Source organism: Stenotrophomonas sp. B2 (assembly GCF_014947095.1).
Lineage (GTDB): Bacteria > Pseudomonadota > Gammaproteobacteria > Xanthomonadales > Xanthomonadaceae > Stenotrophomonas > Stenotrophomonas maltophilia_P.
This window is the reverse complement of record NZ_JADCQA010000008.1, coordinates 166,851-210,199: the sequence shown is the minus strand read 5'-3', so window position 1 is coordinate 210,199 and position 43,349 is coordinate 166,851. Positions and strand designations below refer to the sequence as shown.

The following is a 43,349-nucleotide window of genomic DNA, read 5'->3' as shown; positions in this document are numbered from 1 at the left end:
TGGCCCCCGCACCTGCTGCCGTCGGCTCGACCAGATGCATTGCCAGCTGGTTGAACAGGGTGCCATGGCGCGTGCCCGGCTGTGCCGACATCGACTGCGCGACCTGCGCGGCCAGGCCATCGGCATCACCACCGGCACTGCGCATCGCCGCCTGATGCTGCTGGACCACGTTGCCGATGCTGCCCAGCAGGGCGTTGTCGGCCAGGCGCAGGGTGGCGTGCACATCGCCACGCAGCGCACCGGCCTGCTGCGCGACCACGTCGCGGTCGGCAAACTGCAATGCGCCCAGCAGCGGCTTCAGGCCACTGTCCTGGCGATCGGATGCAGCTCCCAGCACACGCCCCAGGTCATCACCGGACGGGCCGTTGGCGAACAGATCCCACTGGTCGAAGCCCGGGTTGGCGGTCAGCCACAGACCGTCGGCCGTCTGCCTGACATTGAAACTCAACAGCGAGTTGTGGCGCGGACGGAACACCTCACCGCCGCTGATGCTGGCGCGGTAGCCAGTGTCGCCCAGCCGCACGACCTCCTGGAAGCCATCCTGGTAGATCGGGCCTTCAACCAGATCGCGACGGAAGTCCTTGCTGTAATAGCCCTGCGCCACGTTCAGTTCAAGGAAGGCGCCCTTGGAGATCACCAGCGCGCCATCGAGCACTTTGTTGGTGGACGGGTCGAAGAAATTACCCACGCGCACGCGACCACCGGCACTGCCGCCGCTCTCGGTCACGTCGAACAGCACTTTGCCGCCGGGCATGATGTTGACGTAGCCATGGGTGACCAGATCACCTCCGCGCGGCATCAGCGTGCCGAACACGCGCAGGCGGTTGAAGCCATCCTCGCGCCAGGACGGGCCGGTGCCACCCAGCAATGCAGTGCTGTCCATCGCCGTGCCCGCCACGTCGCCGTGGCCGACCAGCATGCCCGCACCGAGCACACGCACTTCCGGGGCACGCAGGGCGCCACCTTCCAGGGCGATGGTGCCATTGTCGACCAGCATGAAGTCCGCACCGGTGGTTGCGGACGAGCGCCAGACAGCGCCATTGGCAATCCGGATCACGCCCATCGAATCGTCCAGCGTGGACGCGTCCAGATCACCCAGCCGAAGCTTGGACAGCAGCAGGGCCTGCACGCCGGGATCGCTCAGATAATCCTGCACCGAACCAGCGCCGATGCCCTGCGGACCCGTGCTGGAAAGGTTGTAGATGGTCAGTGCGTAGGAAAAGTACGCCGACGGCCGGTCGGTGTTCCAGCGCGCGAAGTCATCATCGACGAAGGTCTGCAGCTGGCGTCCCGTCCGCAGGTAGCCCGGATTGATGTCACCGGTGACGTCCGCAGTGACATTCAACGTATCGCCCGGATCACGATAGCCGGTTGCGGTGATGATCCGGTTGCTGTGAATGTCCTGCCCCGGGAACGACTCCAGTGCGGCGCCGCTGCCATCCGGATCGAACGTGACCGACGTACCGGGGGTGCGCGCAGGATCGCGGAACACCAGCAGGCCGTTGGGCTTGACCACTTCGTACATCGCCTTGTGCAGCAGCCCAGCATCCATGCCGCCGCCATAGTTGCCGGTGTAGATCTGGGTCATGCGCGGCGACGGCTCGTAGATCACATTGCTGCCGTTGTTGGCCGCATGGATCTCCACCGAATCGACAATCGGCAGATCGCCGGCAAGATAGCGCTCCACGCCCCCGGACTGCATGATCGAGCAGGACGAGATGCAGTGGCCCGATACGATGGTGTTCAGGCCGGACGTGCGGATCACCCCCTGCAGCCACTCGCCGGCGATCAGCGCGCCACCGTTGGAGGTACGCAGCACCACCTCCCGGATCGGCCGCCCCTCGGCCTGCGCCTTGGCCAGCAGCGCCGGCAGCGAAACGACGTCGGCGAAGGTGACGCCACCGCTGAGGAAGATGCGGTCTCCCTGCACGTGATAGTTCATTGCCATGGCGTCATCAGCCTTGACTATGACGCCAACACCAATCAGGCCGGCCAGGGCCAGACTCAACTTGGACTGCTTCATACCGTTCTCTCTCCCCCCGCAACACGCGGACGGGAAGCTAAACGTCAGAGCGGGAGGCCCTCCCCCGCTGCATGCCATGGAAAAGAATGAACGGATTCAGATCAAGTTGGCAGTCAAAACTGTGGCTGAGTTAGCGCTCTTGAACACCTTTACAGGAGAAATACAGCCTCCGGCAAAGTTAAAAACGCAGAAAGGGCGGTAACACCCCCAGTGGCCATCCGGGTGAAAGGTGAACGAATTCATGATCGACACGTGCAGGCTGGCGGCTCTTCCCCATCCGGTCATCGTCGCGTAAAACTCGGTGACGCCCCCCCCCCATCGTTGCCCGAGGCCAGCCCTGTCCGCTTCGTCCCCCCTGATCCATCGCGCACCGGATCCGCCTGGGCCTCCGGACGCCTTCATCACGTTCGTAAGGGAAGAGCGCGCGCCGTTGTGCACTTTCCTGCGTACCCGTGGGGTGGGCCCGGAGGATGCGGAGGACATCGCCCAGGACTGCATGGAACGGTTGATCCGCTATCGCGCGCACGGCACCGAGGAGCTGCGCCTGCTGCTGTATCGTATCGCCCGCAACCGCCTGGCAGACCGCGGCCGCTCGCCGCAGGCGAGACCGCATCTGTCGCTGGCCGAGCGCGATGGCAGCGACGAGCCCTCCAGCACGTCAGCCGACCCGCTGCGCCAGGCCGAATCCGGGCAGATGCTCGCCCTGCTCCGGCAGGCCCTGTTCAAACTGCCGGAGCGCGCGCGCGAGGTGTACCTGCTCAACCGGATCACCGGGATGAGCTACACGCAGATCGCGCAGCACTGTGGCATCACCGCCAAGACCGTGGAAAAACACATCGCCCGTGCACTGCAGGGCCTGCGCCAGGAGCTGGGGCCACACCCGCTGCACAACGACAGGGACAACGAATGATCAGCACCCGGCACACGGAAGAGGCGGGAGTGTTCGAGCGCGCCAGCGCCTGGGTGGCGCGCCTGGAGGCACACGACTGCACGCCCGAGGAACGCGAGCGCTTCGAAGACTGGCTGGCGGAGGACACCCGCCACGTCAAGGCGTGGGTACAGGCCGAAACGCTCTATCAGCAGAGTGCGGGCCTGGCCCAGGATCCCTGGCTGCGCACGGCGGCGGCGCGCGCCGCGCATCCGGCCCGGCGCCGCTGGCTGCCCGGCGTCGCTGCTGCGGCGGCGCTCTGTCTGGCCATCGGCATGGGCTGGATGGTCGCCACCGATGGCAATCCCACGCCCCGCATCTATGCCAACGACAGCCTTGCTCCCCGCCAACAGACGCTGGCCGATGGCAGCTCCGCCATCCTGGACGCAGGGACCACGATGACCGTGCGCATGGGCTGGCGCCATCGGGAACTGGTCCTGGAGCAGGGTCGGCTGCAACTGCAGGTGGCACCGTCGCGCAAGGCCCTGCGCGTGCAGGCAGGCAACAGTTCGATCCGCGATATCGGAACCACCTTCCAGGTGGAGCGCCTGCGCGACGGCCATGTCGAGGTCGCCCTGCTGGAAGGCGCAGTGGAGGTCACCAGCGGCAGCGCGCAGCACACGCTGGCCCCGGGCCAGCAGCTGCAGGTACTGCCCTCCGGGCGGATCCAGCCGGGCCCTGCGCTCGCCTCGACCGAAGCGGCTGAGGCCTGGCTGCAGGGACGGCTGGTGTTCGATGCCACTCCCCTGGCGACCGTGGTCGAACGCATGAACCGCTACGGCCGCACGCAGATGGTGATCGCCGATCCGGAGATCGCCAGTCTCGCGGTCAGCGGCACCTTCCGTGCAGGCGACGCAGAGGAACTGCTGTCTGCGCTGGAGCTGGGATGGTCGGTTGCCGGCCAGGCGCGCCCGGATGGCGCGCTGGAACTGCGGCGTACCTACTGAGGAGAAAGGCGGTGATGGCAGGACCGGGCGCGCTGCAGTGGGGGCTGCTCCGGGGGCTGCTGTGGGTCATGTTCGGCGCTGCCAGCGCCGCGCCGGCCCACGCCGGCCAGCAACCCGCCAATGTCGACTACCACATCGCACCCGGCCCGCTGGCACCGGCACTGCAGCAATGGGCACGCCAGAGCGGCATCGCCCTGGTATTCGACGCCCGCGAGCTGACGGGCCTGCACACCCCCGGCGCCGACGGCCGACAGGCACCGGCGATCGCTCTCAAGCAGCTGGTCTCCGGGATGCCGGTGAACATCCTGCGCACACCCTCGGGGGCGTTTGTCATCCGCCGCGTCGCTGCTTCTGCCGCGCCCCCTGCACGTGCCCCGACCGTGACGTCGCCCAAGCCGCCGCCGCCCGTCGCACTGGCCCCCGCGCAGGTGGAACTGGCGCCGGTACACGTCACCGGCAGCCGCCTGCCGCGCACCTCCGTGCAGACGACGCTGCCGATGACGATCATCGATCGCGAAGACATCCTGCGCAGTGGTTACGGCAGCCTGTTCGACCTGTTGCGACACCTTCCCGGCATGAACGGCCACCCGGCGATGACCACGTCGCGCGGCGGCGATTCGCAGTATCTGCCGGTGGGCGCTGCAGCCACCACCAGCCTGGATGGCATGGGGCCGCGTGCGACCCTGTTCCTGGTCAACGGCCGGCGGCTGCCACGCTATCCGATGGTGTCGCTGGAACAGGGCGGGCTCACCGATCTGGGCGGCATTCCCCTGAGTTTCATCGAACGCATCGAGCTGGTGCGCGGAGGCGCGTCGGCCATCTATGGTGCCGACGCGATGTCCGGCGTGGTCAACATCATCCTGCGCGAACAGGCCGAAGGCCCGGAGGCGACGGTGCAATCGGGCATCAGCAGCCGCGGCGACGCGCAGCAGAATCGCCTGCAGATCGCCAACGGCGGCGTACGCGAAGGTGGGGACCGCTGGTTCGCCGGCCTGGACCTGCATCGCATCGAGCACGTGGCCGGCGATCGCCGTGCGTGGCATGCGGAAACGTCGTTGTATCCGATCGGCGCGTTCTACGACGGCGCGTACATCCCCGCCGAACTCTGCGAAGGTCCCTTGATGCAGCGTGAGGATGGCTGCTGGTTCGACAGCGCGCGGCCGCGCTCGCTGCAGCCCGCGTCGGATACTGCCTCGGCCTACCTGCGTTACCGGCACGAGCGTGGCGAAGGACGCTACGCCTATCTGGAAGCACGTGGCAGTCACAATCGGCAGCGTTTCGACCTGGGGCCGACCGCCGTTGCCATCGGCCTGTACGGCATCACGTTCAACAGCGTGCTGCGCGAGGCCGGAAGCGTGCGCCCGCACGTGCGCGCCAGCGATGCCGACATCACCCTGGGTATCGGTCGCGAGCAGCAGTCACGCAGCTGGGATGCGGGCATCAGCGCGCAACGCAGCCAGGTCACCCTGGTCACGCCGGGCACCGTGCGCACCGAACCGCTGCTGCACGCCGCCGAGACACTGGACTACCTTCCCGGCTTTACCTCGCTGCGTGCGGACAAAGCGCAACAGCTGTTCCCGTCGATCCGCAATCGTGGGCGCACTGACCAGTGGCAGGGCTGGTGGGGCATGCAGCGGCAACTGATGCAGTTGCCTGGAGGGCCGGCCCAGCTGGCCACCGGCGTCGATCTGCGCTACGAAGCATGGGCCTCGTTACCCGATCCGTTGTTGATCCAGGGCGATCTGGCACTGGGCCTGCCCCAGCAGCAGCGACGCCTGTCACGTCGCAGCGGAGCCACCTATGCCGAGGTCGGCCTGCCGCTCAGCCGCTCGCTGCGCATGGACGTGGCCGCACGCTGGGACCGCGATGGCGATTACCTGGCGTTCTCGCCACGCGCGGGACTGCGCTGGAGTCCAACGCCCCACTGGTCGTTCCTGCTGACCAGCGGACAAGGCTACCGTGCGCCCAGCCTGTTCGAGCAGCGACGCCCCCCTGGCTACTTCGGCCTGGTCGCGCTGCCGGCCTCGCCGGGCCTGCCGCCCTGCGCACAGCCCGCGATCGACGGCAGCTGCCTGGTCAACGTGGAGGTCGCCGAGAACGACGCGCTGAAGGCGGAGCGTTCACGCAGCCATTCGCTGGCAGCCACGTGGACGCCCAACGACGTGTTCTCGCTGTCACTGACCCACAACATCGTCGAGCTGCGCAACGAGATCCTTGCCCTTCGGCCCACCGACGCGGCATGGAACCGCAGCACGTGGGAGCTGGATGACGAAGGGCGGCTGAGCAGTCTTCGCCTGTCATTCGACAACATCGGCCGCACGACGTCGCGCAATTGGGTAATGCGCGGCGAATACCGCGTCGACACCGATGACACCGGCCAGTGGCTTTTCTCACTGGACGCGCTGAAACAGCAGGCGCTGCGCCGCGAACGAGGGCAGGATGGCAGCGTGGATCTTCGCGGCCATGCCACGCCGGCCATGGCCGCGATCCTCACCGTGCAATGGCAGAACACGGCATGGGACGTGGCATTGCGCGGCAACCAGGTGGGACGCACGCGCGCCTGGCTGCCCGGTGCGGAATGCCCCGATGACCAGCGCGAGATGAACCATTGCATGAATCCACGGCAGCTGCGCTGGAACCTGCACATGGCGCGCAGGTTGGGGCCGCGGGTGATCGCCGCGCTGGACGTGCACAACGTGCTTGACCGGCAGCCGGTGAACTATCTGGTCGGCAACGGCGGACAGTTGCCGGGCTTGGATGATCCGCTGGGCCGCTATTTCCTGCTGACCCTGCAGTTCCGTTGAGGCCGCTGGCATCCACACGCGGGTGACACGGGCGGCACGCTAGGGTGGGCCCACGCCCACCGTGAGGTACGTCATGCGTCCTTCGATCCGCCCGGTCGTCTGCGTACTGGCCCTGTTGCTCAGTGCCGGCGCGGCATGCGCCGGCTCACCCGCATCGACCCCTGCGCCACCGGACCAGGCCTGGCAGCCGCTTTTCCAGCAGGTCCAGCGCGCGCATCTGTTCCCCGACCAGAAGACCTTTGCCGATGCTGTGCCGCGACAGTCGCCGGCTGCACTGCTGGCTGACTGGCAGCGCGCGCAGCGAGAGCCTGGCTACACGCTGCAGGCCTTCGTCGACAGGGCCTTCGACCTGCCCGGTGGACCTGCGCCCTACGTCTCACCCGCCGGCCAGAGCCTGCGCGCGCATATCGAAAGCCTGTGGCCCGTGCTGACCCGGCAGTCCACGGCGGTCGATCCCCATGGCTCGCTGCTGCCGCTGCCGCACGCGTATGTGGTGCCCGGTGGACGCTTCCGCGAGGTGTATTACTGGGACAGCTACTTCACGATGCTGGGACTGGCCTCCAGTGGCCGCTGGCCCCAGGTCCGCGCGATGGTCGACAACTTCGCGTGGCAGCTCGACCAGTACGGGCACATTCCCAACGGCAACCGCAGTTACTACCTGAGCCGCTCGCAGCCGCCGTTCTTCAGTCTGATGGTGACCCTGCTGGCCGCGCACGAAGGCGATCAGGCGTACCGCCGTTATCTGACACAGCTGCGCACCGAGCACGACTTCTGGATGCGGGGCGCCGATGGCCTTGCGCCCGGCCAGGCACGCGAGCGCGTGGTGCGCATGCCCAATGGCGACCTGCTCAACCGCTACTGGGATGCTCGCGCGGTGCCACGCAGCGAATCGTGGACGGACGATCTGGCGACGGCGGCACAGGCACCGCAGCGGGCACCCTCGCAGGTGTACCGCGACCTTCGCGCCGGCGCCGAATCCGGCTGGGATTTCAGCTCGCGATGGATGGACGACCCCAGTGCACTGTCCAGCATCCAGACCACGTCGATCGTTCCAGTCGACCTGAACAGTCTGCTGTACCACCTCGAGCAGACCATCGCCCGGGCCAGCCGCGTGGCCGGCGACCGCGCCTCGGCCCGCGACTACTCGGCCCGGGCCGAGGCCCGGCGCAGTGCCATCAATCGCCTGCTGTGGGATGCGGCGCAGGGCTGGTATGCCGATCACGATCTGCGCAGCGGACAGCTGCGCCCTGCCCTGACCGCTGCCGCGCTGTATCCGTTGTGGTTGAAGATCGCCACCGATGAGCAGGCGCGACGCAGCGCCGACGCAGCCGAAGCACAATTGATGCGTGAGGGCGGCCTGCTGACCACCACCCTCGTCAGCGGCCAGCAGTGGGACGCGCCGAACGGGTGGGCACCGCTGCAGTGGGTGGCCGTCGATGGCCTGCAGCACTACGGTCAGGAGCGCCTGGCGCGGCAGCTGGGAGTGCGCTTCCTGCGCACCGTGCAGTCCGTCTACGATCGGCAAGGCAAGCTGGTGGAGAAGTACGTGGTCGATGGCTCCGCGGGCGGAGGGGGTGGCGGCGAGTATCCGCTGCAGGATGGCTTCGGCTGGAGCAACGGGGTGACACTGGCACTGCTGGATCGCCTGTGCCCGCGGCAGCGGACCTGCGAGAACGCGGGCGACGTCGAGTAGCTAGCGCACCGATCGTGCGATCGCGTACTGCGCCGCGTAGTAGGTGGACAGCACCAGCAGGCTTGCCAGCGGCAGGCCACCGGCGAAGCGGTCCCAGGCCAGCAGTGAATCGCTGGCGACGAACAGCAGGGCGCCGGCCGCTGCCCAGCGTGCGCTGCCCGCTTCGACAGCGTCCGGTCGCGGGCGGGTCCACTGCCGCGCCAGCGCCAGGATCGCCATGCACGCCAGTACCACCACATAGGCCAGCACAGGGATGCGCATCGGCGCCGGCAGATGCGGCCATAGACCGGACACGTTGAGCGCGGCGAACACACCCAGAAGTCCCCCTGCGGCGACCAGGCCGCGACCCGCGCGCAGACCATCGCGGAAGGCGACGATGTAGCAGAGGTGGGCCAGCAGGAACGCCAGCAGGCCGGGGACGAAGGCATCCATCGGCAGCATCAGCGCGATGTCGCCTGCGCACGAGAGCAGCATGCCCGCCAGCACCGCGCGACGGTACGACGGCGATCCAGCAGGATGCACCTGCCATACCATCGCCGCGATCAGCAGGGTCGCTGTCGGCTTTGCCAGCCAGTGCAGCCAGCGGCCTTCGCCGGGCAGGAATGCACCGACGATGGCCAGCACCGCCAGCAGCAGGACCGCACTGCCGCCCAGGCGTGGTCTCATCGCGGCTTCCACAGCTCGGCCAGCTGATCCGGGCGGCCGGGAATGCGCTCCAGCACCGGATACTGCAGGCCACCGTGATAGTCGATCCGGATCGGCACGATGCGGTCGAACTGCTTGACCAGCAGCGTGATCGGCGCCTTGTTGGTGGCGGCAACGGCAACCGCGTCCTTCAACCGCTCGCTGCTGTACTCGCGGTCACCGATGGCGATCACCTTCATGCCCGGCGCCAGGCCTGCATTGAAGGCGGGACTGTCCCAGATCACGTCGCCGACCACACCGCTGTCCATCACCGTCGCACCGAGCGAGTACGCCAGCAGCGCCGCCTTGGCGCGTTTTTCCTGTGCCTTGTAGGCATCGTTCGGCGCGTCGCGGTAGACCAGCTTCCAGCCGGCCAGTTCCAGACCGCCGGTCAGCGACCCATGGCCGTCCAGGCGCTGCCGCAGGAATCCGGCCCAGTCGTACGGAGCGATGGCGTTCAAGGTCGCCACCACGTCGTCGAACGTATATGGATTGACGTCCCAGTCACCGTTGCCTAGGCCAAAGAAGGCACGGGCAAAATCATCCAGACTGCGCCGGTTTCCGGTCAGCGCGCGCAGCCTGCCCTCCACTTCCAGCCACAGCATCTGGCCGCCGGAGTAGTAGTCCTCGCTCATCTGGTAATTGCGATACGGCAGTGTGCGCCGCTGGGCGATGGTCGGGTCGTTGGTGGTGTCCTGCAGTGGCCGCCAGGCCAGTCCCGGGCGACCGCGATCATAGGTCGCCGCAACATTGGCCAGCATGTCGCGCGCCTGATCGGTAGACCACAACCCCGAGCGGGCGGCCAGCACCTGGCCCCAGAACTGGGTCTGGCCTTCGTACACCCACAGCAGGCTGTCACCCATCGGAACGTTGAAGTTGTCGGTTGCCAGGTCCGCGCCACGGCGATACTTGCCGTTCCAGGAATGCGTGTACTCGTGCGGCAGCAGGTCACGCATCCATGCCGAGTCATCCCACTCGGTGAAGTAGCCCGGCGCAGCGCTGTTCTCGCTGGAGCGATGATGCTCCAGCCCGATGCCGCCCAGTCGGTCGGTCAATGCCAGCAGGAACTCGTAATGGTCGTAGTGGCGCGCGCCGTACAAGCGGTCAGCCTGCTGCACCAGGGCGCGGTGCGCCTTGATCTGTGCCTCGGTGGGCTTCAGCGACTTCGCTTCATCGGCGAACACGTTCAGGTGCACCGGCGCCTTGGCGCCCGGGTCCAGATCGATGCGCTGGTAATGCTCACCGGCGAACAGCGGCGAATCGACCAGATGGTCGAAAGTGATCGGCTTGAACACCACCGTGTCACCGTCGCGCCGGACTGTTTCGAGCGCGGTGGCATAGCTCCAGCCCTTCGGCAGGGTCACGCTGGCCTGGGCCTGCAGATGGCGTGCATCGACCCCGGCCGGATACAGCGCGTTGGCGTTCCACTGCAGGTTGAGCATTTCCGGCGTCATCACCACGCGGCCCTGGTTGCCGCCCTGCGAGGACAGGAAATCGAACTGCGCCACGATCTCGCTGACGCCCTCCGGCACATCGACCTTGAACGCATAGACGTTGTACTGGTCGCGCTGCCAGGCCAGCGGCCTGCCATTGGCCGTGACACGCAGGCCAGCGAGCTTGTCGATCGGGCCGGTGGGCGAATGGTTGCCGGGAATCCACTGCGGGTACAGCAGGGTCATCGGGCCGGGTTTTGCCGGCACGGTGGCGGTCACCTTGAAGATGCGCCGGGCCAGATCGCGCGCGTCCACGTCGATGCGCAGCAGGCCGTGCGCAGCAGCATCGGCCGGCGGCGGGCTCTGCGCCAGCGCGGGTGTAGCCGCCAGCGCGAACAGCACGGACATCACCAGGGCACGGGTCTTCATCGGGCGGCTTCCAACAGCGGAGAATCCTCCGATGCTAGGCCTGCGGGATGCGCGGCCCCATGGCCAAAGGTCATGGGCGGGCTGCCCATCCGCGCATGCCCAAAAGCGTGCGAATCAAGGTTCGCACCCACCTTGTGCTGGTTTGCACCCACCAGAGCGGTTTCAGTAGATCCACGCCGTGCGTGGACGAGGCCTTTCCCGGTCAGTCGATCAGGCGCAGGCGCAGTTCCTTCGGCAGCGCGAACACCATCGATTCCGGCTCGCCATCAAGCTCGGACACACTGCCCGCGCCCAGTTCGGCCAGGCGCGCAAGCACGCCATCGACCAGCACCTGCGGTGCCGACGCACCGGCGGTGACGCCGATGTGCTGCTTGCCCTGCACCCAGGCCGGGTTGATCTCATGGGCGCCGTCGATCAGGTAGCTCTCGACGCCTTCGCGCCGTGCCAGCTCGCTCAGCCGGTTGGAATTGGAGCTGTTCGGGGACCCGACCACCAGCACCAGATCGCAGCGCTTGGCCAGGTCACGTACCGCGTCCTGCCGGTTCTGCGTGGCGTAGCAGATATCGTCGTTCTTCGGCCCCTGCATGGCCGGGAAGCGCTCGCGCAGGGCGTCGATGATGCCGCGCGTATCGTCCACGGACAGCGTGGTCTGGGTGGTGTAGGCGAAGTTCTCGGGCTGGTTGATCTGCAGCGTGGCGACCTGCTCCACATCCTCCACCAGGTAGATCTGGCCGGTACCGGCTTCCTGGTTCCACTGCCCCATCGTGCCTTCCACTTCCGGATGGCCCGCGTGGCCGATCAGCACCACGTCGCGGCCCGCACGGCAATGGCGCGCCACTTCGAAGTGGACCTTGGTGACCAGCGGACAGGTAGCATCGAATACCTTCAGGCCACGACGCTCCGCTTCCAGGCGCACTGCCTGCGATACACCGTGGGCACTGAAGATGACGGTGTTGTTGTCCGGCACCTCGTCCAGTTCCTCGACGAAGATCGCACCGCGCTGCTTCAGATCATCGACCACGAAGCGGTTGTGCACCACCTCATGACGGACGTAGATGGGCGCGCCGAGCGTTTCGATCGCGCGCTTCACGATCTCGATCGCACGATCGACACCGGCACAGAAACCACGCGGGTTGGCGAGCAGCACATCCATCAGTTCAATCTCCCGGCAGCGGCCGGCTTACGGTTTCGGAGTGGCATTATCCGCCTTTTTGGCGGACCTGCCGTCGAACAGGCCGGTCAGGGCGATGCCGATGGCACCGACCACGATGGCCGAGTCGGCGATGTTGAACGCCGGCCAGGTATAGCTGCCAACGTACCACTGGATGAAATCGACGACATGACCGTGCACCTGGCGGTCGATCACGTTGCCGATCGCCCCGCCGATGATCAGCGCATAGGGAACGGCGGCCTTCCAGTTGCCACGGGCGGTGCCACGCAGCCACCATGCCATCAGGCCGCTGATGGCGATCGCCAGCGCCGTGAAGAAATACTTCTGCCAGCCACCGGCGTCGCTGAGGAAACTGAATGCGGCACCGGTGTTGTAGGTGCGATACCAGTTCCAGAAGCCATCGATGACCACCACCGGCTGGAACTCCGGCAGGCTCGACAGGACCCAGGCCTTGGACCACTGGTCCAGGCCGATGATGGCCGCCGACAGCAGCAGCCAGACCAGAGCGTTGGGATGCGGACGGGCGGCGCTCATCAGAACCAGCTCCGAACTTCGCCAGCGCCGTCGATGTTGCTCACGCAACGGCCGCACAGTTCCGGGTGATCGGCATGACTGCCGACGTCGGCGCGGTGATGCCAGCAGCGCACACACTTGGCCTTGGTGGTCGGCTGGGCACTGACGAACACCTCGTCGGTGGTTGCCGGACGCACCTGCACGTCACCGCTGATGAACAGGAAGCGCAGTTCGTCGGCCAGCGGCTGCCAGCGCGCCGCCTGCTCTTCGCTGGCGGCCACGGTGATCTCGGCCTCCAGGGCGGCGCCGATCGCGCCGTTGGCACGCATCGGCTCGAGCACCTTGGCCACCTGCTCGCGCACGGCCAGCAGCTGGTCGAAATCGGCAGCGTTGAGCTGGGCATCCGCCGGCAGCGGCGCCAGGCCCTCGTACCAGGTGGTGAACAGCACGTGGCCGGTGCGCGTGCCCGGCAGGTAGCCCCACAGCTCGTCGGCGGTGAAGGTCAGGATCGGCGCCACCCAGCGGGTGAACGCCTCGGCGATGTGATACATCGCGCTCTGCGCCGAACGGCGACCGTGCGAGTCGGTCGGCATCGTGTACAGGCGGTCCTTGGTGACGTCCAGGTACAGCGAGCCCAGGTCCACGCTGCAGAAGTTCAGCAGCAGCTGCACGATCTCGGCCATGTTGTAGCCGTCGTAGGCCGCCTTGATCTTCTCCTGCAGTTCCCACGCGCGATGCACGATCCAGCGGTCCAGCGCGACCATCTGGTCGAGCGGGCGCAGGTCCCGGGCCGGATCGAAACCGTCCAGGTTGCCGAGCAGGAAGCGCGCGGTGTTGCGCAGGCGACGGTAGGCGTCGGCATTGCGCTTGAGGATTTCCTGCGACAGCGACATCTCGTTGCTGTAGTCGGCCGAGGCGATCCACAGGCGCAGGATGTCCGCGCCCAGCTTGTTCATGATGTCCTGCGGCTCGATGCCGTTGCCCAGCGACTTGGACATCTTGCGACCGTGCTCGTCCACGGTGAAACCGTGGGTGAGGCACTGCTTGTAGGGCGCGCGCCTGTCGATTGCCACGCCGGTCAGCAGCGACGACTGGAACCAGCCGCGGTGCTGGTCCGAGCCTTCCAGGTACAGGTCGGCCGGCTTGCCGAAGCCACGCGCGGCCAGCACGCCTTCATGGGTGACACCCGAGTCGAACCAGACGTCGAGGATGTCGGTGACCTTCTCGTAGTCGGCCGCTTCGGCGCCCAGCAGTTCGGTTGCATCCAGCGAGTACCACACGTCGATGCCCTCGGCTTCGACACGGTCGGCAACCTGCTGCATCAGCTCCACCGAGCGCGGGTGGATCTCGCCGGTCTGGCGATGGGTGAACAGTGCGATCGGCACGCCCCAGGTGCGCTGGCGCGAGATCGTCCAGTCCGGACGGCCATCGACCATGCTCTGGATGCGCGCCTTGCCCCAGGCCGGGAACCAGCCGACGGTCTCGATCGCGGCCAGCGCATCGCTGCGCAGGTTGGCCTTGTCCATCGAGATGAACCACTGCGGGGTGGCACGGAACACCACCGGCGTCTTGTGGCGCCAGCAGTGCGGATAGCTGTGGCGGATCGGGTGGAAGGCCAGCAGCGTGCCGTTGTCGCGCAGCACGCCGATGATGGCCTCCTGCGCCTTCCACAGGTGCTGGCCGGCCAGTACCACGTCACCGGCCGGCGGCGTCGATTCCAGGTACACGCCACGGCCATCGATCGGCGTCACCTGGCCGGCGTTGTACGTGTCGAGCAGGCCGTACTTCTGGCTAACCACGTAGTCTTCCTGGCCATGTCCAGGAGCGGTGTGCACCGCACCGGTACCGTCTTCGTCGGACACATGGTCGCCGTTGAGCAGCGGGATCGCGCGCCCGGCATAGAACGGATGCGACAGCAGCTGGTTTTCCAGTGCAGCGCCCGTGGTTTCGCCGTGCAGTACCACCTCCTCGACGCCGTAGCGCTGCAGCGCACGTCCAGCCAGCGCAGCGGCAAGCACCAGCCAGCGGCGCTTGCCGTTGTGCGCCGGACCTTCGGCCAGCACGTAACGGATGTCCGCACCCAGCGACACGGCCAGCGACGCCGGCAGCGTCCACGGCGTGGTGGTCCAGATCGGCACCGCCACGTCCACATCGGCCGGCACGCTCACGCCGAATGCCTGGCCGATGGCCTGCGGATCGCGCGCGGGGTATGCCACGTCGATCGCCGGCGATTCCTTTTCCTGGTATTCGATCTCGGCTTCGGCCAGCGCCGAACCGCAGTCGAAGCACCAGTACACCGGCTTGGCACCCCGCACCAGGTGGCCATTGGCCACCACCTTGGCCAGTGCGCGGATCTCGTTGGCCTCGAAGTCGAAGCTCAGGGTCTTGTACGGGTTGTCCCAGTCACCGGTCACGCCCAGACGCTTGAAGTCCACGCGCTGGATGTCGATCTGCTCCTCGGCGAACTCACGGCACTTCTGCCGGAATTCAACCGCATCGAGCTTCACGCCGACCTTGCCCCACTTCTTTTCCACCGCGATCTCGATCGGCAGGCCGTGGCAGTCCCAGCCGGGCACGTAGGGCGCATCGAAACCGGCCAGGTAGCGCGACTTGACGATGATGTCCTTCAGGATCTTGTTGACCGCGTGGCCCAGGTGGATGCGGCCGTTGGCATACGGCGGGCCGTCGTGCAGCACGAACAGCGGGCGGCCGGCGGCGTTGTCGCGCAACTGCTGGTAGAGCCCCTGCTCCTCCCACCGCGCCAGAATGCCCGGCTCGCGCTTGGGCAGGTCGCCGCGCATCGGGAAATCGGTGGCTGGCAGGTTCAGGGTGGTCTTGTAGTCCTGGCTCACGCAGTGGCTCGCAATCTATGTTCGGAAAGGATGGCGCGCGCCTGCTCGGCGTCGCGGTGCATCTGGTCGGTCAGTGCCGCCAGATCATTGAACTTCTCTTCGTCACGCAGCTTGGCGACGAATTCAACGTCGATGTGGCGACCGTACAGGTCACCCTGGAAATCGAACAGGTGGGCTTCCAGCAGCGGCTCCACGCCCTCCACCGTCGGCCGCGTGCCGAAGCTGGACACCGACGGCCAGGGCTGGTCGAACACACCGTGCACCCAGGTCGCGTAGATGCCCGACAACGCCGGGGTCTTGGGGAAACGCAGGTTGGCGGTCGGGAAGCCCAGCGTGCGGCCGAGCTGGCGACCACGCACCACGCGCCCGCTGATCGCGTAGGGGCGACCGAGCAGATCGCCGGCCCGGGCGAAATCGCCGGACTGCAGCAGCTGGCGGATGCGGGTACTGGAAATGCGCTCGCCGTGCAGGTCGACCGCCTCGATCTCGCCCGCGCTGAAGCCCAGCTCGCCACCCAGCTTCTGCAGCAAGGCCAGATCACCGCGGCGACGGTTGCCAAAGCAGAACTCCGGCCCGATCCACACTTCGCGGGCATTCAGTCGCCGCACCAGCAGTTGGCGGACGAAGGTTTCGGCCGGCATCGCCGCCATCGCTGCATCGAAGCGCAGCAGCCCCACCGCGTCCACCCCCAGCTCGCGCAGCATCTCGACCTTGCTGCGTGCCAGCGTCAGGCGCGGTGGTGGTGTGCCCTGGGCGAAGAACTCACGGGGCAATGGTTCGAACGCCACGGCCACCGCAGCCACGCCCAAGGCGCGCGCGCGCGCAACGGCATGCCGCACCAGTGCACGATGCCCCAGATGGAGGCCGTCGAATGCACCGATGCAGACCACGCTTCCGTTGGGGAACAGCTCCCCGCCCTCGACGCTTCTGAACAGCCTGCTCATCAACTCCCGTTCCGGCCCACCCGGGGCCGCCGCTTCAATGGTGTAACCCTGAAGTATAGCCGCCGCAGGCGACGATCAATGCCCGCGCAGGTCGCGCGGGCGGAAGCCCATGGCCAGCATCGCCAGCAGATAGGTCAGGCCACCGCCCCCCACCAGCAGGATCAGGCCGCCGATCCGGTGCCATTTATCCATCCCGGTGAAGGCCGGCATCCAGTACAGCAGGGCCAGCAGCACGCCGACCATGCACGCGCAGGCCACCAGCAGCCGCACGAGGTAGCTGCCCCAGCCCGGCAGGCGCTGGTAGACATCGGTCTTGCCCAGCCAGTACCACAGCAGGCCCAGGTTCAGGTAACTGGACAACGCACTGGCAATGCCCAGCGCCAGATGCAGGCCGGGCTGCTTGCCGATGGCGGTCATCACACCCTGCGCCTTCAGCGCGTCCGGCACCATCACCTGATACAGCACGGCCAGCAGGACGAAGTTGAACACCATGTTGGCCACCAGCGCGGCCACGCCGGCACGCACCGGGGTGCGGGTGTCCTGGCGGGCATAGAAGGCCGGCAGGACCACCTTCAACAGGGCGAACGCGGGCAGGCCGAAACTCAGGCCATACACCGACAGCGCGGTCATGCGGGTGTCGAAGGCGGTGAACTGGCGGTACTGGAACAGCGTGGCGATCAGCGGTTCAGCCAGCAGCACCAGGCCCAGCATGGCCGGCACCGAGATCAGCAGGGTCATGCGCAGGCCCCAGTCGAGCGAGCGCGAGAAGCCCTCGCGGTCGGTGCTGACGTGGTGGCGGGCCAACGCCGGCAGGATCACCGTGCCCAGGGCCACGCCGAACACCCCCAGCGGCAACTCCAGGAAGCGGTCGGCCAGGGACAGCCAGGACTGCGAGCCATCCGTCAGCTTGGCCGCGATCAGGGTGTCCAGCAGCAGGTTGATCTGCGCCACCGAGGAACCGAACAGGGTCGGCACCATCAGGGTCAGCACCTTGCGCACACCCGGGTGGTTCCAGCCCCAGCGCGGCAGGGTCAGCAGATTGATGCCCTTGAGCGAGGGCAGCTGGAACAGCAGCTGCAGGATACCGGCCGCCAGCACGGCCCAGCCCAGCGCCAGGATCTGCTTTTCCGGGGTGCCGCCGAGTTGCGGCGCCAACCACAGCGCGCCGGCGATCATGCACAGGTTGAGGATGACCGGGGTCAGCGCCGGCATCGCGAAGCGCTGGAAGCTGTTCAGCGCCCCGCCGGCCAGCGCGGTGAGCGAGACGAACAACAGGAACGGGAAGGTCAGGCGGAACAGATCGACCAGCAGGGTCTGTTTGACCGGGTCGGTATCAGCGCCACTTGAGAACGCCACCGCCAGCTGGGGAGCGAAGATCAACGCCAGCGCGGTGACCACCAGCAGCGTCCCGCCCAAGGTGCCCGCCACGCGTGACATCAGTTCGCGCAGTTCGGTGTGGCTGCGGGTCTCCTTCACCTCGGTGAACACCGGCACGAAGGCAGTGGCGAAGGAGCCTTCGGCGAACAGGCGGCGCAGGAAATTGGGTACCCTGAACGCCACCCAGAACGCATCGGTAACCGCATTGGTGCCGAACGTGGTGGTGATCACCTGGTCCCGGACAAGTCCGAGCACCCGCGAGACCATGGTCATGCTGCTGAACGACAGCAGGCCCCGCAACATCTTCGGTGAACTCACTCAACGTCCCTCTTGACAATCGACTTGACGTACATTTCCCGCGCCATCATACTAGCCAGCTTGCTGTTCCCATAACACCGATTTTTTCAGGAAACCACCACCGTGGCCAATATCAAGTCCGCCAAGAAGCGCGCCAAGCAGACCGTCGTGCGCAACGCGCGCAACGTGGCTCAGCGCTCGATGCTGCGCACCGCTGTCAAGAAAGTGATCAAGGCGCTGGACGCCAACGATGCCGCCGGCGCCGAAGCCGCCTTCGCCGTTGCCCAGCCGATCCTGGATCGCTTCAGCGCGCGTGGCCTGATCCACAAGAACAAGGCTGCTCGCCACAAGAGCCGCCTGAACGACCGCATCAAGGCCCTCAAGGCCGCCTGATCCGGTTGCCGCCGGGGCTGCCGTCCCGGCGACACGCAAAAGCCCGGCTCCGGCCGGGTTTTTTGTTGCCTGCACTCCGCCGCCTCCCCGTTTTCCGTAGAGCCGAGCCCATGCTCGGCTGCTGCCTGCATCGCAACCAACAAAAAACCCGGCCGAAGCCGGGCTTTTCTGGCGGGAGCCACAACGCCCTTACTGCGCGTTGCGGGCCTCCAGCTCCTCTTCCTTCTGCCGATCGAAGAAGGCCATGATCCGGCTCATGATCGGGAAGGTACCTTCGCGCCCCAGGGCGGACACCAGGAACCAGGGCTCCTTCCAGCCCAGCTCGGCCACGATCTGTTCGGCCGCCGCCTTGGCCTCGTCCTCGAACATCAGGTCAGCCTTGTTCAGCACCAGCCAGCGCGGCTTTTGCAGCAGTTCCGGATCGTGCTTTTCCAGCTCGCGCTCGATCGCGCGCACCTGCTCGACCGGGGAGATGCCTTCCACGCCCCCCTCCATCGGCGAGATGTCCACCAGGTGCAGCAGCAGGCGGGTGCGCTGCAGGTGGCGCAGGAACTGCGCGCCCAGGCCGGCACCGTCGGCCGCGCCCTCGATCAGGCCCGGAATATCGGCGATCACGAAGCTGCGGTAGTTCTCGACCTTCACCACGCCCAGATTCGGGTACAGCGTGGTGAACGGGTAGTCGGCCACCTTCGGCGTCGCTGCCGAGACAGCGCGGATCAGGGTGCTCTTGCCGGCATTGGGGAAGCCCAGCAGGCCGACGTCGGCCAGCAGCTTCAGTTCCAGCTTCAGCGTGCGCTCTTCGCCCGGCTCGCCCGGCAGCGCCTGGCGCGGCGAACGGTTGGTCGAGCTCTTGAAGTGCATGTTGCCCAGGCCGCCCCTGCCCCCCTTGGCCACCAGCAGGCGGTCGTTGTGCTGGGTCAGGTCGCCGATGATTTCATCGGTGGCGACGTTGATGACCACGGTGCCAACCGGCACGGTGATGGTCAGATCTTCGCCGCCCTTGCCATAGGCCTGGCGACCCATGCCGTTCTCGCCGCGCTGCGCCCTGAAGATGCGGTCATGGCGGAAGTCGACCAGGGTGTTCAGGTTTTCGTCGGCGCGGATGTACACGCTGCCGCCCGCACCGCCGTCGCCGCCGTCCGGGCCGCCGAGCGGAATGAACTTCTCGCGACGGAAGCCAATGCAGCCGTTGCCGCCGTTGCCGGCGAACACTTCGATTTCTGCTTCGTCTACCAGTTTCATTGTTTCGATGCCTGCGATGGGCGCGGCCAACCTGCCGTCGCCTTGAATGTAATGCCAGCCGATGGCGGGCAACCCGGCGCAGCCGGTCTTGCTTTTACTCTAACGAAAAGCCCCGCCGAAGCGGGGCTCTTCATGCAGCATTCCCATGCCGGGGCACGGGTGCCGGCGGATGCCTGGATCAGGCTTCGGCCGAGACGATGCTGACGGTGCGACGCTTCTTCGGACCCTTGACCGAGAACTCCACCTTGCCGTCCACGAGGGCGAACAGGGTGTGGTCACGGCCCAGGCCGACGCCGGAACCCGGGTGGAACTGGGTGCCGCGCTGGCGCACGATGATGTTGCCTGCTTCGATGGCCTGGCCGCCGAAGATCTTGACGCCGAGGTACTTCGGGTTGGAGTCGCGACCGTTGCGCGAGGAGCCTACGCCCTTTTTATGTGCCATGACTGCTTCTCCTGATGCTTAGCCGGCGATGCCGGTGATCTCGATTTCGGTGTAGTACTGACGGTGACCCTGGCGCTTCATGTGGTGCTTGCGGCGACGGAACTTGATGATCCGGACCTTGTCAGCACGACCCTGGGACAGAACCTTGGCGGTGACGGCGGCGCCCTTCAGCGCATCGCCCAGCTTCACGCCATCGCTGTCGCCCAGCATCAGGATGTTGTCGAACTTGATCTCGCTGCCGACTTCGACTTCGAGCTTTTCAACGCGGAGCTTTTCGCCCTGCGCCACGCGGTATTGCTTACCGCCGGTGACCAGTACTGCGTACATGACCAGGCCTTCCTCTGTAGTTATTGTGGTCTGAGCTGCCGCCATCGAGGGCGGACAGGAGCGGAATTGTACGCAGATCAACGGCCGCGGGTCAAGTCAACCCCTGAACGGCCTGGGGGGGACCGGCCGGAACGAGGTCGGATCCCTTTTCACAACGTGAAAAGGGATCTGACCCCCACCTGTCGGCCTGTCTCAGAAGGTGAGACACCGGGCTGGCATTGTCGCCCATTGCCCCCATCTGGTCACCTCGGTAGGCTGACCGATTGCCGTTCCCTGCTGGCCCGGCACCCAGCCAACGCCCCCACAACCGGATTCCCCATGGCGATGGATTTCATCCGCATCCGCGGCGCGCGGACGCACAACCTGAAGAACCTCGACCTCGACCTGCCCCGCGACAAGCTGATCGTGATCACCGGCCTGTCCGGCTCGGGCAAGTCGTCGCTGGCTTTCGACACGATCTACGCCGAAGGCCAGCGTCGCTACGTCGAGTCGCTGTCGGCCTACGCCCGGCAGTTCCTGAGCGTGATGGAGAAGCCGGACCTTGACCACATCGAGGGCCTGTCTCCGGCGATCTCGATCGAGCAGAAGTCGACGTCGCACAACCCGCGCTCGACGGTCGGCACGATCACCGAGATCTACGACTACCTGCGCCTGCTGTACGCCCGCGTCGGCACGCCGCGCTGCCCCGACCACGGCTATCCGCTGGAAGCGCAGACGGTCAGCCAGATGGTCGACCAGGTGCTGACGCTGGACCCGGAACAGCGCTACATGCTGCTGGCCCCGGTGATCCGCGATCGCAAGGGCGAACACGCGCAGGTATTCGACCAGCTGCGCGCACAGGGCTTCGTGCGCGTGCGCGTGGATGGCGAGCTGCATGAGATCGACGCGGTGCCGCCGCTGGCGCTGCGCCAGAAGCACACCATCGAGGCGGTGATCGACCGCTTCCGCCCGCGCGAGGACATCAAGCAGCGCCTGGCCGAGAGCTTCGAGACCGCGCTGAAACTCGGCGACGGCATGGCCTCGGTGCAGAGCCTGGACAACACCGCCAGCGCGCCGACCCTGTTCTCCTCCAAATACTCCTGCCCGGTCTGCGATTACTCGCTGCCGGAGCTGGAACCGCGCCTGTTCTCGTTCAACGCGCCGATGGGCGCCTGCCCCGGTTGTGATGGCCTGGGCATGGCCGAATTCTTCGATCCCTCGCGCGTGGTCGTGCATCCCGAGCTGTCCCTGGCCGCCGGCGCAGTACGTGGCTGGGACCGTCGCAATGCGTACTATTTCCAGCTGATCGCCTCGCTGGCACGTCACTACAAGTTCGACGTCGATGCCGCCTGGAACTCGCTGCCGGCCAAGGTGCAGCAGGCGGTGCTGTATGGCAGCGGCGAGGACGCAATCACGTTCACCTACTTCACCGAAGCCGGCGGCCGCACCCAGCGCAAGCACCGCTTCGAGGGCATCATTCCCAACCTGGAACGCCGCTACAAGGAAACCGAGTCGGCGGCCGTGCAGGAGGAGCTCGGCAAGTACATCAGCGAGCGCGCCTGCCCCGAGTGCAACGGTGCCCGCCTGAACAAGGCTGCGCGCAACGTGTTCGTGGCCGACCGGCCGCTGCCGGACCTGGTGGTGCTGCCGATCGACGAAGCCCTGAAGTTCTTCAGCGAACTGAGCCTGCCGGGCTGGCGCGGCGAGATCGCCTCGAAGATCGTCAAGGAGATCGGCGAACGCCTGGGCTTCCTGGTCGACGTGGGCCTGGACTACCTCACTCTGGAGCGCAAGGCCGATACCCTCTCCGGTGGCGAGGCACAGCGCATCCGCCTGGCCAGCCAGATCGGTGCCGGCCTGGTCGGCGTGATGTACGTGCTCGACGAGCCGTCGATCGGCCTGCACCAGCGCGACAACGAACGCCTGCTGGGCACCCTCACCCGCCTGCGCGACCTCGGCAACACGGTGATCGTGGTCGAGCATGACGAAGATGCGATCCGCCTGGCCGACTACGTGCTGGACATCGGCCCGGGCGCGGGCGTGCACGGTGGCGAGATCGTCGGCCAGGGCACCCTGCAGGACATCCTGGATGCACCCCGTTCGCTGACGGGCCAGTACCTGTCCGGCAAGCGCTCGATCGAGATTCCGGCGCGCCGGCACCGGCCGAATCCGAAGATGACCCTGCATCTGCGCGGCGCCAGCGGCAACAACCTGAAGGGGGTGGACCTGTCGATTCCCTCGGGCCTGCTGACCTGCGTGACCGGCGTGTCCGGCTCGGGCAAGTCGACGCTGATCAATGACACCCTGTTCTCGCTGGCCGCCAACGAGATCAACGGCTCCTCGCACCCGGTCGCCCCGTACAAGGAGATCGATGGCCTGGACCTGTTCGACAAGGTCGTGGACATCGACCAGTCGCCGATCGGCCGCACCCCGCGCTCGAACCCGGCCACCTACACCGGCCTGTTCACCCCGCTGCGCGAGCTGTTCGCACAGGTGCCCGAAGCGCGTGCGCGTGGTTATTCACCGGGTCGTTTCAGCTTCAACGTGCGCGGCGGACGCTGCGAGGCGTGCCAGGGTGATGGCCTGATCAAGGTCGAGATGCACTTCCTGCCGGACGTGTATGTGCCCTGCGATGTCTGCCACGGCAAGCGCTACAACCGCGAAACGCTGGAGATCCTGTACAAGGGCTTCAACATCAACGATGTGCTGGAAATGACCGTCGAAGATGCGCTGAAGCTGTTCGAGCCCGTGCCGTCGATCGCGCGCAAGCTGGAAACGCTGGTGGATGTCGGCCTGAGCTACATCAAGCTGGGACAGAGCGCGACCACGCTGTCCGGTGGTGAAGCGCAGCGCGTGAAGCTGTCCAAGGAGCTGTCGCGCCGCGATACCGGCCGCACCCTGTACATCCTCGATGAACCGACCACCGGCCTGCACTTCCACGACATCGAAGCGCTGCTGGGCGTGCTGCACAAGCTGCGCGACGAAGGCAACACGGTGGTGGTGATCGAGCACAACCTCGATGTGATCAAGACCGCCGACTGGATCGTCGACCTGGGGCCGGAAGGCGGCCACCGGGGTGGCACCATCCTGGTCACCGGCACGCCGGAAGACGTGGCCGCCTGCCCGCAGTCGTACACCGGGCAGTTCCTGGCACGCATGCTGCCGTCCACCAGTGCGCGCCCGGAGCAGCCGGCCGCCGTGGCCAACAAGCCCGACGCCCGGCCGCCGCGCAAGGTGAAGCCGGAGAAGGTGGCGAAGAAGGCCGTGGCCGCCAAGAGCACCGGCAAGGCCAGCAAGAGCACGACCAAGAAGAAGGACGCCTGATGAGCAGCGAACACAAGATCCTGGCCCGCATCCCGATCAGCGTGCGCTGGCGCGACATGGACAGCATGGGCCATGTGAACAACGCCAAGTACATCTCCTACCTGGAGGAAGCGCGCGTGCGCTGGATGCTGGGCGTGGAAGGCGTGTCGATGACCGACCGCATCGCGCCGGTGGTGGCCGCGACCAACGTCAACTACCGGCTGCCGATCGTGTGGCCCAACGACATCCTGGTCGAACTGTTCGTCGAGCGCCTGGGCAACAGCAGCGTCACCATCGGTCATCGCATCGTCGACCAGCAGGACGAGTCGAAGCTGTACTCCGATGGCAACGTGGTGGTGGTCTGGATGGATACCCAGACCGGCAAAAGCGCGCCGCTGCCGGACGCGATCCGCAGCGCATCGAGCTGATGCACTGCGGGTGGGTGCCGGCCCGGGTCGGCCCCACCCCGCCGGGCATGGCCCGGCGCTACCGACGCCGGTCCGACCCTGATGCCCGGCGGAACGGGCGCTGCATCATGGAGCGGCCTTGCGTACCGTCAGCGTTGCGCTGGCGGTGCCACCGCCCTCCAGCTGCAACTGCAGCGGCACGACCTGCCCTTCCTTCAAAGCTCCCTCGCCTTCCATCAGCATCAGGTGCAGGCCACCGGGCTTGAGCTCGGTGCGCGCCCCGGCTGCAATCGGCAGCCGTTCGACTTCGCGCATCCGGCTGACACCGTCGACCACGGTGGTCTCGTGCAGTGACACGTCGCCGAAGGCCCTGCTGCCCGCGCCCACCACCGTCACCGGCGCTGCGCAGCGGTTCACGATCGTCCCGTAACCCGCCGTCATCGGCATGGCCGGGTTCGGCGGCAGGCGCACCCAGCCCTGCTCCACCGTCACACAGCGCGATTCCGCCGCCGCTGCTGCGGACGCACACAGAAGCAACAGTACGCCAACGAATGGTTTGGTTATCATCGCCCACGTTCCTTCTTCGCAACGAGACCGCAGCATGACGACGCTCATCGAGGTGATCAACCATGGTCCCATCCGCGAACTGCGCCTGGCGCGGCCGCCGGTCAATGCGCTGGACACCGACCTGTGCCGGCAGCTGATCCACGCCGTCGAGCAGGCCATGACCGACGATGCGCACGGCATCGTGCTGTCCGGCAGCGAGCGCGTGTTCACCGGCGGCATGGACGTGCCACACCTGCTCTCCCACGGCGATGACAAGCACAAGCTGCTGGATACCTGGAATGCCTTCTTCGGCGCGGTACGTACGCTGGCCGAGAGCCGCATCCCGGTGGTCGCCGCGATCACCGGCCACGCCCCTGCCGGCGGTTGCGTGCTCGCCCTGTGCTGCGATTACCGGGTGATGGCGCGCAGCGCCGACCCGGCACGCCCGTATGCCATCGGACTGAACGAGGTGCAGGTCGGCCTGATCGCACCGGAAGGCATCCAGCGCCTGCTGCGCCGTACCGTCGGCGTGCACCGCGCGGGGGTGCTGCTCACCACCGGTGCCCTGGTGCCGGCCGAGCAGGCGCTGCAGATCGGCCTGGTCGACGAACTGGCCGAGGGCGATCTGGTGGTCGCCCGCGCCGTGGCCTGGCTGCAGAACCTGCTCAGGCAGCCGCGGCAGCCGATGCTGCTGACCCGCGCCGTGGCCCGCAATGACCTGCACGAAGCGCTGCACCCGGACCTGATCCAGCTGGACCGGTTCGTAGAGGCCTGGTTCGCCCCGGACGCACAGAATGCCCTGCAGGCGCTGGTGGCGCGGCTGGGCAAGTAGGCGGTCGTGCTGGCCAGCGGCCGGCACGACCGAAGTTGGGGCATCGCGTGGCAGCGGGGTCAGATCCCTTTCGCCAGGCGAAAGGGATCTGACCCCTGACCGGTATAATCGGTCCTTCTTCACTGCTGTGGCCGCCCCCTTGAACGACACGCCCGAACCCGTCGTCTCCGAGCTGATCGACCTGCTCACCCTGGAGCGGCTGGAGGACAACCTGTTCCGCGGACAAAGCCGCGACATCGGCACCAAGTACGTGTTCGGCGGGCAGGTGCTGGGCCAGGCGCTGGCCGCCGCCCAGGCCACGGTCGACAACGGGCGCCATGTGCATTCGCTGCACGCGTATTTCCTGCGGGCCGGCAACATCGACCATCCGATCGTCTACGACGTGGACCGCACCCGCGATGGCGGCAGCTTCTCCGTGCGCCGGGTGACCGCGATCCAGCATGGCAAGGTGATCTTCTTCTGTGCTGCCTCGTTCCAGCAGGCGGAGACCGGTGCCGAGCATCAGCACAAGATGCCCGAAGTGCCTCAACCGGAAGACATCGAGCCGAACCGCCCGTTGCCGGCCGAAGTGCTGGAGCGGCTGCCGATCAAAGTGCAGCGCTGGCTCTCGCGCGGTGGCCCGTTCGAGTTCCGCCACGTCTATCCCCGCGACGAACTGAATCCGCCCAAGCGCCCGCCCTATCACCAGGTCTGGATGCGGTTGAGCGAACCGGTCGGCGATGCCCCCGAGCTGCACCAGGCGCTGCTGGCCTACGCGTCCGACTTCCATCTGCTGGGCACGGCGACCTTCCCGCACGGCATCAGCTACTACCATCCGCACGTGCAGATGGCCTCGCTCGACCACGCGATCTGGTTCCACCGCCCGTTCCGCGCCGACGACTGGCTGCTCTATTCGCTGGACAGCCCCAGTGCGCAGGACTCGCGCGGCCTCGCCCGCGGCCAGTTCTTCACCCGCAATGGCGTGCTGGTGGCCAGCACGGCACAGGAGGGCCTGATCCGCGTGGTTCCCGACCAGACTGCAGCGGCCGCCGTGCCGGCCAAGGACTGATCCGATGCGTCAGATCTTCAGCAGCCAGCGTGTGGAAACCGTCGAGGGCGTGGCCGAGCTCCTGCGCAGCCATGGCATCGAAGTGAAGGTGACCAATGGTCGCTCGTACAAGACCCGGCGGCGCGGCCAGTTCAGCTATACCGACCTGGGCAATACGCAGGGCTATCCAGCGGTCTGGATCGTGCGCGCCGACGACCAGCCGCGTGCGCGCGACATCCTGCGCGATGCACGCCTGCTCGATACCACCCGCCGCGACCATCCCACGGCCGAGTTCGCGTTCCGCGACACGCCGGATGCCGGCAGCGGCGGGCGCAGCTGGGCCTGGCGGATCCGCATCGCACTGCTGGTGGTGATCGCTGGCGTGGCGCTGGTGATCGGCCTGCGCCACCGCGGTGGCCCGGCCCCCGCAGCACCCGCCCCCGCCCCACAGACGCAACCGCAGCAGCCCGCGCCGGAACAGGAAGAAGTGCGGGTCCGCATCCAGCCCTCGAAATGACGCGCCGGTAGCGCCGGGCCATGCCCGGCGAGCGCAGCGGACAGAAAAGCCGCCGGGCATGGCCCGGCGCTACCGGCAGGCGGGCCGGTCACATCGGGCGCGCAGCTCCGTCTTGGGACACAATCCAGCAGGAGCTGCCGCCATGACGACTTTCGCTGCAACGATCGACGAGACGCTTGAACGCGAGCTGCCGGCGGCCAGCAGTGGCTGCCAGCACGCCTATGGGCGCATCGTGCTCGCCTGCCAGAACACCGTGACCGCCATCGCCCTGGCCATCACCGGCGATCGCCAGGCCAGCGAGGACATCGCGCAGGAAGCGTTCGTGAAGGGCTGGCAGCAGCTGCACCAGCTGCGCAGTTCCACCAGCTTCCTGCCCTGGCTGCGGCAGATCACCCGCAACCTCGCGCGCGACTGGCTGCGTGCACAGCGCGGCAGGCCCCTGAGCGGCGAGGCCGCCGAAGTTGCGCTGGGCATGGCGGCCGACCCCTCGCCGACTGCCGCCGACCGCCTGCAGCGACTGGAAGAGGAGGTTGCCGCCGAGGACATCATCTCGGCGCTGCCCACCGACAGCCGCGAAGTCCTGCTGCTTTACTACCGGGAAGGTCAGCGCTCGCAGCAGGTGGCGGACCTGCTGGGCCTGAGTGATGCGGCGGTGCGCAAGCGCCTGTCGCGGGCCCGCGCGCAGGTCCGCGAGGGACTGCTGCAGCGCTTCGGCGAATTCGCGCGCAGCAGCGCACCCAGCGCTGCCTTCGCAACCACCGTGGTCTCGATGGTGCTGATCGCTGCGCCCGGCACGGCCAGTGCCGCGATCCTGCTCGGCACCGGTGTGGGCATTGGCGGCAGCAAGCTGGGGTTGGGCGGCGCCAGCGCAGCCGGCGGTACCGCGATGGGATCGCTGACAGCGGCGCTGGGGCACCTGCATCTGGTCCCGGCCCACAACTGGGCAGCGATCGCCGGTGCCGTGCTGGGCGGCGTGCTGGGCAGCTACCTGGGCGGTCGCTTCCTGCTGTCCTACGCCGAAACGGAACCGGAGCGGGCCCAGGTCCGGCGCTTCGTCCATCTCAACACCTGGACCGTGATGGCCTGCTGCCTGTCCATACTGCTGGTCGTGCTGCTGCAGACGCCGGTATGGGTACACCTGGTGGTCATGGCCATCGGCCTGGGTGCGGTCAACTACCAGTGCCTGGGACCGCTGCAGCGCCTGATGCGGCCCTTGATCGTGCGCGACGCAGCGCGGCGCGGGCGGCAGGGCATCAACTGGAAGTACGAAGCGATGTACGGCCGCAGCGCCATCATCGCGATGAACCTGCTGGTGATCGCCCTGGTGGCCTATACGCTGCTCGACAGCGGTCGCCTGTAACGGACGACGCCGGCAGTCTGCCGGCGTCGTCGTTGAACGTTGCGCCGTGATCAGCGCTGCGGCTTCGGTGCGGCGCCGTCACGCGGGCCCCCGTGGCGCGGGCCGCCATGCATCGGGCCCTTCGCCGCATCGAATTCGGCCTTGCTCAACTGGCCGTCCTTGTTGGTGTCGGCAGCGGCGAACCAGGCGTCGCGATGCTGCTTCATGCGCAGCTCGCGATCAGCCTTGTCCAGATAGCCGTCCTTGTTGAGATCGAGCTGGTCGAAACGTGCCGCCAGGCGCGGATCGGCCTTGGCCTCTTCGCGGCTGATGCGGCCGTCCTTGTCGGTGTCCAGCCTGGCCCAGCGCTCGCCGCCATGGCCGCCACGACGACCATGCTGCCCGCGCGGCATTTCATCGCGCGACAGCCTGCCGTCCTTGTTGCGGTCCAGTTCGTCGAACTTGGCCGCCAGACGTGGGTTGGCAGCGGCCTCGCTGCGGTCGATGACACCGTCACCGTTGGTGTCCAGCTTGGCCGGACGCTGTGCCGGTGCGGTCGGGGGAGTCGCCGCCAGCGCGACACCGGAGGCGGACGTGGCAAGCAGCAGGGCCAGCAGCAGGGGGGTACGGATCATGAGGTCACTCCTGGGGATGAGGTTGCGTCGGGGTGATCAGTTCACCCTCGAATGACAACAACGCCCGGCCGCGACGGCGGTTGACGCGGTCGCCAGTTCCGTTCATCCGGCGGACAGTCGCGTTCATTGCGACACGCTGGGGCTATGCTGTGGCCATGGCGATCCACGGCGACAGAGACGACGAACTGCGGCTGTTCCAGACCGGCGAGCACCCCTGCGGGTACTGGCCGGACCGGGTGGCGCGCGACCTTGTGATGGATCCCCACGACCGTCGCCTGGGCGGCCTGTATCCCCTCGCACTCAGCTGGGGCTTCCGCCGCAGCGGCGACCTGGTCTATCGGCCCCACTGCGCGCAGTGCCATGCCTGTGTGGCGGTACGGATTCCGGTGGCCCGGTTCGCGCCGGACCGCAGCCAGCGTCGCTGCGCCACCCGCAACGCCGACCTGGAGGTGCGGATCACCGCCGCCACTGCGCGCGAGGATCTGTTTGCCCTCTACCACCGCTATCTGGTGCACCGCCACGCCAACGGCGGCATGGACGATCATGGCCCGCACGAGTTCGAGCAGTTCCTGATCGGCAGCTGGTCGCACACCCGCTTCCTGGAGATGCGCCTGCCGGGCCACGATGGCCGGCCCAGCCAGCTGCTCGGAGTGGCCGTCACCGATGTCACCGAGCACGGCCTTTCGGCGGTCTATACCTTCTTCGATCCAGACCACGCAGCGCGGGGACTGGGCACGTTCGCCATCCTGCAGCAGATCGAATGGGCGCGTCGCGAAGGACTGCCGCACGTCTATCTGGGCTACTGGATCCGTGAACACCAGAAAATGGACTACAAGCGCCGCTTCCGTCCGCTGGAGGCCTATGATGGCCGTCGCTGGCACGATTTCGACTGCGATCTGGACGGCCGCTGACAAACCGCTGACACCGGGCGGGGTGCACAATAGGCGGCATGAACACCCAACCCCTGATTCTTGCTCTGGCCCTGCTGTGTGGCGCTGCGGCCCCTGCTCTTGCCAGGACCCCTGCGATGACCGAAACACCGTCCGCATCGCTGCGCCTGGCCACCTACAACACGTCCCTGTACTCCGATGAGGCCGGCGGCCTGATCAGGGAGCTTGAAGGCGACAGCGCGCATGCGCGCAAGATTGCCGCCGTGCTGCAGCAGGTGCGCCCGGACCTGGTGCTGCTGAACGAATTCGATTTCGACGACGCCCATCGCGCCGCCGACCTGTTCCAGAAGCGCTACCTGGAAGTGGCGCAGCCGGGCGGCGGCGCGCCGCTGCACTTCGCCTACCGCTACCTGGCCCCGGTCAACACCGGCGTGCCCAGTGGCCTGGACCTGGACAACAACGGCGTGGTCGGCGGCGAAGGTCGCAGCCGTGGCAACGATGCCTGGGGCTACGGCCTGCACCCGGGCCAATACGGCATGCTGGTGCTGTCGCGCTACCCGATCGATGAAGCCAGGGTACGCAGCTTCCAGCTGCTGAAGTGGAGCACGATGCCGGGCGCGATCCGTCCGGTCGATCCGCGCAGCGGGCAGAGCTTCTACAGCGACGCCGTGTGGTCGAAGCTGCGCCTGTCGTCGAAGTCGCACTGGGATGTACCGGTGCAGACCCCGGCAGGCGTGGTGCATGCGCTGGTCTCGCACCCGACGCCGCCGGTGTTCGACGGCCCGGAAAAGCGCAACGCGGCGCGCAACCACGACGAACTGCGCCTGTGGCAGGAGTATCTCACCGCGGGTGACAAGCCCTGGCTGTGCGACGACAAGGGCCAGTGCGGAGGTCTGGCGCAGGATGCACGCTTCGTGATCCTCGGCGATCTCAACAACGACCCGGTCGACGGCGATGGCCGCCACGAGGCGATCGTCGAACTGATCGAGAACGCACGCGTATTGCGCTACCCCACCCCGCGCAGCGCGGGGGGTGAGGAAACCAGCCTCGCCTATGCCGCCAAGGGCATCGTGCGCAAGGGTGCGCCTTTCCACGCCACCGGCGACTTTGGCCCGAAGTCCGGCACCCTGCGACTGGATTACGTGCTGCCTTCCACCGGGTTCCAGTACGTGGGCAGCGGCGTGTTCTGGCCAGCCAGCAACAGCCCTGAAGCGAAGATTGCCGACGGCAGCGACCACCACCTGGTGTGGGTGGATGTGAAGTGACCCCAGGCGCCAGGCGCGCTGCTCTGCCTTGCAGAAAGCCGCCGGGCGCGGCCCGGCGCTACCGGCTTACGGGCGCAGCTCGACGCCGATGGCGTCGGCGGCATCACGGGCGATCGAGCGCGCCTCGTCGATGGTGTCGGCGCGCGCCAGGGTGACGCCGACACGGCGCTGACCGTGCACGCTCGGCTTGCCGAACAGGCGCACGGCCGTATCCGGCACCTGCAGTGCGGCCGCGACGTTGTTGAAGTACGGCACGCCTTCGCCCTGCGCCAGCAATGCACAGGATGCCGACGGACCACTCTGGCGGATCACCGGAACCGGCAGGCCCAGGATGGCGCGTGCGTGCAGCGCGAACTCGCTCAGTTCCTGCGATACCAGCGTCACCAGGCCAGTGTCGTGCGGGCGCGGCGACACTTCGCTGAACCACACTTCATCGCCCTTCACGAACAGCTCCACGCCGAACAGGCCCCAGCCACCCAGGTCATCGGTGATCGCACGCGAGATCTCCTCCGCGCGCGCCAGCGCCTTGTCCGACATCGGCTGCGGCTGCCAGCTCTCGCGGTAATCGCCGTCCTTCTGCAGATGACCGATCGGCGCGCAGAACGAGGTGCCTGCCGCGTGGCGCACGGTCAGCAGAGTGATCTCGTAGTCGAAATCGATGAATCCCTCGACGATGCAGCGGCCGGCGCCCGCGCGGCCGCCGGTCTGCGCATACTCCCAGGCCGGCGCGATGTCCGCTTCGCTGCGCAGCGTGCTCTGTCCCTTGCCCGAGGAGGACATCACCGGCTTGACCACGCACGGCAGGCCGATGGCGGCCACGGCGGCGCGGTACTCCGCCTCGGTATCGACAAAGCGGTAGGGCGAGGTTGGCAGGCCCAGCGTCTCGGCGGCCAAGCGGCGGATGCCTTCACGGTCCATGGTCAGGCGTGCGGCACGCGCGGTGGGGATCACCCGCAGGCCCTGCTCCTGTTCCAGCTGTACCAGCGTCTCGGTGTGGATCGCCTCGATCTCCGGCACCACCAGATGAGGCTGTTCCTGGGCGATCAGCGCACGCAGCGCCATCGCATCCAGCATGTCGATCACGTGCGAACGATGCGCGACCTGCATGGCGGGCGCATCGGCGTAGCGGTCGGCGGCGATCACCTCCACGCCCAGCCGCTGCAGCTCGATGGCCACTTCCTTGCCGAGTTCGCCCGAGCCCAGCAGCAGCACACGGGTGGCGGAGGGCGAGAGGGGGGTTCCGAGCTTGGCCATGGAGGGGTCCGGCAGTGATGTGAAGGCGGGTGGGCATTCTAGCCGGTCCAGCGGCGGTTCCCGACGAACGGTAGTCGCCATCTGATATCAATTTGATATCGTCGCCTCGAACCCTCAAGGACGTACTGCCATGAAAGAGAAGTCGCTGTCCTCCCTCAACGGCCTGGGCACTCTGGCGGGCGCATTGCTCGTCGCCGTCTTCGGCGGTGTGCTGTTCGTGCTGGGCATCGCCGCCAAGGCGTCGACCGGCTCCCCCAACCTGCTGATGATGCTGGTTGGCGCGCTGGTCGCGGTGGTGGCGCTGTTCGCGCTGGCGGGCCTGTACACCGTGCAGCCGAACCAGGCCGCGGTGGTGAGCCTGTTCGGCAAGTACGTCGGCACCGTGAAAGACAATGGCCTGCGCTGGAACAACCCCTTCTACAGCAAGCGCCACGTCAGCCAGCGCGTGCGCAATTTCGAAAGCGGCAAGCTGAAGGTCAACGAGCTCGATGGCAGCCCGATCGAGATCGCCGCAGTGATCGTCTGGCAGGTGGTCGATGCCTCCGAAGCGGTCTACAACGTGGACGACTACGAGAGCTTCGTGCACATCCAGTCCGAATCGGCGCTGCGCGCGATGGCCACCAGCTATCCCTACGACCAGCATGAAGAGGGCCAGCTGGCGCTGCGCAGCCACGCCAGCGAGATCTCCCAGCACCTGAAGAACGAGTTGGCCGAGCGCCTGGCCGACGCCGGCGTGCAGGTGATCGACGCACGCATCAGCCACCTGGCCTATGCTGCCGAAATCGCCCAGGCCATGCTGCAGCGCCAGCAGGCCAACGCGGTGATCGCGGCACGCACGCGCATCGTTGCCGGTGCGGTCGGCATGGTCGAGATGGCCCTGGGCGAACTGCAGAAGAACGGCGTGGTGCAGCTGGACGAGGAACGCAAGGCGCACATGGTCAGCAACCTGTTGACCGTGCTGTGTTCGGACCGGGGCACGCAGCCGATCGTCAACGCCGGTTCGCTGTACTGAATCACCCTCGCAACGGGGCGCCCCACCGCCCCGCCAGGAGCATCCATGAGCGAGAAGAAAGCCTATCCACTGCGCATCAACGCCGACGTCCTGGCCGCGGCGCAGCGCTGGGCCGACGACGAACTGCGCAGCCTCAACGCGCAGATCGAGTACCTGCTGCGCGACGCGCTGCGCAAGGCCGGCAGGCTGCCGCATCCCAAGCCACCTCAGGAGGAGAAGGAATGAGCAAGCGCTGGACGTACCAGACCCTGGAAGTGCCCTCGACGCTGATGGGCAGCATGAAGACCGAAGCCGTGCAGGAGGCGTTGAACAAGCAGGGCCAGCTTGGCTGGGAGCTGGTCAACATCGTGATCCCCGCGCCGATGAGCGCAGCGGTGCTGGTCTTCAAGAAGGAGCTCTGACCATGAAGACCCGCCGTTCGCTGTTCGCCCTTTCACTGGCGCTGCTGAGCGGTGGCGCATTCGCCGCCGAACCGCAGCAGGTTGCCGCCCGGTTGCTGGACCACCTGCAGGCCGGCCGCATCGCCGATGCGGAGGCGATGCTGACCCCGCAGATGGCCCGTGCCGTTCCCGCCGAGAAGCTCGACAGCGTGTGGCGGTCCCTGGGCGAACTGCAGCAGCGCGGCCAGGCCCGCAGCAGCGAGCAGCAGGGCCTGCACCTGGTGGAAGTTCCGCTGCAGTTCACCGGTGGCGCGGTGATCGCGCAGGTGGCCGTGGATGCACAGGACAAGGTCGCCGGCCTGCTGCTGCGCCCCGCCCCCGCGGCCAAGGCACCGCCGCCGCCGGCCGATGCGACCTACAGCGAAGTTGATTTCAGTGTGCCGCAGACACGCGGTGCGCTGCCCGGCACGCTGGCGCTGCCCAAGGGCAAAGGCCCGTTCCCGGCAGTGGTGCTGGTGCACGGCTCGGGCCCGCAGGACCGTGACGAAACCATCGGCGGCAACCGTCCCTTCCTCGATATCGCCCGTGGCCTCGCCGCGCACGGAATCGCGGTACTGCGCTACGACAAGCGCACTCTCGCCCGGCCCCAGGATTTCCAGAGCGGCACCTTCACTGTCGATGACGAATCCACCGACGATGCGGTGGCGGCACTGGAGGCCGTCGCCAGCGACCCGCGCATCGACGGCCGCCGCGTGTTCGTGCTCGGCCACAGCCAGGGCGGCATGCTTGCGCCACGCATCGCCAGCCGCTGGCCACAGGCGCGTGGCGCCATCCTGTGGGCCGCTCCCGCGCGCACGCTGCTGGACCTGCTGCCGGAACAGAACCGCTACCTGCTGAGCCTGGACGGCGACATCAGCGCGGCCGGTCAGGCGCTACTGGACAAACTGGACAGCCAGATCGCCGCAGCACGTGGCAGCACGCCGGTACCCGCCAGCGAACTGCCACTCGGCGTTCCGCAGTCCTTCTGGAAGAGCATCGAAGCCGTAGATGCCCGCGCCGATGCACAGCGGCTGCGCGCACCGCTGCTGATGCTGCATGGCGGGCGCGATTTCCAGGTTCCCGATGCCGACTGGGCACTCTGGCAGAAGGCCCTCGCCCGGCGCGACGATGTGCAGTGGCGGACCTATCCGGCGCTGAACCACATCGGCATCGCTGGCAGCGGCCCGAGTTCGTTGAAGGAGTACACCCGGCCCGGCCATGTCGATGCGGGGTTGATCGATGACATCGCCCGATGGGTGGAGGCACAACGATGAGCCCCAATGAAGCCCGTCCGTTCGAGCTGGCTGGCAGTTCACCCCTGCGCGTGCTGTGGGTGCTGTTGCCGGTGCTGGCCGTGCTGGTCATCAGCGTGTACGTGCAGTTCAGCCGCACGCGTGCGCCTGCACCATGGATGGAAGTCACCCTGTCGCCGCCGTTCTTCCTGATGAACGGCAGCGCGGCATGGAGCATCGCCGTGCTGGTGCTGATCGGCGTGGGCCTGGGTACTTCGTTCTTCCGCCGCCGCGTGGAGCTGGTGGGTGGCGTGCTGGATGTGCGCTCGACGCTGTACCGACGGCGTACACCGGTGCGTGACATGCTGCTGGATCAGGCCGAGGTGGTGGACCTGGCGCAGGACCGCCGCTATGGCATCCGCTTCAAGACCAACGGCTACTCGATGCCCGGCTTCTATTCCGGGCATATGCGGCTGCAGGGCGGCGGCAAGGGCTTCGCCCTGGTCACCGACCGTCACCGCACGCTGGCGATCCCGGTGCGCGGCGGCAGCACCCTGCTGCTGAGCATGGAACGCCCACAGGCATTGCTTGACGCCCTGCGCAAGGTGGCCGCAGCCGCGCCACGGCAGTAAGCTGCGGACATGCATCGCCGACCGCTGCTGCTGCTGAACACCGAGGCCATCGAACTGTGGCCGGCCGATCTGCTGCGCGCGCGCAGCAACCTCGATGCACGCTTGCTGGCGCGGGCCCGCTGGGTGCTGCGGCGCAAGCGCGATGGCCGCTATCTGGCCGCCGTGCTGACGCAGGGCGTTCATTCGCTGGTGCCGCGTCTACCGCACGAGCCTGGCGTGGAGGAGGCGCTGGCACTGCTGGATGCCCGCGCGTCACGCCCTTTCGCTGCGGCACTGGAGCAGCGATGGCTGCCCCTGGCGGGCTTGCAGCAACGCCTGCAGCACCTTGGCCTGGATGCGCAGGGTTACGCGGATGACACCGGGCTGCCGCTGGAAGCCGAGCCGTGCCTGCTGCATTTCGCCGGCCGCGATCGCTTTTCGCGGCCCCTGTGGTTGCGCCGCGACGCGGCGCAGGGGTGGCGGCGGATGCGCCTGCACGCGGCCCGCGATGGCGTTGCCCTGGATGCCATTTCCGGCTTCCGCAGCCATGCGTACCAGCTGGGAATCTTCGAGCGGAAGCGCGGCCGCGGCCTGAGCGTGGCGGAGATCCTGAAGGTCAACGCCGCGCCGGGCTTCAGCGAACACCACAGCGGGCACGCACTGGATATCGGCACCCCGGGCGATGCACCTGCAGAGGAATCGTTCGAGCGTACCGATGCGTTCGCGTGGCTGCAGGCGCACGCCCGCGGGCATGGATTCCACCTGAGCTACCCGCGCGGCAACCCGCACGGGATCGTCTACGAGCCCTGGCACTGGTGCTGGAAACCGGCCAACGGCTGAGCCCCTCCCCGCACTGCCCTCACCGCCGCAGGGCGTCGATCGCCAGCAGCACCCATCCCACCATCAGGCTGGTGCCGCCCACAGGCGCCAGCCGGGTAGGCCACTGCCAGAGCGCGCTGCCCACCAGGCTGCCGGAGAACAGCACGACGCCCAGCAGCAGCACGTACAGCGCCAGATGTGCGATCACGCCCTGCGCGCGCCGTCCCACTGCAACCAGCACGGCACCATGGGCGAACGCATACAGCGCCGCCATGTTCAGATGCTGCTGCGCCTGCGGATCGGACACGCCATGCGAGGCATAGGCCGACAGGCCGATCGAAGCGGCCGCCAACAGCGCACCGATGCAGGCCAGCAGCGAGGGCTTACGCGCACGTCGTTCCAGATTGAACATGACTGCTCCTTGCGCGGCGCCCGCCCGGCGGCGGACGCGGGATGAAAAAAAACGCGCCGCAGGAAGCGGCGCGTTTTCGTGTTCAACACTACATGGGTCAGCCAGCGCTTACTTGACGGCCCAGTAGATGTCGTAGGTGCCTTCCTGGGTGAACGACTTGTCCACGCCATCCTTCCACGATTCGTACGGACGGTCGATGACTTCGTTGCCCGAGGTCACTGCCCACGCACGCAGGCCGTTGCGGGCCACGTCCAGGCCGGCCATGTGACCGGTGTAGGCCGCATGCGCCGAACGATGCGGGGCGACATGCACGTACTTGACCGGGGCACCACCGTCGATCTTGACGGTCAGCTCCTCACCGGTGGCACCTTCGGTACCCTTCTTCTTCACCGGCTGTGCGATGTCGAAGGCGTACTTCTCGGCACCGAAATCGGTGGTGATGATGCGGAACGGACCGGCGGCTTCAAGGCCATTGGCCTCCATCACGCGCTTGATCCACTCCTGGTTGTCCTTGATGGACTTGGTGATGGTGTCCTGGCCGCGATCGACGTTGCCGGCGTTGACGACCAGCAGGTCTTCGGCCGGCACCTGTACGATACCCAGATCGGTCAGCGGCGCTTCCGGAGTGCGGTAGTCGACGTTCGGCACGGTGGCCAGCATGTTCGCCATGCGCGACAGGCCCAGCTTGATGTCGTCGCCGATCTGGCGGCTGACATACAGGCCGGCGTAGCGACCGAACAGGTCGAAGCCGTACTTCACCGAGTAGTCCTGGGTGATCTTGACGTTGCGACCGCCCTTGCCGGTCGGCTCCAGATTGAAGGTGGTGACCTTGTCGTGACCCTTGGTCGGGTCTTCGATGGCGATCACAACACGCTTGTTCTCTTCGGCCTCGGTCACCTTCCAGGAACCGTTGCCCAGGTCCTTGGAGGAGAAGTCGAGGGTGGCACCGACGCCGGAGGCCGGGCCGGACAGCTTCAGTTCAACGGCGGGATCGCGCAGTACCAGCGGGTTCCAGTCCTTGAAGCGGCGCAGGCTGCTGACCGTGTCGTACACGATCGTCATCTTGCGGTTGGTCTCGATGCTTTCGGTGATGTGGCGCTCGCCCGGCAGACATACGCCAATGATGACGAACAGGCCAGCCACGATCCCCAAGGCGATCAGGAACTCGATAATACGGGTCATTCAGGAGTCTCCGGGGCCGATCCCACGGCCGGGTTGATTGAAGCGAAGCGCCAATCCTAGCAGGCTTCGCGGGCATTGTTTATCGCGATTGGCGCACCGGTTTCCCTGCCGGCTGCGTATTTGTATGGACAAAGGATTGGCAGGGTAGCGCATCCGGCCGCCCCGCATGTAGGGGGCAGCCCGTCCCGGGGCCCGGGAATGCCGGCCAAACCTTTGCCGCAAAAGGCTTTTCGTCAGACCAGCTGCAGTTCGAACGCCTTCAGGACGGCCCGCGTACGGTCGCGCACGCCCAGCTTGGACAGGATGTTGGACACATGGTTCTTGATGGTGCCCTCGGCCACGCCCAGCGAATTGGCGATCTCCTTGTTGGAGAAGCCGCTGGCCATCAGCCGCAGGATCTCCGTCTCGCGGTCGGTCAGCGGGTCCGGCCGGTCCAGGCTGACGAAATCATTGCGCATGTGTTCCAGCCCGGACAGCAGCCGCTGGGTCACCGCCGGCTGCACCAGCGATCCGCCGTCAGCCACGGTGCGGATGGCGCCGACCAGCTGGTCCAGGGTCACGTCCTTGAGCAGATACCCCTTGGCGCCAGCCTTCAGGCCCGCCAGCACCAGCTGGTCGTCGTCGAAGGTGGTCAGGATGATGGTCGGCGGCAGCTGTTCCAGCCGCGACAGGACCTGCAGCGCCTCCAGCCCGGACATCACCGGCATGCGCATGTCCATCAGGACCACATCCGGACGGACCTGGGGCACCAGTTCGACCGCCTGCCGGCCGTCGCCGGCCTCAGCCACCACCTCGATGCCGTCGTCCAGCGCCAGCAGCGAGCGGATTCCCTGCCGCACCAGGGTTTGGTCGTCGACCAGGCAGACGCGAATCATCAACGCACTCCTTCAGGAACCTTGGTAAGGGCGGCCACCAGCACGGTTGCCGGCACCGTCGCACGCAGGCAGAAGCCTTCGCCGGGGCGGGTTTCCACCTGCAGCTGGCCACCGCATTGTTGCAGGCGCTCGCGCATCCCGCGCAAGCCATTGCCCACATTGACCATTTCCGCGCCGACACCGTCGTCGCGCGCCTCGACCACCACCCGGTCCGGCGCCTCACGGTACACCCGGATCCACAGATGGCGGGCCCCGGAGTGGCGCACCGTATTGGTGATGATCTCCTGGGTGCAGCGCAGCAGCACGTGGGCCCGCTGCGGATCCTCCACGTTCAGGGGATCCTCGATGTCCAGCTGGATGTCCAGCGAGGGCACGTTCTCGGTCAGCGGGCGCAGCGCAGCAGCCAGGTCGATGGCGCTGGTCTCGCGCAGCTGGCTGACCACTTCGCGCACATTGCCCAGCAGCAGCTTGGCCAGCGTGTGCGAGCGTTTCACGTGGTCCAGCGCCTTGCCTTCGGCGAGATGACCCGCCACTTCCAGGTTCAGGGTCAGCGCGGTCAACTGATGCCCCAGCAGGTCATGCAGTTCGCGCGAGATGCGGGTGCGCTCGTTGACCCGTGCGCTCTCGGCCAGCAGGGCGCGGGTCGCCCTCAGCTCCGCATTCAGCCGGCGCTGCTCGTCGCGGGCGTCGGTCTGCTGCCGTGCGACCAGGCTGGTCACGAACATGAACATGGAGAAGCCGCCATACAGCAGCGACTGCATGAGTGCCTCGAACAACGGCATGTCGAGAATCAGATAGTAGACCGGCAGCACCGCCAGCTGGCTGAGCAGCAACCAGATCACGCCACTGCGCACGGGCAGCATCCACGGGATCACCCCGGCGGCCACCATCATCAGGATGCTGCCCAGGCCCGAACCGCTCAGGTAGCTGACGCCCAGGGCCGAGCCGGTCAGTACCACCAGCACCACCCGGTCGTACCAGGCGGCCTGGCTGCTGTCGCGCAGGCCACGGGTCAGCCAGAAGTAGCCGGCGCCGAAGAACAGGTAGGCGGCAAACAGCCACAGGGACCAGCTGTCGATACCGCTGCCGCCGTGCCGCAGCATCGACTCGTATTGGGAATACACCACGGGCAGGCCGACCATGACCCAGGTGAACAGGCCGGCCAGGCGCAGGACTCGGATTTGGCTGAGATATCCCAACATGGAGGCATCTTAGGCTGAACCAGCGCTCCTGCCCCCGGACAGAAGTCATGGCGACGGGCGTGCCCCCGCCAGCCACCCATGCAATAATCGTGCGCAGGGTCCGTTGCAGGACCAACCGCGTTACCCCACGGAGTCACAATGTCGATTGTCATCCGCGACGTGCGCGAGCACGAGCTCGATTCCGTCCTGGCTTTGAACAACAACGCTGGCCTGGCCATCCTTCCGCTGGATGCCGCACGCCTGCGCCTGTTCTATGAAACCGCTGAGTACTTCCGCGTCGCCGAGCGCGACGGCAACCTGGCCGGGTTCCTGATCGGCTTCGGCAGCGACAGCCAGCACGACAGCAGCAACTTCGCCTGGTTCAAGCAGCAGCTGGACACCCCGTTCTTCTATATCGACCGCATCGTGGTCGCCAGCCGCCGCCGCGGTGGTGGCGTCGGCAGGGCGTTCTACGCCGATGCGCAGAGCTTCGCAGAGCTGCGCTACCCGCAGATGACCTGCGAAGTCTTCCTCGACCATGGTGCCGATGCCGCCCTGCTGTTCCACGGCAGCTTCGGCTTCCGCGAGCTGGGCCAGAACACCATGCCGCAGGTCGATGTGCGCGCCAGCATGCTGGCCAAGGAACTGTGCAGCTACCCGTGGGTACAGGAGACCTACGGCGGCAAGCTGCCGGATGTGGCATGGACACGCGACCGGCAGCTGCCGGCGCAGGCACAGCGGCCGACGGGGACCTGAGCGTGGCGGTGAATTTCGATTACGAACAGGCAGGTGAACTGAAGATCGGCCAGGTCGGCATCGCCAACCTGCGCGTGCGGACCCTCGATGTCGAACGACTCGTGCAGGAAATGCGCGAACGGGTGACCCGCGCCCCGAAACTGTTCGGCCGTGCCGCGGTGATCCTGGACTTCGGCGGCCTCAGCCAGGTACCGGACGTGGCCACCGCCCAGGCGCTGGTCGATGGACTGCGCAGCGCCGGCGTGCTGCCGGTGGCGCTGGCCTATGGCACCAGTGCGGTCGACCAGCTCTCGCAGCAGCTCGGCCTGCCGCTGCTGGCCAAGTTCCGCGCCCAGTACGAGCGTGTCGAGACCGAGCCGGCCCCGCCGCCTGCACCTGCGCCGGAGCCGCGCCGCGCCGCCCGCGCTGAACCAAAGCCGGCCCCGGCCGCTCCGGTGGCCAGGGTGGCCGAGGGCACGGCACCGCAACCGGGCCGCATGCAGCTCGGCAATGTACGTTCCGGCCAGCAGCTGTACGCGGAGAACTGCGACCTGACGGTCATGGCGACCGTCGGCGCCGGTGCCGAGGTCATCGCCGACGGCAGCATCCATATCTACGGCACCCTGCGCGGCCGCGCGCTGGCAGGTGCCCAGGGCAACACCGCGGCACGCATCTTCTGCCGTGATTTCCATGCGGAACTGGTGGCCATTGCCGGCCACTACAAGGTACTGGACGATGTTCCGGACAACCTGCGCGGCAAGGCCGTGCAGGTGTGGCTGGAACAGGACCAGGTCAAGATCGCTGCGCTGGACTGACGCAGCCCCAACATCATGCAGAACCAGGAGAAGTCCTTTGGCTGAAATCATCGTAGTCACCTCCGGCAAGGGCGGCGTCGGCAAGACCACTACCAGCGCGAGCCTGGCCTGCGGCCTGGCACGGCGCGGCAAGAAGGTGGCGGTGATCGACTTCGACGTCGGCCTGCGCAACCTCGACCTGATCATGGGCTGCGAACGCCGCGTGGTGTACGACTTCGTCAACGTCGTGCACGGCGAAGCCACCCTCAAGCAGGCCCTGATCAAGGACAAGCGCTTCGACAACCTGTACGTGCTGGCTGCCTCGCAGACCCGCGACAAGGACGCGCTGACCCAGGAGGGCGTGGGCAAGGTGCTGAAGGACCTGGCCGCCGACGGTTTCGACTTCGTGATCTGCGACTCCCCGGCCGGTATCGAGAAGGGCGCCTTCCTGGCGATGTACTTCGCCGACCGCGCGGTGGTGGTGGTGAACCCGGAAGTGTCCTCGGTGCGCGACTCCGACCGCATCATCGGCCTGCTGGATTCGAAGACGCACAAGGCCGAATCCGGCCAGGACGTGCCGGCCTTCCTGCTGCTGACCCGCTACAGCCCGTCGCGCGTGGAAACCGGCGAGATGCTGAGCATCGTCGACGTGGAGGAAGTGCTGGGTCTGAAGGCCATCGGCGTGATCCCCGAATCGGGTGACGTGCTGAACGCCTCCAACAAGGGCGAGCCGGTGATCCTCGACGGCGAATCGATCGCTGGCCAGGCGTATGACGATGCGGTGAGCCGCATCCTGGGCGAGGAGCGGCCGATGCGCTTCACCACCGTGGAGAAGAAGGGCTTCTTCAGCAAGCTGTTCGGAGGGTAAGCATGGGCCTGTTTGATTTCCTCAAAGCGAAGAAGACCACCGCCGAAACCGCCAAGAACCGCCTGCAGATCATCATCGCGCAGGAGCGCAGCCATCGCGGTGGCCCGGACTACCTGCCGCTGCTGCAGCGCGAGCTGCTGGAAGTGATCAAGAAGTACGTCAACATCGACGTCGACGCGGTGAAGGTCGACCTGGTCAAGGATGGCCAGCACGACGTGCTGGACATCTCCGTGGCGCTGCCGGAAGGCCCGGAAAAGCCCTGACCCCCTGCCCCGCCCGTGCCTGCATGGGCGGGGCTGCACGATTCCGCATGACCGACCCGACAACCGCCGTGGACATCACCTGCGTGGGCGATATCGCCTTCGCCGATGCACAGCGCCTGCTTGCCGCGCATGGGCTGGAGCTGCACCACGTCGCCGCCGGCGAGCCGATTCCCGGCAGCTACTGGGGCGAACCTGAAGCAGGCATCATCGCCAGCAACGTGTATGTGCGCGACGACACGCCCGTGCATTCGATGCTGCACGAGGCCTGCCATCTGATCGTGCTGCCGCCGGAGCGGCGCGCGCAGGTGCATACCGATGCCACTGATTCGGTCGCCGAGGAAGATGCCACGTGCTACCTGCAGATCGTGCTGGCCGCGCAGCTGCCCGGTGTCGGCAGCGCACGGCTGATGGCCGACATGGATGCGTGGGGGTATACGTACCGGTTGGGATCGA

At 67.0% G+C, this 43,349-nt stretch carries 42 protein-coding genes (1 of these 42 only partly in view); 24 read left to right on the top strand and 18 right to left on the bottom strand.

The window, feature by feature from the left end; translation table 11 throughout:
• Nucleotides 1-2,023 (bottom strand): autotransporter outer membrane beta-barrel domain-containing protein (locus IMX13_RS11860; protein ID WP_193396424.1); only part of this gene is annotated, 2,023 nt, incomplete at its 3' end.
• A gap of 430 nt (nt 2,024-2,453) precedes the next feature.
• Here IMX13_RS11860 and IMX13_RS11855 point away from each other — a divergent pair.
• The 4 genes from IMX13_RS11855 to treA all read left to right on the top strand — a co-directional run bounded on the left by IMX13_RS11855 (nt 2,454) and on the right by treA (nt 8,395).
• Nucleotides 2,454-2,933, top strand: coding sequence for an RNA polymerase sigma factor (locus tag IMX13_RS11855; protein ID WP_229765781.1), 480 nt, complete (start codon nt 2,454-2,456; stop codon nt 2,931-2,933).
• Nucleotides 2,930-3,898, top strand: a complete 969-nt coding sequence (locus IMX13_RS11850) for a FecR domain-containing protein (RefSeq protein WP_193396423.1) — start codon at nt 2,930-2,932, stop codon at nt 3,896-3,898. The genes IMX13_RS11855 and IMX13_RS11850 overlap by 4 nt, the downstream gene beginning before the upstream one ends.
• 14 nt (nt 3,899-3,912) lie before the next feature.
• A complete protein-coding gene (locus IMX13_RS11845; protein ID WP_065181121.1) occupies nt 3,913-6,702 on the top strand; it encodes a TonB-dependent receptor in 2,790 nt (929 codons plus the stop codon).
• A 73-nt stretch (nt 6,703-6,775) separates the two neighbouring features.
• A complete protein-coding gene (treA, locus tag IMX13_RS11840; RefSeq protein ID WP_193396422.1) occupies nt 6,776-8,395 on the top strand; it encodes an alpha,alpha-trehalase TreA in 1,620 nt (539 codons plus the stop codon).
• Here treA and IMX13_RS11835 read toward each other — a convergent pair whose 3' ends face one another.
• The 7 genes from IMX13_RS11835 to murJ form a co-directional block, all read right to left on the bottom strand.
• Nucleotides 8,396-9,061 (bottom strand): lysoplasmalogenase, encoded by a 666-nt coding sequence (locus tag IMX13_RS11835; protein ID WP_193396421.1) that lies wholly within the window; start codon nt 9,059-9,061, stop codon nt 8,396-8,398.
• Nucleotides 9,058-10,941, bottom strand: a complete 1,884-nt coding sequence (locus tag IMX13_RS11830) for a M61 family metallopeptidase (protein WP_193396420.1) — start codon at nt 10,939-10,941, stop codon at nt 9,058-9,060. The genes IMX13_RS11835 and IMX13_RS11830 overlap by 4 nt, the downstream gene beginning before the upstream one ends.
• A 202-nt stretch (nt 10,942-11,143) precedes the next feature.
• Nucleotides 11,144-12,094, bottom strand: a complete 951-nt coding sequence (ispH, locus tag IMX13_RS11825) for a 4-hydroxy-3-methylbut-2-enyl diphosphate reductase (RefSeq protein ID WP_053516117.1) — start codon at nt 12,092-12,094, stop codon at nt 11,144-11,146.
• A 27-nt stretch (nt 12,095-12,121) separates the two neighbouring features.
• On the bottom strand, nt 12,122-12,646 hold the full coding sequence (lspA, locus tag IMX13_RS11820) for a signal peptidase II (protein ID WP_065174616.1): 525 nt from the start codon (nt 12,644-12,646) through the stop codon (nt 12,122-12,124).
• On the bottom strand, nt 12,646-15,477 hold the full coding sequence (gene ileS, locus IMX13_RS11815; protein ID WP_193396419.1) for an isoleucine--tRNA ligase: 2,832 nt from the start codon (nt 15,475-15,477) through the stop codon (nt 12,646-12,648). Before ileS ends, lspA begins: the two co-directional genes overlap by 1 nt.
• Nucleotides 15,474-16,421, bottom strand: a complete 948-nt coding sequence (locus IMX13_RS11810; protein WP_053516122.1) for a bifunctional riboflavin kinase/FAD synthetase — start codon at nt 16,419-16,421, stop codon at nt 15,474-15,476. The genes ileS and IMX13_RS11810 overlap by 4 nt, the downstream gene beginning before the upstream one ends.
• Nucleotides 16,422-16,496: 75 nt before the next feature.
• Complete coding sequence (gene murJ, locus IMX13_RS11805) at nt 16,497-18,101, bottom strand: murein biosynthesis integral membrane protein MurJ (protein WP_053516124.1); 1,605 nt, start codon at nt 18,099-18,101, stop codon at nt 16,497-16,499.
• Between the two features lie 117 nt (nt 18,102-18,218).
• Here murJ and rpsT point away from each other — a divergent pair, with 117 nt between their 5' ends.
• Nucleotides 18,219-18,488 carry a 30S ribosomal protein S20 gene (gene rpsT / locus IMX13_RS11800; protein ID WP_005408560.1) on the top strand — a complete coding sequence of 90 codons (270 nt, stop codon included), beginning with the start codon at nt 18,219-18,221 and terminating at the stop codon, nt 18,486-18,488.
• Between the two features lie 189 nt (nt 18,489-18,677).
• Here rpsT and cgtA read toward each other — a convergent pair whose 3' ends face one another.
• The 3 genes from cgtA to rplU all read right to left on the bottom strand — a co-directional run bounded on the left by cgtA (nt 18,678) and on the right by rplU (nt 20,499).
• Entirely contained in the window at nt 18,678-19,730 is a 1,053-nt protein-coding gene (gene cgtA / locus IMX13_RS11795) for an Obg family GTPase CgtA (RefSeq protein ID WP_065181115.1), read from the bottom strand.
• Between the two features lie 178 nt (nt 19,731-19,908).
• Nucleotides 19,909-20,172 (bottom strand): 50S ribosomal protein L27, encoded by a 264-nt coding sequence (gene rpmA / locus IMX13_RS11790; protein WP_053516127.1) that lies wholly within the window; start codon nt 20,170-20,172, stop codon nt 19,909-19,911.
• Nucleotides 20,173-20,190: 18 nt separating this feature from the next.
• A complete protein-coding gene (rplU, locus tag IMX13_RS11785; RefSeq protein ID WP_006424709.1) occupies nt 20,191-20,499 on the bottom strand; it encodes a 50S ribosomal protein L21 in 309 nt (102 codons plus the stop codon).
• Nucleotides 20,500-20,817: 318 nt separating this feature from the next.
• On the opposite strand from rplU, the gene uvrA reads away from it, so the two are divergent.
• Together uvrA and IMX13_RS11775 are read left to right on the top strand one after the other, a co-directional pair.
• Complete coding sequence (gene uvrA / locus IMX13_RS11780) at nt 20,818-23,802, top strand: excinuclease ABC subunit UvrA (RefSeq protein WP_053516129.1); 2,985 nt, start codon at nt 20,818-20,820, stop codon at nt 23,800-23,802.
• A complete protein-coding gene (locus IMX13_RS11775) occupies nt 23,802-24,209 on the top strand; it encodes a thioesterase family protein (protein WP_053516131.1) in 408 nt (135 codons plus the stop codon). The genes uvrA and IMX13_RS11775 overlap by 1 nt, the downstream gene beginning before the upstream one ends.
• Nucleotides 24,210-24,314: 105 nt before the next feature.
• Here IMX13_RS11775 and IMX13_RS11770 read toward each other — a convergent pair whose 3' ends face one another.
• Nucleotides 24,315-24,755 carry a copper chaperone PCu(A)C gene (locus IMX13_RS11770; RefSeq protein WP_053516133.1) on the bottom strand — a complete coding sequence of 147 codons (441 nt, stop codon included), beginning with the start codon at nt 24,753-24,755 and terminating at the stop codon, nt 24,315-24,317.
• Nucleotides 24,756-24,789: 34 nt separating this feature from the next.
• On the opposite strand from IMX13_RS11770, the gene IMX13_RS11765 reads away from it, so the two are divergent.
• The 4 genes from IMX13_RS11765 to IMX13_RS11750 all read left to right on the top strand — a co-directional run bounded on the left by IMX13_RS11765 (nt 24,790) and on the right by IMX13_RS11750 (nt 28,470).
• Nucleotides 24,790-25,566: an enoyl-CoA hydratase/isomerase family protein gene (locus IMX13_RS11765; protein ID WP_193396418.1), complete on the top strand. Its 777-nt coding sequence runs from the start codon at nt 24,790-24,792 to the stop codon at nt 25,564-25,566.
• Nucleotides 25,567-25,705: 139 nt separating this feature from the next.
• Entirely contained in the window at nt 25,706-26,614 is a 909-nt protein-coding gene (gene tesB, locus IMX13_RS11760; protein ID WP_065174609.1) for an acyl-CoA thioesterase II, read from the top strand.
• A gap of 4 nt (nt 26,615-26,618) precedes the next feature.
• A complete protein-coding gene (locus tag IMX13_RS11755) occupies nt 26,619-27,110 on the top strand; it encodes a pathogenicity-like protein (protein ID WP_053516139.1) in 492 nt (163 codons plus the stop codon).
• A gap of 142 nt (nt 27,111-27,252) precedes the next feature.
• Nucleotides 27,253-28,470 (top strand): RNA polymerase sigma factor, encoded by a 1,218-nt coding sequence (locus tag IMX13_RS11750; protein WP_111186573.1) that lies wholly within the window; start codon nt 27,253-27,255, stop codon nt 28,468-28,470.
• Between the two features lie 50 nt (nt 28,471-28,520).
• Here the strand turns inward: IMX13_RS11750 and IMX13_RS11745 are convergent, their stop codons facing one another.
• Nucleotides 28,521-29,084, bottom strand: coding sequence for an EF-hand domain-containing protein (locus IMX13_RS11745; RefSeq protein ID WP_053516143.1), 564 nt, complete (start codon nt 29,082-29,084; stop codon nt 28,521-28,523).
• 155 nt (nt 29,085-29,239) lie between these two features.
• On the opposite strand from IMX13_RS11745, the gene IMX13_RS11740 reads away from it, so the two are divergent.
• Both IMX13_RS11740 and IMX13_RS11735 read left to right on the top strand, forming a co-directional pair.
• Nucleotides 29,240-29,995 (top strand): arginyltransferase, encoded by a 756-nt coding sequence (locus tag IMX13_RS11740; protein ID WP_193396417.1) that lies wholly within the window; start codon nt 29,240-29,242, stop codon nt 29,993-29,995.
• A 38-nt stretch (nt 29,996-30,033) separates the two neighbouring features.
• Nucleotides 30,034-31,239, top strand: coding sequence for an endonuclease/exonuclease/phosphatase family protein (locus IMX13_RS11735; RefSeq protein WP_193396416.1), 1,206 nt, complete (start codon nt 30,034-30,036; stop codon nt 31,237-31,239).
• A gap of 66 nt (nt 31,240-31,305) precedes the next feature.
• Here the strand turns inward: IMX13_RS11735 and purT are convergent, their stop codons facing one another.
• Nucleotides 31,306-32,493 carry a formate-dependent phosphoribosylglycinamide formyltransferase gene (purT, locus tag IMX13_RS11730; protein WP_053516148.1) on the bottom strand — a complete coding sequence of 396 codons (1,188 nt, stop codon included), beginning with the start codon at nt 32,491-32,493 and terminating at the stop codon, nt 31,306-31,308.
• A 130-nt stretch (nt 32,494-32,623) separates the two neighbouring features.
• Here purT and IMX13_RS11725 point away from each other — a divergent pair, with 130 nt between their 5' ends.
• Genes IMX13_RS11725 through IMX13_RS11700 form a run of 6 tightly spaced genes read left to right on the top strand, consistent with a single transcriptional unit; the run spans nt 32,624 to nt 36,607 of the window.
• Nucleotides 32,624-33,505: an SPFH domain-containing protein gene (locus IMX13_RS11725; protein ID WP_053516150.1), complete on the top strand. Its 882-nt coding sequence runs from the start codon at nt 32,624-32,626 to the stop codon at nt 33,503-33,505.
• A gap of 45 nt (nt 33,506-33,550) precedes the next feature.
• Nucleotides 33,551-33,730: a hypothetical protein gene (locus IMX13_RS11720; protein WP_053516152.1), complete on the top strand. Its 180-nt coding sequence runs from the start codon at nt 33,551-33,553 to the stop codon at nt 33,728-33,730.
• Nucleotides 33,727-33,906, top strand: a complete 180-nt coding sequence (locus tag IMX13_RS11715) for a DUF4177 domain-containing protein (RefSeq protein ID WP_053516154.1) — start codon at nt 33,727-33,729, stop codon at nt 33,904-33,906. The genes IMX13_RS11720 and IMX13_RS11715 overlap by 4 nt, the downstream gene beginning before the upstream one ends.
• A gap of 2 nt (nt 33,907-33,908) precedes the next feature.
• Nucleotides 33,909-35,198, top strand: a complete 1,290-nt coding sequence (locus tag IMX13_RS11710) for an alpha/beta fold hydrolase (protein ID WP_065174601.1) — start codon at nt 33,909-33,911, stop codon at nt 35,196-35,198.
• Nucleotides 35,195-35,788, top strand: coding sequence for a PH domain-containing protein (locus IMX13_RS11705; RefSeq protein ID WP_053516158.1), 594 nt, complete (start codon nt 35,195-35,197; stop codon nt 35,786-35,788). The genes IMX13_RS11710 and IMX13_RS11705 overlap by 4 nt, the downstream gene beginning before the upstream one ends.
• A 9-nt stretch (nt 35,789-35,797) precedes the next feature.
• Entirely contained in the window at nt 35,798-36,607 is an 810-nt protein-coding gene (locus IMX13_RS11700; protein WP_193396415.1) for a M15 family metallopeptidase, read from the top strand.
• 19 nt (nt 36,608-36,626) lie between these two features.
• Here IMX13_RS11700 and IMX13_RS11695 read toward each other — a convergent pair whose 3' ends face one another.
• From IMX13_RS11695 to IMX13_RS11680, 4 genes are all read right to left on the bottom strand, one after another.
• Nucleotides 36,627-36,998: a DUF423 domain-containing protein gene (locus IMX13_RS11695; RefSeq protein WP_065182368.1), complete on the bottom strand. Its 372-nt coding sequence runs from the start codon at nt 36,996-36,998 to the stop codon at nt 36,627-36,629.
• Nucleotides 36,999-37,106: 108 nt separating this feature from the next.
• On the bottom strand, nt 37,107-38,180 hold the full coding sequence (locus tag IMX13_RS11690) for an SRPBCC family protein (protein WP_053516163.1): 1,074 nt from the start codon (nt 38,178-38,180) through the stop codon (nt 37,107-37,109).
• Nucleotides 38,181-38,413: 233 nt separating this feature from the next.
• Nucleotides 38,414-39,055, bottom strand: coding sequence for a response regulator transcription factor (locus IMX13_RS11685; protein ID WP_053516165.1), 642 nt, complete (start codon nt 39,053-39,055; stop codon nt 38,414-38,416).
• Nucleotides 39,055-40,257 (bottom strand): sensor histidine kinase, encoded by a 1,203-nt coding sequence (locus IMX13_RS11680; protein ID WP_053516166.1) that lies wholly within the window; start codon nt 40,255-40,257, stop codon nt 39,055-39,057. Before IMX13_RS11680 ends, IMX13_RS11685 begins: the two co-directional genes overlap by 1 nt.
• A 138-nt stretch (nt 40,258-40,395) precedes the next feature.
• On the opposite strand from IMX13_RS11680, the gene IMX13_RS11675 reads away from it, so the two are divergent.
• The 5 genes in view from IMX13_RS11675 to IMX13_RS11655 are tightly spaced (at most 47 nt apart) and all read left to right on the top strand, a layout consistent with a single transcriptional unit that may run on beyond the window.
• Complete coding sequence (locus IMX13_RS11675; protein ID WP_053516169.1) at nt 40,396-40,992, top strand: GNAT family N-acetyltransferase; 597 nt, start codon at nt 40,396-40,398, stop codon at nt 40,990-40,992.
• Entirely contained in the window at nt 40,938-41,786 is an 849-nt protein-coding gene (minC, locus tag IMX13_RS11670) for a septum site-determining protein MinC (RefSeq protein WP_193396414.1), read from the top strand. Before IMX13_RS11675 ends, minC begins: the two co-directional genes overlap by 55 nt.
• A 37-nt stretch (nt 41,787-41,823) precedes the next feature.
• Nucleotides 41,824-42,633 (top strand): septum site-determining protein MinD, encoded by an 810-nt coding sequence (minD, locus tag IMX13_RS11665; RefSeq protein ID WP_053516174.1) that lies wholly within the window; start codon nt 41,824-41,826, stop codon nt 42,631-42,633.
• Nucleotides 42,634-42,635: 2 nt separating this feature from the next.
• Entirely contained in the window at nt 42,636-42,896 is a 261-nt protein-coding gene (minE, locus tag IMX13_RS11660) for a cell division topological specificity factor MinE (RefSeq protein WP_053516176.1), read from the top strand.
• A 47-nt stretch (nt 42,897-42,943) separates the two neighbouring features.
• Nucleotides 42,944-43,349: the 5' portion of a hypothetical protein gene (locus tag IMX13_RS11655; protein WP_193396413.1), read on the top strand. The gene runs 74 nt beyond the window's last position; the window shows 406 of its 480 coding nt (coding positions 1-406); the start codon lies at nt 42,944-42,946; its stop codon lies off the right edge, out of view.

What these genes read in the sequence shown, in the direction of transcription:
- IMX13_RS11850 (WP_193396423.1), top strand. Translation starts at nt 2,930, where the DNA reads ATGATCAGCACCCGGCACACGGAAGAGGCGGGAGTGTTCGAGCGCGCC.
- IMX13_RS11845 (WP_065181121.1), top strand. Translation starts at nt 3,913, where the DNA reads ATGGCAGGACCGGGCGCGCTGCAGTGGGGGCTGCTCCGGGGGCTGCTG.
- treA (WP_193396422.1), top strand. Translation starts at nt 6,776, where the DNA reads ATGCGTCCTTCGATCCGCCCGGTCGTCTGCGTACTGGCCCTGTTGCTC.
- IMX13_RS11835 (WP_193396421.1), bottom strand. Translation starts at nt 9,061, where the DNA reads ATGAGACCACGCCTGGGCGGCAGTGCGGTCCTGCTGCTGGCGGTGCTG.
- IMX13_RS11830 (WP_193396420.1), bottom strand. Translation starts at nt 10,941, where the DNA reads ATGAAGACCCGTGCCCTGGTGATGTCCGTGCTGTTCGCGCTGGCGGCT.
- ispH (WP_053516117.1), bottom strand. Translation starts at nt 12,094, where the DNA reads ATGGATGTGCTGCTCGCCAACCCGCGTGGTTTCTGTGCCGGTGTCGAT.
- lspA (WP_065174616.1), bottom strand. Translation starts at nt 12,646, where the DNA reads ATGAGCGCCGCCCGTCCGCATCCCAACGCTCTGGTCTGGCTGCTGCTG.
- IMX13_RS11810 (WP_053516122.1), bottom strand. Translation starts at nt 16,421, where the DNA reads ATGAGCAGGCTGTTCAGAAGCGTCGAGGGCGGGGAGCTGTTCCCCAAC.
- murJ (WP_053516124.1), bottom strand. Translation starts at nt 18,101, where the DNA reads ATGTTGCGGGGCCTGCTGTCGTTCAGCAGCATGACCATGGTCTCGCGG.
- cgtA (WP_065181115.1), bottom strand. Translation starts at nt 19,730, where the DNA reads ATGAAACTGGTAGACGAAGCAGAAATCGAAGTGTTCGCCGGCAACGGC.
- rpmA (WP_053516127.1), bottom strand. Translation starts at nt 20,172, where the DNA reads ATGGCACATAAAAAGGGCGTAGGCTCCTCGCGCAACGGTCGCGACTCC.
- rplU (WP_006424709.1), bottom strand. Translation starts at nt 20,499, where the DNA reads ATGTACGCAGTACTGGTCACCGGCGGTAAGCAATACCGCGTGGCGCAG.
- uvrA (WP_053516129.1), top strand. Translation starts at nt 20,818, where the DNA reads ATGGCGATGGATTTCATCCGCATCCGCGGCGCGCGGACGCACAACCTG.
- IMX13_RS11775 (WP_053516131.1), top strand. Translation starts at nt 23,802, where the DNA reads ATGAGCAGCGAACACAAGATCCTGGCCCGCATCCCGATCAGCGTGCGC.
- IMX13_RS11770 (WP_053516133.1), bottom strand. Translation starts at nt 24,755, where the DNA reads ATGATAACCAAACCATTCGTTGGCGTACTGTTGCTTCTGTGTGCGTCC.
- IMX13_RS11765 (WP_193396418.1), top strand. Translation starts at nt 24,790, where the DNA reads ATGACGACGCTCATCGAGGTGATCAACCATGGTCCCATCCGCGAACTG.
- IMX13_RS11755 (WP_053516139.1), top strand. Translation starts at nt 26,619, where the DNA reads ATGCGTCAGATCTTCAGCAGCCAGCGTGTGGAAACCGTCGAGGGCGTG.
- IMX13_RS11750 (WP_111186573.1), top strand. Translation starts at nt 27,253, where the DNA reads ATGACGACTTTCGCTGCAACGATCGACGAGACGCTTGAACGCGAGCTG.
- IMX13_RS11745 (WP_053516143.1), bottom strand. Translation starts at nt 29,084, where the DNA reads ATGATCCGTACCCCCCTGCTGCTGGCCCTGCTGCTTGCCACGTCCGCC.
- IMX13_RS11740 (WP_193396417.1), top strand. Translation starts at nt 29,240, where the DNA reads ATGGCGATCCACGGCGACAGAGACGACGAACTGCGGCTGTTCCAGACC.
- IMX13_RS11735 (WP_193396416.1), top strand. Translation starts at nt 30,034, where the DNA reads ATGAACACCCAACCCCTGATTCTTGCTCTGGCCCTGCTGTGTGGCGCT.
- purT (WP_053516148.1), bottom strand. Translation starts at nt 32,493, where the DNA reads ATGGCCAAGCTCGGAACCCCCCTCTCGCCCTCCGCCACCCGTGTGCTG.
- IMX13_RS11725 (WP_053516150.1), top strand. Translation starts at nt 32,624, where the DNA reads ATGAAAGAGAAGTCGCTGTCCTCCCTCAACGGCCTGGGCACTCTGGCG.
- IMX13_RS11720 (WP_053516152.1), top strand. Translation starts at nt 33,551, where the DNA reads ATGAGCGAGAAGAAAGCCTATCCACTGCGCATCAACGCCGACGTCCTG.
- IMX13_RS11715 (WP_053516154.1), top strand. Translation starts at nt 33,727, where the DNA reads ATGAGCAAGCGCTGGACGTACCAGACCCTGGAAGTGCCCTCGACGCTG.
- IMX13_RS11710 (WP_065174601.1), top strand. Translation starts at nt 33,909, where the DNA reads ATGAAGACCCGCCGTTCGCTGTTCGCCCTTTCACTGGCGCTGCTGAGC.
- IMX13_RS11705 (WP_053516158.1), top strand. Translation starts at nt 35,195, where the DNA reads ATGAGCCCCAATGAAGCCCGTCCGTTCGAGCTGGCTGGCAGTTCACCC.
- IMX13_RS11700 (WP_193396415.1), top strand. Translation starts at nt 35,798, where the DNA reads ATGCATCGCCGACCGCTGCTGCTGCTGAACACCGAGGCCATCGAACTG.
- IMX13_RS11695 (WP_065182368.1), bottom strand. Translation starts at nt 36,998, where the DNA reads ATGTTCAATCTGGAACGACGTGCGCGTAAGCCCTCGCTGCTGGCCTGC.
- IMX13_RS11690 (WP_053516163.1), bottom strand. Translation starts at nt 38,180, where the DNA reads ATGACCCGTATTATCGAGTTCCTGATCGCCTTGGGGATCGTGGCTGGC.
- IMX13_RS11685 (WP_053516165.1), bottom strand. Translation starts at nt 39,055, where the DNA reads ATGATTCGCGTCTGCCTGGTCGACGACCAAACCCTGGTGCGGCAGGGA.
- IMX13_RS11680 (WP_053516166.1), bottom strand. Translation starts at nt 40,257, where the DNA reads ATGTTGGGATATCTCAGCCAAATCCGAGTCCTGCGCCTGGCCGGCCTG.
- IMX13_RS11675 (WP_053516169.1), top strand. Translation starts at nt 40,396, where the DNA reads ATGTCGATTGTCATCCGCGACGTGCGCGAGCACGAGCTCGATTCCGTC.
- minC (WP_193396414.1), top strand. Translation starts at nt 40,938, where the DNA reads ATGGACACGCGACCGGCAGCTGCCGGCGCAGGCACAGCGGCCGACGGG.
- minE (WP_053516176.1), top strand. Translation starts at nt 42,636, where the DNA reads ATGGGCCTGTTTGATTTCCTCAAAGCGAAGAAGACCACCGCCGAAACC.